We start from the raw sequence: 57,671 nt of genomic DNA, 5'->3' as shown, positions 1-57,671 counted from the left end.
AATTCACCGAAAATGCCCAATGCGAGAAAGAATGCCGCTGCGACAGCCGACCGGGAAAGAACTGCCGTGACCATGATTCGTATCCTTTTCGACAGCGGGGAGCAAAGGGCACCCTACCCTCTACGCTTATGCGGCTCTCTGGATGAGCCCGTGGGGATCGATGACAAACTTCTTCGATACGCCCGAGTCAAACGCGGCGTAACCCTGCGGAGCATCGTCGAGAGAAATCACGTTCACGTTCACAACCTCTGCAATGTTGATTCTGTCCCACAGAATTGCTTGCATAAGTTGCTGGTTGTACTTCATCACAGGTGTTTGACCGGTGAAGAAGCTGTGCGACTTCGCCCAACCCAGACCCAACCGAACCGAAAGGCTTCCTTGCTTGGCCGCAGCGTCGACACCGCCCGGATCATCGGTCACATAGAGGCCAGGAATACCCACGCGCCCCGCGACCTTTGTGATCTCCATCAGAGAATTGAGAACTGTGGCGGGGGCTTCGAGTTGCGAGCCGGAATGTCCATGTCCGCGAGCTTCGAAACCAACGCAGTCGATTGAACAATCAACCTCGGGTACAGCCACAATCGCGGCGATCTGCTCACCAAGCGACGCATCTTCGGAGAGGTCCACGGTTTCGAAACCCACCGCACGCGCGTGCGCAAGCCGCGCCTTGTTGACGTCACCAACAATCGTGACTGCAGCCCCTAGCAGTCGCGCCGACGCAGCCGCCGCCATTCCAACAGGACCAGCGCCGGCGACGTACACGACGGTACCCGGGCCAACGCCCGCCGTGACGGCGCCATGGTAGCCGGTGGGCAAAATGTCGGACAAGCAAGTGAGGTCCCTGATCTTCGCCATAGCTTGGTCACGATCAGGGAATTTCAAAAGATTGAAGTCGGCGTATGGAACCATGACGTACTCAGCTTGACCGCCGATCCAGCCGCCCATGTCCACATAGCCATAGGCACCGCCGGGACGAGCCGTGTTGACCGTCAGGCAAACACCCGTGTTCTGCGCCTTGCACATCGGGCACCGGCCGCAAGCAACGTTGAAAGGCACCGACACAAGGTCGCCCTTCTGAAGGGTAGTGACGTCCGCCCCTACCTCGACCACTTCCCCGGTAATCTCGTGCCCCAGCACCAATCCAGCGGGTGCGGTAGTGCGACCACGAACCATATGTTGGTCCGAACCACAGATGTTGGTAGACACTACACGCAGAATCACGCCGTGGTTAGCCTTGCGGCCCGACGGGTCTTTGAGTTCAGGAAAGTCGATGTGACGAACTTCAACTTTCCCCGGTTCAACATAGACAACGCCACGGTTTCCCGCCATATCCGTCTCCTGTTTGGGTTTTCAACGCACGCGCAATAGCAGGTGGGCTTGTGCGTGCTGGAACTCTGTTTGCCCCAACAGGATGTTCGCGCCGTTGCCAGGCGCCATCACCTATCTTTGGATAGTTCGCCTGAGCCGGGGAAAGCTTGTATGGAGAGAGCGGCACGCTATCGAAGGATAGGTGCTGGGCACGTCCAAATGCTGGAATCTGGGATATCTGCCGAGTTTTCGGTATGTCGAGAACGGTACTTACGCTCTCTTGGCAATGAGGATGCGCATAAGCCGATGCAGCGGCTCGTATCCCTCCATTTTCATGCGCGAGGTGCCGTTCGTGTACGACGTCAACGCCGTTGTCGACCTTGATCCAGCGGCCGGAACGCCTTTGATCTGTGGAGCAGACGCTGTATTACCGTAGTCGGTTCGTTACCTATAGCCACCCTAAACAGAGGGAATCCGCTGGGCGGATTCTCGTTCTAGAAGCCAGAAATGTCCACCGGATACATTGACACTGTCGTTGCCGCGATTCACGCTGAAGCCAAGGATATCCTGCGATATGACCTCGTGGATGCCCAAGGGCACGGTCTACCGCCTTTCGAACCAGGCGCTCACCTGGAAGTCTATCTTCCTAACGGTCTGATCAGACACTACTCACTCTGCAATGACTTCCAGGACGTAAGTCACTACTCGATCGGCGTCGGACTTTCACCTACAAGCCGTGGAGGCTCCAAATATCTCCACGGCGCGTTAAAGGTTGGCGACCGTCTTCGGGTTAGTACGCCTCGCAACAATTTCCCGATCGATCAGAGCGGCGAGCACTTTACCTTTATCGCAGGCGGGATTGGCATCACCCCGATCCTTGCCATGATCCGTTGGTGTGTGGCTCATGGCAAGCCGTGGCAACTTCATTACCTCGCACGCAGTCGACTCCGTGCGGCATTCCTCGACGAGCTTCAGGACTTCTCCCAGCAGAACGTTCACACACATTTCCTCGACGAGAACGCAGGCAAAGCACTTGATGTCGACGTCGCCGTCGCCGCTCTGCCCAGCGATAGTCACATCTATTGTTGCGGCCCTGCCTCGTTAATGGAAAGCGTACAAGCTGCAGGCGAGGTATCGCATGGGCATGAACGCATGCACTTCGAGTGGTTTGGAGGCAAAGCTCCGAACAGTGGTGATCTCCAGAGCTTCAAGCTTGTGCTGCGTAGCAGCGGTGAGGAACTGGAAGTGCCGGCGGACCGCAGCATACTTGAGGTGCTGGAGGAAAAAGGTCACTGCGTGCCCTTCTCGTGCCGTGAAGGGCTATGCGGAAGCTGTGAGACGCGCGTACTTTCTGGGACGCCAGATCATCGAGATTTTATTCTCTCGGATATTACCCGCGCCGAGGGTAAGAGCATGCTGATTTGCGTTTCACGCGCCAAGACCGCAGTGCTCGAACTTGACATCTAACCGCACGATACGGAATGGCGATGTGACCTTCGTCTCAGCACACTTCCAAAAGGAGATCGACGCTCCCGGCGTCGGACGCGAAGAGATGTCGTTACGTCAGATGGTGAGCGCAATGCCCTGATTCATGAATTCTCATACGCAATTGTCGCAGTACGCGGCCTCGACACAGCGTCGCATTGACTTTATATAAGTCACGCAAAGAAGGTAGGTTCCTCATGAACTGCGAATCGCATCTAATGCGATTTCTGTATCAAGGACATGGGATTTTGAAGGAGACATTGATGGGAACCGCTGACAAGTCTTTGCGTTTGCTGGTCGAGAAATGGCTTGGTCCCACTTCGTCAACGCCAGTCCGGGTCACCGGATTCGGTCGCATACCATTGGGTCAGAGACGCTATGTATGCGTTGAGACATTGCGACCGGCTGGCGCGCTGGCTATCTATTTCTTCCGGCACGACGACGGTACGTGGTGTGTGTTTCCGCCTGCGCTAAACCATCCGGCGATGGGCATGATACGGCACGCCGCGTGAAGTCAGTATCTGCTGAGAAAACGGGAAATAACCACTTTCGTTGTGCGTTGAGTTTATAACTCATCACAGCAGCGACACGCAAAAAATGCACCGCAATCTTCTGACTGCGGTGCATTGCTAACGGCAAGTTGTTAAGCTACCACGGAAGCCGAATTCAACTGCGGTTGCGCTTCTTCCTTGATCAACTTGTCCAATACCCAACGCATTTGCGAAAGCGCATTGTCGAACGCAATCGCGACCTGCTTTGCATTGGGCGCCATCTTGAGATTGTGTGCCTGAGATTCAATCATCAGGCGATCCTCCTCAAAGGCCATTCGCGCAATTGCAATCATACCGTCCGCGAGTTCGTCACTGCAGCCCGCCTGTGCATGGACGTTTGGTGCCCACGAGAAGAAATAACGTGACTGCTCATCCCCACATGGCGTAATCGCCTGGCAAGTGACGTCACTGGTAATCGGTTGTATTCCGGTAGGCGCTCCACCATTGAATTTGTCAAGCGTCCCTTGAGGATAGCTTGATGAGTACATCACCATGACGCCTGGCACCAAATAGTCATAGTGGCTCCATAGGTCAAGAAGTTCACAATCCGTAACCCCCCTGATGTGGTTGGGGATGGGCTGATTCGGAAGCCACCGTTCGACCCGCACGCCACGCTCAAGTCGTGTCACCTTCGGACGAATATGCGCCCAATCGGACCCAACGCCGAAGCTATTGGGGTGAAGGAAAGTGAGGTGGGAGAAATCGAGCAGGTTATCGTTCACGAGCTGATAGTTCGCGGCGTATTCGATGCTGCCAGACCGGAAAATCCAGTTCGGGTCGTCGTGTGCCACTGCTGGCGGGATCAAATTCTCGTCAGCGAGCGCCGGATCACCCATCCAAACCCAGACCCAGCTATACCTCTCGGTCACAGGGAAACTCCGAACACAAGCTTGAGGCGGAATAGCATCCTGGCCAGGAATCTCAACGCATTTCCCGCTGCTGTCAAACTTGAGCCCGTGATACATACAACGTACGGCGTCGCCTTCCTTACGTCCAATCGACAGCGGCGCAGAACGGTGACAACAACGATCTTGCAGTGCTGCTACCGTTCCATCCTCCTTTCGGAAAAATACCAGAGGCTCGTTGATAATGGTTCGTGCAAGTAAGGTATCGGCTTCGATTTCGTAGTTCCAGGCTGCAACATACCAGCAGTTGCGGAGGTACATGGGGAGTCTCCATTCAGGTCTTGTGTTCATGTCGCGGAATCGCGCATTGAATGCCCAGTGTATGACGCTTACCCTATCTACTCCATGCTAGACTGAGACGAATTTCGGCTGATTCCATAACCCTCTCAGAACGCCATGGATTTGCTCGGCGAAGTGTTGCTATCACTAAAGGTTGCGTCTAACTCCGGTGGCATTTATGCGTTGGGTAAGGACTGGGGCCTGGCTGTGCCCAAGATGCCATCGGCTTACGCTTACGCATTTTGTTGCATCGACACTCCTTTCTGGATTTTGCGCGACACTCCCCCTCCGCTCGAATTGCAACCCGGTGACTCGATTCTTGTGCTCCACGGAGCGAAGTTCCGGATCGCATCGTCTGTTGACGCCGACTGCGTCGAACTTTTTGACTACTGGGAGGAACACGAACTACCGAAACTGCTTCCCGGCGCCAAACAGACGGCCCCCATCGCCGGGCTTAAATTGGGTGATGAACCAAGGCAAGGCCGCTTGCTCAGCCTTGCCTTCCTCCTCCAGGACGCGGGAGGGAATGCTCTTCTCAGTGCGTTACCTGATGTAATCTTGCTGCGGGGTAGCGCTCGTGGCTTCTTCCCGTGGATAGGCTCAATGCTCGAATTTTTAGCTAATGAGCAGACGTCGGCAACGCCCGGCTATGTCGCGACGGCAACGCATCTTGCCGAGCTAATCTTCACCAGTTTCATACGGGCCCACGCTCTTTCTTTGCCCAGCGATTCGGTTGGCTGGCTAAGAGGTATTGCCGACAAGCGGATTCGGCATGCGCTCGCACTAATTCATTCGAATGCCGGTTTTCCGTGGACTACGGAAGCGCTTGCCGGGGAAGCTGGCATGTCCCGTCATACCTTCGGGAGAAGGTTCGCTAAGCTCGTCGGACAATCACCAATCGAATATTTGATCGACTGCCGAATGCAATTAGCGGCGGAGAAAGTGATGGAAGGTAGGCTATCGATTGCACAAATAGCAGAAGTCGTTGGCTATGAGTCTGAACGCGCTTTTCGAGAAGTTTTCAAGAAACGATTCGGGCTACCGCCTCTGCGCTACGCCAAAGTTCAGGCCCAGCTACAAAGGGACGCTGCCCGTCACTAACTGCATTCACGTGTTACGCGAATATTATCGTCTGAGGCTGTCATTGTTGTCACGATTCCACCGGTGTCGGCCGATCTCATGAAGCCGTTGGCATTCTCGCTTCAGTTCGCGGGGAAATCCTGAAATGCGTCGTCACCCGGGCCGGCGACGACGCGTTTAGCTCCTAGTTGCTCGACCAGAATCGGCCAAGCACCTGAGTTGGCGATTAACAGCGCGGAAGTCACACAATGCGTCTAGCCATGCTTCCGGGCTACAGATCCAGGACGAGCAACGTCGACTTCGATCGGGAACAGCATGGCATAAACTGGTCACCCGATGCCCTCTCTTCTTCCGTCAGGTAGGAATCGCGATGATCAGGTTGACCTTCCAATACCCGCGTCAGACACGTGCCACATACGCCCTGTTCGCACGACGTGAGTATTTCCACGCCATGGGTAGCCAGAGCTTCGACGACAGTGCTTCCTGCCGGAACGTCAACTACAGCGCCGCTGCTGGCCAATCGAACCTGGAAAGGCGCGTCACCCTCTAGCTTCGTGACTGTTCCGCTAAAGAATTCATAATGCAACCGGTCCTCAGTCCACCCTTGTGCGCGGGCTGCAGAGAGTACTCCATCCATAAACCCTCTTGGACCGCAGACATATAGATGTGTGCTCTCCTGCTCTTCTGTCAATGTCGAAGTTAGATCGAATCGTTGCGAAGCGTCGCCGTTGTCGTAGTGAAACTGGACGCGATCACAAAAGTCTGATTCGGAAATACGGGCGATGAAGGCCGTACGGCTCTCGCTGCGTGTGCAGTAGTGCATGTCGAACGACTCCCCTCGTGATGACAGATACTCTGCCATGCTTAGAATTGGCGTCACTCCGATTCCGCCCGCCAGGAGTAAATGACGCGTGGCGTTTTGTTCGATTGCGAAGTGATTCCGGGGAACGCTGACCTGCAGAAAGTCTCCCACATGGACGAGATCATGTATGGCTATCGAGCCACCTCGACCGCCGGCGTCTCGCAGCACGGCGACTTCGTATCGGTCCGCACTCCCCGGATCACCGCACAGGGAATACTGACGCACGAGGCCGCCAGGCAAATGGACGTCGATATGCGAACCAGCGGTAAAAGCGGGCAGAGATGTCCCATCAGGATTTCTGAGTTCAAAGCCGCAGATATCCTGTGCCTCGACCCACTTCCCTGAGACCTGTACTGTCAACGTCTCGTTGTTCACGACGCCTCCGACGCCCGAGCAATCGGGATGATCGGCTGGCCGACAGAGGACGTGCGCTCCGCTGCAAGCAAGCGGTCAATGACCTTACGCGACAGTACACCGCCCGCATCGATGTTGAGCTTGAGAAGATTGCGGTCCGGCCACGCATCGAGATTGCGCTGCTGCCGTTCCAGCATTTCGAGGTCTTCGGCAAAGATCTTCCCTTGGCCCTCCTGAATCTTCGCGGTCAGCTCCTCGTCCTCAGGACGGAAATTCCGCGCCATACCCCAGAAGTACCAAATCGAGGTCTCAGTTTCCGGGGTGATGAAGTCGACTACGATGGACGACGCCTTGCGATCGGCGGGAGCGATATAGCCGCCGTGCCCAGCGTGCGCAACGCCGACCTCAATCATCACGTGGCTGGGAGGCGTGAATGTACAGATCTGCCAGCGGTCGACTGGCACGTCGTCGGCGAGGCCATTGCCGCGCAAAGCCATCTTCCAGAACGGGGGAGCCGTGATATTTTCCATGAATCGGCTCGTGACCACTTGATCGCCTTTGTTAACGGTCTTCGGAGGCGCGTCGTCAATTTCCTTTTGTCCAATGCTGTTCGCGTGGACGTACGTTTCGTGCGTCAAATCCATCAGGTTGTCGATCATGAGCCGATAATCGCACTTGATATGGTAAAGCCCTCCACCGTGTGCCCAAGCTGGATCCTCCGCCCACGGGAGACGGTGAATTTCGTTTGGCTCCGCCTGCGCCGCATCACCGGGCCAAACCCAGATAAAGCCGTAACGCTCTACGGCAGGATATCGCCGAATTTGCGGGAAACCACCAACGCGCTGACCGGGCATGCCCGTAGTCTTCCCCTCACAGCCCATCTCGAGGCCGTGATAACCGCAGACTAGCGTACCGTCGCGGACAAATCCAAGAGACAACGGCGCCCCTCGATGGGGACAGAAGTCTTCTAGAGCAGCGACCGTCCCGTCTCCCGACCGATAAAACACGATCGATTCACCGCAGATCTTGCGCCCAAGGGGCTTTCCGTCAATCTCATCGGGTGTGCAGGCGACATACCAGACATTCTTTAGGTACACGTTAATCGTCTCCGTGGGCTATTCGTTCGTGGGGAGGGGTGCGTCCAGAATTGACATTCCGTACACTGAATGGTCGCACTAAGTACACTCACCCCTCGTATGCGAGAGATAGTCTCCCGCCTCACGAGGGGTATCACCTATCTTTGGATAGGGTTCTTCGAACTGTGTTTCCTCGACGATACACACATGCGAATTACACAATTCGAACTATTGACTGGCTACGCCTTACTTTCCCGAAGTTCTAGTCCTCTATGTAAATCTCGGTAGCGGCGAACAGCAGGCCGCAAAACCACATGGAAAGCACAAACGCGAGCAGTTCGTCATCCCCAAACCTTGAACTCTACGAGGAACCCGGGCATCTCATTCGTCGCGCTCACCAAATCGCGGTCGCAATGTTCCACGAGGAGCTCGGTGGTTTGGTGACGCCCGTGCAGTACGCTTTCCTGCGCAAACTCTATGAATGCCCGGGACTAGATCAGGTGACTTTGGCTCAAAGAGTTGCGCTAGACACATCTACGACGGCCGACATGGCTGCGCGCCTTGAAGCAAAGGGCTGGATAGTCAGACAGATGCTGCCACGACGGCAGCGAAAGTTACTTTTGACGCCATTGGGAGAGGAGTTGATCACTCGCCTGACACCGAACGTTAAAGGGTTGCGCGATCGCCTTCTCGAGCGGATGGACGAGAAAGATGCGGGCGAATTCATCCGACTGCTGGGTGAGTTCGTTAACCTAAATAACGAACAAAGTCGCGCTCCTCTTCGAATCGACAACGAAGTTCAATAGGAAACAAACTCGGTTTGATATGCAGTCCATGGAACGATCTCTCAGAGATTCATGAATGACGTCACCGCCCCTAACATCTGTTAGTGTACGCTAACGACTGCTCTTACATTCCTCGATTTACTTTCCCTTTTTGCAAAGACGGTTTATGAAATCATGTGCCGCTGTAGCGTTTGCCCCGGGCAAGCCCCTTGAGATCGTAGAGATCGATGTTGCGCCACGTCGCGAGGGCGAAGTGATCGGGAAAATCACCCACACAGGCGTTTGCCAGACTGATGGCTTCACTCGTAGAACGAAGGAAAGTTGTCACCGGCCAAGGGCTGTTGGGACGAGGTCGAAGCCTCCGAGTCGATAGTCATCTGAAAGGCCTCCTTTGCCGCCCCCAAGGTAAGGGGCGGCAAAGGTCTACAGTTGCGGTGCGAACCACCAACCGACCTGTCAGGAGGCGCATATGAAGTATTGCGCTATCGATCTGCACTCGAACAATGCCGTGGTCGCTGTGATCGACGACCAGGATCGCGTGCTCTGGCGACATCACCCCCAACTGCAACGATTCAATGCCCATAGCCGTCACTGCTCGCGGAGCGGTTTAGCTCAAAGGAATTTTTTGCCGAGCAGAAACGGCTTCGTCCGCCATGCCCAGGCGAGCTCAGTGCGCCGTCTCCGCTCCGCAAAAATCCTCTGGATTAGAAGCACTCCGTTTAATGCGGCAAACTGCACAACTCCATGAGTAAGGTGGATGAGAGTTCGGGATCCAACGTTCAAGGCACGAGAAGGCCGCTCGTTCCCGCAAGACGTGTTTCCGATTCCGGGAATCGAAGTGTCCGGCGTGACCGACCGTTGCTTTCTGTACATTGCTGAAATGCGGAAACCGGGAACTCATCCGCTCATGCCACGCCGGCTAGCTGACGGTGATTTTCACCCCTTCTCCGCCAGCGCGATTGACGGACCCGGCCGGGCATTGACGGCCATCCATCGCTTTGCAGGTCGGGCGTATCGGGATGAGGTCCACTGACGCCAGGCAATCCCTCAAGCAATGGACGACCGTCCGTTACCGCATGCAATAGAAGTCCGGAAGGGGGGAGCCTGCTGCGCGCTCGCGGACTCGCCCGCTTGGAGAATGTGCGTCACAAAACGGCGTGCAGGCGGCATCCAGTCACGGTTCGGCCTCGTCGCTATCGCCGGACAGCCTCCGTTGCTCGAGCGCTGCGCGCGTGCGTTCAAGTTCCTGTGTAATCAGCGTTTCGTCGGGCAGTACAGCCTGGTACTCGGTGGCCAGGATCTTGCTCGGCAGATTATCGAGCGCGTCGCGTGCCTCGGCCGCCTCTTTCTCCGCACACAGGATTAGCCCGGCCGGCGGATTTTGGCCAGGCTTCATCCAGTGCTCACGCGCGTGGTTCAGATAGAGATGCATCTGGCCGGCGTCCGCGTAGCTGAAACGCCCGACCTTCAGGTCGATGATGACCCGGCATTTAGGCGCCAGTGGAAAAACACCTGCTCGCCCCTGAACCAGGTGTCGTCGACCCGCAGGCGTCGTTGGCGGCCGACGAAGGCGAAATCGTCACCCAGTTCTAGCAGGAAGTCTGTGAAGTGGTGGATCAGGGCTTCCTCGAGACGTAGTCATAGAACATGCGGGGTACACGACCCTCCGCCAGAACGCGCAAATCTTCAATACAGGTAACGGTAGGCATAGTCTCTATCGGCGGGTTCTCGGGAATAACAACGATTTTCACAACTGTGTCACGTCAGTCATAAGTCTCTCGGTCCGCGCTGGAACAAGGGGGCAGACATAAAAGACCTCGGTGGGCTCTGACAAGGCAACTGCGCCCATGCCGGTTTTCCCACGCTGTCTCGCCAGAATCCGGCAATGTGGACGGAAAAGTCACTTCTTTACTTCTCGATCAGCAGCAAGCCATTGGTTTTTTGTTGAATGCCGAGCCGAACGGCGACTACCCGGGCGCAGAGAAACGAGATGTGGTCGCGAGTGCAGGCGCCCAAGGCGAGGAAGGCTCTGGGTCGAACATTCACGTGCTCAGCAGTCGGCTCAGACGAAGTATGTCGGGCAGACCGAAGTCCCGGACGTCCAACCCTTCCTGCCCACGCGATACTGCTGCGTCGCGTGCAATCTCGAACGCAACAGACCGTTCCCGCAAGAGGGCCCCCAGACCGTCGACAAGAAGCTTTGTTTCCTGTACAGACAACAAGTCGGCAAGTCCATGTCTTTGTTTCAACACTATCTGCTCCGAAGTGAGATCGTCCCCTACAGCGTCGCTTCCAGTTGTCGCCGGAAATCTTTATTGCCAGGCGCATGTGCTTCATGCCTTACCCGGCAACTCAGACAACCGCCAATAGTCCAGCAATTCCCGAGCAGCCACAGACACATAGACACGTCCGCGTTGCCTCCAAAGCCTCGGGATCGGAACGAAGCACCGATGCCTGCTTCCTCCCACGAGCACCGTCCACAGCCAAGCCTCGATAGATGCCGAATGGTCGACGCTGCGGCACTCAGCTCTTCATCGATTTTCTTCATTCCAGAAAGAGCGGTTGCATTGGCTCGTTTAGAAGCAGACGATAGTATTCTTGACGTGGCTGCGCAGCCTGTTGTTATTTGGCCGTGTCGAGAAGACTGTTGCTTCGTCGACGACGTCGAGATCAGTAAGTCGTCCGACCTCCGGAGATGTCGAAAACCGCACCCGTGCTGAACGCGCAGTCCTCGGAAGAGAGCCAGAGAATGAGCGACGCCGCTTCGTCGGGCTCCAGCAGGCGATTCATTGGAATCTTGGACAGCATGTAATCGATGTGCTGCTGGGTCATCGAGGCGAGGATCTCGGTCTTGGCCGCTGCGGGCGTCACCGCGTTCACCAGGATGTTCTTTGTTGCAAGCTCTTTGCCGAGCGACTTCGTGAGACCGATGACCGCGGCTTTCGATGCGCTGTAATGCGAGGCGTTCGGATTGCCTTCCTTTCCAGCAACGGATGAAATATTAACGATGCGGCCATAGCCCTGCTTCAACATCTGCGGCACGACCGCGCGACACGTAAGATACGTGCCAACAAGATTTACATCGATCACCCGGCGCCACACGTCTGGCGCGAGTTCCCACGTCGCACCGTTGCCGCCCGTAATGCCCGCGCTGTTGATCAGCACGTCGAGGGAGCCGTGTTTCTCGACGGTAGACTTGACTGCTTCATCCACGGACTCTTCCCGTGTAATGTCGACGGTCGCCGTCGACACATTTCCCAGTGGCGCGAGTTCAGCCCGACTCTGTTCCAGTCGTTGGGCGTCAACGTCCCACAGCGAGACAGACGCCCCCGAGCGTAGCGCCCGCTCAGCCACCGCATAGCCAATGCCCCGCGCCCCGCCGGTGATCGCCACGGTACGCCCATTCAGATCGATCTGGTTCATTCTGCCTCCGCAATATTCGTGTTCACTGTGCGTTGCTGCTGTTCGCCGAGTCCCGCGATGCCGAGCCGCATGGTCTGTCCTGCTCCCAGATAGACGGGTTCGGGCTTCTGCCCCATGCCTACACCCGGGGGTGTCCCGGTAGAGATCACATCCCCCGGCTGCAGGCTCATGAACTGACTGATGTAGGAGACAAGCGTCGCGACATCGAAGATCATCGTGCGCGTGTTGCCCTCCTGATACCGCTTGCCGTCCACTTCGAGCCACATGTTCAGGTCCTGCGGATCGGCGATCTCGTCACGTGTGACCAGCCACGGCCCAATCGGTCCAAACGTATCGCAGCCTTTGCCTTTATCCCATTGTCCACCGCGCTCAATCTGATAAGCGCGCTCGGAGACGTCGTTCACGATGCAGTAGCCGGCAACATGATCAAGCGACTTCTCGCGACTTACATAGCGCGCTTCCTTACCGATTACCACGCCCAGCTCGACCTCCCAGTCGACCTTCTGCGCACCGGGCGGGATAAGCACATCGTCGTCCGGCCCCGTAATCGAGCTCGTCGCCTTCATGAAGAGAACAGGCTCCGTGGGAATCGCCATACCAGACTCTTTCGCGTGATCCGAATAGTTAAGGCCCACGCAGACGAGCTTACCCACGCGTCCTACGCAAGGACCAAAGCGTACCTTTCCCTCGACGACGGGCAGGCCGTCCAGCTCAAGCTCCGCGAGCTTTTGCAGTCCCTCAGGGGTCAAAGCCGCGCCTGCGACGTCCGTGACATGCGCGGACAGGTCGCGCACGCGCCCTTCTGCGTCCAGTACCCCGGGCTTTTCCTCACCGGGCACCCCAAAGCGTACAAGTTTCATCTGTCGTCTCTCCTTTAAATGTAGGTTCAATGTGTCTCACTATCGCGCGCGCCGGCGTCGGGACAATCCGGTTACCGCAAACGCCGATAGCCATTACGAATTTTCACGAGCTGTGCTTCGCGCCTGCGAAGGCAGATAGGTCATCGGCACGAGGTGGAACACGCGCTTCCCATGCCGACGACGCCCATCAGAAGTTGTACCTGTCGATGTTGCTTGCGTCGAACGTGGTGGGCGGCCCGAGAATCACCTCACCATCCTTGCCGATCGTGCGCTTTCCGAGCTTGCCGGCGTCAAACGATTCGCCTTCCTTGCCGGTGATTGTGCCCGACGCAAGATTCGCCGCTGCGTACGCCGCAAGGTACCCGAGTTGGCCCGGATCCCACAGCTGGAATGCCGTGACAGTGCCGTTCTTGACAAATGAGCGCATCTGATTCGGTGTGCCGAGACCGGTCACCGCTACTTTGCCTTTAGCCGGCGACGACGAGATATAGCGTGCAGCCGCCGCAATGCCGACCGATGTCGGTGCGACAATGCCCTTGAGGTTCGGATACGCCTGGAGCAAGCCCTGCGTTTCGACGAATGACTTCTGGTCATCGTCGTTGCCATACGCGATCTTCACGAGCTTCAGTTTCGAATATTCCGGTTTCTTCAGTTCCTCCTGCATCCACTTGATCCAGGTGTTCTGATTGGTTGCGTTTGGCGTGGCGGAAAGGATCGCGAACTCGCCCTCGCCGCCTATGAGTTTTGACAGGAGTTGCACCTGCCCGCGCCCAATCGCTTCAGCGTTCGCCTGATTCACGAAGATCTGTCTGCCTGCCGGTCCCGTATCAGAATCGAATGAGACGACCTTGATGCCTTGTGCCATTGCCTTCTTGAGGTAAGGCACGACAGCATTCGCATCGTTCGCGGCAATTACGATCGCGTTTTGCCGCTGCGTGATGAGCGTATTGATGTACGACACCTGCGACGACGCCCCCGCATCCGAGGGCCCGACGACCTTGCCTTCTCCCTTGAACTCCTTGATGGCCGACATTCCTCCATCGTCGGCAATGACCTCGTAGGGGTTGTTGATCTGCTTCGGCACGAAGGCGATTTTCAGGCCGCTCTTGATCTCGGCGGCGTACGCGGTGAGCGAAACGCCCGCCGCGACGATCGCCACGGCAACGAATGCCGCGCGGGTGGATCGAAGTGTTCTTTTCATGTCTGACGTCTCCTGTGAGGGCGGTGCCTCCGATGATTGGACGGCTCGCGAAGAGTTGATTTTCAGAGCCGCACTATGACGCCCGCGTGAGCAGACGCTTTTCCCGCATCGCACGCCAGCGCGCGACAAGGTTTGGTATCAACACCGACGAGAGCAGCAACACGCCGGTGACGATCGTTAGGGTTTCACTCGACACATCGGCGAGCGTGAGGGCGTTGCGCAGTACACCGATCACGAGCAGCGACAACAGCACACCGATCATCGAGCCGCGACCGCCGAAGATGCTCACCCCACCGAAGAGCACCGCGGCAATCACCGATAGTTCGAACCCTTCGCCGTTATCGCCGCGTGCGCTGGTAAAGCGCAGCGTGTAGACGATGCCCGCGAGAGCCGCCATCGCGCCCGACATCATGAACAGCCTGATCTTTGTCTTTGCAACGTCAATACCGGAGAACTGAGCGGCCGTCTGGTTCGCACCGATTGCATAGAGGCTGCGACCGAAGGGTGTCGCCTGCAGCAGCACTGCAAACCCGATCGCGCCAAGAATCACCAGAACGAATGGCACCGGTAGAAACGAGCCTGCGACCGTGTCGATGCCGAATGCGGTATAGGCTGCCGGAAAGTCCGCGACGGCCTGGTCGCCAAGCAGCACATAGGCGAGACCTCGAAACAGGGCGAGCGTGCCGATAGTGACCGCGAGCGAGGGCAGGTTGAAGCGCACGATCACGAGCCCGTTGAGCAGGCCCGCAAGGGTTCCGACCACAAGCACGATCACAATGACGAGCGGCATCGGGAGCCCCATGTGCCACAGTACGCCCATTAGCGCGCTGGATACGCCGAGCACGGAGGCCACCGACAGATCGATTTCCGCCGCGACGATGATTAGCGTCATCGGTAACGCAATCAGCGCGATCTCAGTGAAATCGGCCAGCATGTTCGAGAGATTGGCCGCCGACAGAAACAGCGGCGAAAGCAGGCGTCCTGCCGCGACCGATGCAATGAGCACGGCGATGAGCATCGTCTCCCATGACGCGTGGCGGCGCTTCGTGACGGACAGAGCGGAATCGGGTTTAGCCATGGTCGCGTTTCCTCATCATGCGCTTGGCGACGGAGCGCGCCAGCAAAGTATCGAGCGTGATCGCCGTGACGATCAGAGCGCCCTGGATGGCCTGCTGCCAGAACGGTGATACGCGCAGCACCACGAGGGCAATGTTGATGACACCGAGAACGAGTGCGCCAAGGGTCGCACCCGTGATCGTGCCGACGCCACCTGTGATCGCCACACTGCCGACCACCGCTGCCGCGACCACTTGCAGTTCAATGCCCTTGGCGGTGCTGGCATCGACGGTGCCGAAGCGCGCGAGCCACAGCACGCCGGCCAGCCCAGCGATTGCACCGGAAAGAAGGAACCCGATCATCACGCGCCTGTCCACATGGATGCCCGCCAGTCTCGCGGCCTCGGGATTCGAGCCGATCGCGTAATGCTCGCGGCCTCCCCGGTAGTGCCTGAGATACACCGAAAGCGCGACGAGCACGACAAGCGCGATCAGCACGAGATTGGGGACGCCGACAGTCGAGCCGGTCGCCAGCAGCGCGAAGGCATCCGGCAGACTCGTCGCGTTGATCTGGCCGCCGTGGACCCACGCATAGTCGGCGCCGCGCACGATATAGAGTGTCGAGAGCGTGGCGACCAGCGAGGGCACGCGGCCAAAGGTGACCAGTGCCCCGTTCACCGCTCCGATGACGAGCCCGATGCCGACCCCCGCCGCGAGCGCGAGCAGGATCGGCATGTGCGGATACGCGACAAACAGGCTGCCGACGCCGTAGGCGCTCACACCGACTACCGAAGCAATCGACAGATCGATGTGGCGCATCAACATGACGACGGTCATACCTGCCGTGAGCAGGCCGATGATCGATACATTGAGTAGTACGTCGCGCAGATTCTGAAGGTTAAGGAACTCTGGCTTGACGGCGGCCGTCGCGACGATGAGTGCAATCAGCACGGCAAAGAGCGTCGCCTCGCGGCTCCTCGCAATGACCGCAACGATGCTGTGCCGCGCGGTCTCCGGTTGACTGTCTGCCGGTATGGTGGAAGTGTTCCGGATCATGCTGCCTGCCCCAGTGCTTGCGATGGCGCACCAAGTGCCGCGCTCATCACCCGCTCCTCGTTGGCATCGGCGCGAGCGATATCGGCGCTGATGCGGCCTTCGTGCATCACCAGAACCCGGTCGGCCATGCCAAGCACCTCGGGCAGCTCGCTCGAAATCATCAGCACGCCCAGTCCCTCATGCACCAGCTCGGACAGCGCGCGATAAACCTCCGCCTTTGCACCCACATCGATACCGCGTGTGGGCTCATCGATGATGAGCACCTTCGGGTTGGTCGCGAGCCACTTGCCGAGCACGACCTTCTGCTGATTGCCACCCGAGAGCGTGCCGACCGGCGCGTCCAGGTCGCTCGCCTTCAGACGGAGGCGCTTGCCCCAGTCGGCGGCCAGCGTCGATTCGCTTTTGGCGGTGATGAGCCCATGCCGCACCAGACGGCCCAGTACGGTGAGCGACGCGTTGCGCGCAATCGACAGCTCCAGTGCAAGACCTTGTGCACGGCGATCTTCCGGCACGAGCGCGAGGCCGGCACGCACCGCGCGCGCCGGATAGCCGAGCGCGAGCGGCTTGCCCGCGATCTTCACCTCCCCCGCATCCACGGGGTCTATGCCGAAAATCGCACGGGCCACCTCGCTGCGCCCCGCGCCAACGAGCCCCGCCAGCCCAACGATCTCGCCGGCCCTTACCTCGAACGACACATCCTTGAAGACGCCTATGCGCGTCAGGCCCCGCACCGAAAGCACGACCTCACCCGGCTTGACCTCGGCTTTAGGATAGAAAGTGTCCAGGTCGCGACCGACCATCTTGCTCACGATTGCATCTACCGTCATATCGGGGGTGAGCGCGTCGAAGACCTTGGCGCCGTCGCGCATGATTGTGAGACGCTGCGTGAGCGCGAACACTTCATCGAGCCGATGCGTGATGAAAAGGATCGCGACGTCACGCTCGCGTAGGGCACGCACGATCGCGAAAAGTCGCTCGACCTCAGGCAGCGAAAGCGCGGCTGTCGGCTCGTCCATGATGAGGACATTCGCATTGAGCGACAGCGCCTTGGCGATCTCCACCACCTGTTGGTCCGCGATGGAAAGGCCGCGCACGAGCTGCTGCGCGCGCAAGTTCACACCGAGCGAAGCGAGGAGCGTATCCACTTCGCGACGCATCTCGTCGTAGCGGATCCGACCGGCGCGATCTACCGGCTGACGGCCCATGTAGATGTTTTCCGCGATCGAAAGATCGGCGAAGAGCGTAGGCTCCTGGTAAATGACGGCTATTGCGGCATCGCGCGCTTCGCCGGGATTGCTGAAGCGGCGCGGCTCCCCGTCAATGAGCATCTCGCCCGCATCGGGTTGATGAACGCCCGCGAGAATCTTCACGAGCGTCGACTTGCCCGCTCCGTTCTCACCGAGCAAGGCGTGAACTTCGCCCGGCCAGAGTTGAAGGCTGCCATCGGTGAGTGCCCGCACGCGGCCAAACGACTTGCTCGCGTGACGTAGCTCCAGCCTCGCTACTTGATGACTCGACATGCTTGTCTCCTGTCTTTTGGATTTTTTTGTGGCGGTTCGGCGCCATCTATATCCTGTAGATGCGCTCCGCATTGCGCCTGAAGAGCGCATCCTTTTCAGCGTCGCTCGCATCGGCGACGATTGACGCATACGCGTTCCACAACTTCGTATAACTCGAAAACAGCCGATCGACCGGAAAATTCGACGCAAACATCGCGCGAGCGGTGCCAAACGTGTCGATGGTTTCCAGCACGTAAGGTCGCAGGCTCTCAACAGTCCAACCGTGATCGAACATCGCGAGGCCGCTGATCTTGACCGACACGTTGTCGCACGAGGCAAGGATGCACATGCCGTCACGCCAGGCGCGATAACCTTCGACTGACGACCGGTCCACAAACATGCCCGCGTGGTTGACGATGAATTGCGTATCGGCATACTCCTTTGCGAGCGCTGCGGCATCGCGCATCTGCGACGGATAGAGTTGAAGGTCGAAAGATAACCCGTGCTCTCGCAGTAGCGCGAAGTTCCTGCGCCACGTCGGCTCGTGCATGTAGTGACGGCTTACATAGTCGTAGAGCGGATTGGCATGCACATTGAGGATCTGACGAATGCCGCGCGTGTTTGCGAATGCGGCATGTGCTTCCAGCACCTGAGCTGCGTTGTCGGCTGACAAATCAGCCCCGGCGACGATTCCGTTCGGCATCCCTCTGCCCTCGCTATCCGCGATGCCCTGCAACCAGCGCGTCTCCTCGACCGGGTCCGCCGGATCGTGGTTTGCATCGACGTGGACGAGCTTGAGGATCTCGATTTCGCCCGTCTCGGCGAGCAGGTCGCCGATCAGGTAGTCATGTTTGAGACTGCGCGCATCGCCGACGAACGAAGTCCGCGGATTGGCGAGCCACGGGTAATGGTGGGTCTTGAGGTCCCAGAGATGGATGTGCGGATCGACGACCTGCATGAGTCACTCCTCCGGCCGTTGCCGATTCAAAAGAACTCAGGGAAGATGAAACATGGGAGCGAGCGGTGTCACGACGGGTGAATGGTCAGCCTGCGTGTCCATCAGGTCCGCCATGTAGTCCCACCACTTGCGCATGATCGGAAGCGACGGCAATTGGTCCATCGAGTGTGCGGTATCGCGCTTCAACGTCGCGAAAAGTGCGCCGCTTGCTTCGTCGAGAAAGATCCAGTAGTCGTGGATGCCGGCTGCGCGCAGCGCATTGGCAAGTTCAGGCCAGATTTCGTGGTGACGCCGTTCATATTCCGGGCCCATGCCGGACTTGAGCGTCATGCGAAACGCGATTGTCTCCATTGCGACGACCTCTTAATGTTGTCGTGAGGGCTCTCTGCCGGAACCTCGTTGGATTGACTATAATCCGCATCTGATAACACAACAATCCGCATTTTTAATCGGCCGATCACGTTATTGCATCGCACGAAGGACGCGGAAAAATGGACTCGACCTGTGGTCAGCTCGCCCTCGTCAACCGCCTGAAATTCAGGCATCTCGCCTTGCTAGTCGCGCTCGACGACGCGCGCAATCTGCATCAGGCCGCTGCGGAGGTGCACATTGCACAACCCAGTGCAAGTCGCATGCTGTCTGACATTGAAGAGGCATTCGGTTTCGCCCTCTTCGAACGGAATGCACGCGGCATGCAGCCCACCGCACTGGGCGCCACCATCGTCGCCTACGCGCGCCGATCACTTTCCGAACTCACCCGTTTCGCGGCCGATCTGGAGATCAAGCGCCGCGGCGGCCATGGCCAGCTTACCGTCGGCGCGATCATGGGCGCTGCACCCGATGTACTCGCGATGGCCGTTGCTGAAATGAAAGTGGAGCGGCCGTTGCTCAACGTGCGCATCCTCGGAGAGACGAGCGACCAGGTCGTGCAGCTTTTACATCGCCGCGAAGTGGACGTCGCGCTTGGGCGCCTCACTAACCCGCTTTTGCATAACGATCTCGACTTCGAGCCGCTCGCCCGTGAGACCATGCGCCTCGTCGTGCGCGCCTCGCACCCGCTTTTGCGTGCCGAGACCGTGAGCCTTGACGCGTTAATGCCGTGGCCCTGGATCTTGCAGCCGATTACGAGTCCCGCCCGCAACCTCTTCGAGGAGGAGCTGGCCAATGCTGGTCTTGCGACTCCCGCGAACGTGGTCGAGTGCGCGTCGATTTTCGCGACGCTGCAGCTCCTGCAGAACAGCGATGCGGTCGCGATGCTGCCCGAGTCCGTGGTTCGCGATTATCTGCGCGCGAAGATCCTCGTCCAGTTGCCGCTCGAGATCGGCAAGAGCCTGGCGGGGTTTGGCCTTTTACGCCGAAAGGAAGAGCCGCTCGCCGAACCGGCCGAGTACTTCATTGCGCTCTTGCGCAAATACTCGGCGGCGACCGTTACTGGAGGTTCACGAACAGTCCCCCGTCAACGAGAAGCGACGCACCCGTGACATAGCGTGCGCGATCGGACGCCAGGAACACCACGCACTGCGCGACGTCGTCGGGCGCGCCTAGTCGGCCCAGCGGGATGCGCTTTTCCATATATGTTCGCTTCTCCTCGTCGGCGAGGTCTTCGGCGTTCAGATCCGTCGCAATCGTGCCGGGCATGACCGAGTTGCATCGAATGCCATAGGGTCCGAGTGCGATGGCGCACGACTGCATCAGCGAATGCACGCCCGCCTTGGTTGGCGTGTAGTGCGTCTGCATGCCGCCCCCGACGAGGGCGCTAATGGAACTCGTCGCGACGATGGAGCCGCCAGTGCCCTGCGCTTTCATCTGATTTGCAGCGGCCTGCGTTACGTAGAACGCGCCGTTCAGGTTGACGGCGACCGTCCTCTCGTAGACCGATGGCGGCATGTCAAGGAACGCATGGAAGGGACAAATTCCCGCATTGCTCGCAAGAACATCGACACGCCCTAACGCCTCGACCGTGCGGCTCACGAGTTCGACACCCGTAGCAGGTTCGGCCACGTTACCTTCCACGGCGATCGCGCGTCGACCGAGCCCTTCGATGTCAGCCAGCACTTCCTCGACGGCCGAGAGCCTTCCGTAGGACTTATCGTTGTCGCCCCAGTAATTAATAGCGACGTTAGCGCCTTCTTTCGCGCAAGCGACGGCGATTGCCTGACCGATGCCGCGCGAGCCCCCAGTCACAATTACAACTTTTCCTTCGAGAAGCATGGCGTTCACCTCGAGGCAGGGTCAGTGAGTGTATGGACGGGCCAGCGCGCAATCCGGATTCAGTCGAACTCCGAAGCCGGGGGCGTCGAGTGCAGATGCCTTCATTCGACCATTCACAGGCACCGGTTCGTCGAGCAATTGCGGATCGAACATTGGGACGATCTTGTCAGCGCCAGGCGACATATTGAGGAACTCCGCGAAGGGACTATTGTGTCGCGTGATGACAAAGTGGTAGCTGTAAACCGACGATCCGTGAGGGACAACGAGCTTGCCATGCGCATCGGCCAGTGCCGAGATTTTGATTAGCTCAGTGATGCCGCCGCACCATCCAACGTCGGGCTGAACGATGTCGCAGCAGTCCATTTCGAACAGCATGCGGAAACCCCATCGGGTTGCTTCGTGTTCGCCCGTGGTGACAAGCATCCCGCGCGGCACATTCTTGCGCAGTTCGGCGTATCCCCAGTAATCGTCTGGAGGAAGAGCCTCCTCGATCCACTTCAAGCCAAACTCGTTGTAAGCAGTGGTTGCAAAGCGGGTCGCGTATTCGACGTCCAGGCTCATCCAGCAGTCGTACATGAGCCAGAAGTCCGGGCCGCACTTGGAGCGCATATCAGCGAGGAGCTCGAGATTCTTTCTCATTCCCTCTCTGCCTTCCGCTGGACCGTGATGCAGCGGAAGCTTGCCACCGATGAATCCTTGTTCCTTTGCAAAGTCAGGTCGAGCGCCGGTCATATAGAACTGGAGTTCATCCCGCACGGGGCCGCCTAAAAGCGCATGCACCGGTTCCTTGCGCACTTTCGCGAGCAGATCCCACAGCGCGAGATCAACGCCCGAAATCGTATTGAGCACGATGCCCTTACGGCCGTAGTAAAGCGTCGAGAAGTACATCTGATCCCAGATCTTCTCGATGTCAGTCACACGCTGACCTTCAATGAATCGCGCCAGGTGTTTTTCGACGATGAACGCCCCGATTTCGCCGCCAGTCGTCACTGCAAAGCCGACGGTGCCATCGCTTGCCTCGATTTCGACGACCAGCGTTCCCAGCACGTTGATCCCAAAGGACTGACGGCTTTGGCGATACTCCGGGTATCGCGCCATGGGCGTCGAGATGTGATCGTCAATCCAGTGGCCCTCGGCTTGATCGTGATAGTCGGCGCCGGCTCCGCGGACCGTGAAGGCGCGAACCTGGCGGATGGTTGGCATTGACATGAAGTGTCCTCCTTGAGTGTCGCTCGAATTTGTCGCAGGTGTGAACTTGTCATCAGGATCCCTTTGTCGCGGTGGCGCCTGCATAGTCGACGACGCTGGAGCTTCTGACCAGGATGAAGATGGCGAGCGCCGCGAGCAGGCTTGCGGTTCCCAGCAAGACCAACCCCGCGCTATGCGACGCGAACGCCTGTTCGGCGGCGTTGCGCGCCATCGGCGCGAAAAAGCCTCCAAGGCTGCCGAGCGAATTGATCAATGCGATTCCGGCTGCCGCGGCTGCGCCCGCAAGACGACGAGTCGGAAAGGTCCAGAAGAGCGGTTGCGCAGCGATGAAGCTGCTTGCGGCGATGCACAGCGCAATCAGGGAAACCACGGGCTGGCTGGCGATGCCGGAGATCGCAATGCCGAAGCCTGCTGCGACGAGGAGCACGATTGCCATGCCTCGATGTGAGCCTGTACGTTCCGCATAGCGCGGGAAAAACCACGTGGCCGCGAGTGCACAAAACCACGGAATCGCGGTGACGATACCCACCTTCAGGCCGACTTTCGTACCGAGCAGCGCGGACACCTGCTGCGGCAGATAGAAGATTACGCCATACACCGAGGCCTGAATCAGAAAGTAGATCAGCGAGAGGCCCAACACGCGTGAGTCGACGAGCGCAGAAAGTACGCTCTTCGGACCATGCGCTGTAGCGTTCACCGCGTCCTTCTCGATACGCGTTGTCAAGAAGGTCCGCTCGTCGTGTGATAGCCACTTTGCACGGCTCGGCTCGTCGTCGAGATACCAGAAGGCGCATATGCCTACCAGCGAAGCAAGACCTCCTTCGACCAGAAAGAGCCACTGCCAACCCGCGAAGCCAAGCTTGCCGTGCAGATCAAGCAGCAGGCCCGAGAGCGGACTGCCGAAAATGAAGGCGAGCGGCGCACCAAAGTAAAACACGCCCAGCGCCCTTGCTCGCGATGACTGAGGAAACCAGCGCGTAAGGTAATAGATGATCCCTGGGAAAAAACCCGCTTCAGCGGCACCCAGAGCGAACCGCAAGACGTAAAACGCGCTTGCGGAATGCGCGAACGCCATGGCCGCGGAGATCACTCCCCAACTTACCATGATCCGGCACATCCATAGCCTGGCGCCGACGCGATGCAAAATTAGATTGCTTGGCACTTCGAGCAGCGCATAGCCTACAAAAAAAACGCCTGCACCAAACGCGAAAGCGGTATCTGATAGACCAGTGTCCTGTTGGAGCGCTTTCTGTGCGAAGCCGATGTTGGCGCGGTCCAGGAATGCGAGTACGTACATCAGTAGCAAAAATGGCAGGAGGCGACGCATCACCTTGCCCGTGATAAAGGCGTGCTTTCCACCGTCCGACTGTTCCATGCCTGTGTCTCCTTCGCCCTTCGTTTCCGAGGCGCACCCCGCAGGTTTGTGGGCTTGTGTCGAACCAATATAAAGCTGCCTTGATGCGCCGACAATCCGATTTGGCGATAGGCCGATACCAAAAGCGAATCGACGGGTGCCATGCCGGCGTCGGGGGATTGAGAAGGCCCAGCTTTGCGGCGCAACCACGAAGCACCGGTAATCAGAATTCTTGAACAACGATCTTCTCCGTTCTCGGCGCGGCCCCATCATTGCGCCTAAACGGGGACGTTCGGGACAAACCGGCAGAAAATTAGTCAGCCGAAACGAAAAATGGTAAGCATCCGTCGACCCGTCAACAAAGGTTCAGAAACGAAGCGTCGGATAGCCCGAAACAGCAGGCGTAATTGCAAAGATGAACGGCATTTTCACGATGCCATAGACAGTGGCCGCTGCCGAACACCCCGGGTTGCAAGGTTCGAGATGAACAGTGCTCGTTAATCGAATGATGGCAGGCAGATCTTCTCGGTCGTTCCGACTTCGTTCACTGTAAGTCTCAATGTGGAACGGTTATCCGGTAAAGCGTGAGCTATTGCTGCTTCGCCCTCACCCTGCTGCGCTTGCGCTGAAACTTCACCAACTGATCCAGCGCCACCGCGAGCACAATGACCGCGCCGGTAACGAATGTGCTCCATGTCGCATCGATGCCGAAAAACACGATGCCGCTACTGATCACCTGAATGATGAGCATGCCGATCACCGCTCCGATGACGGTGCCAGCGCCGCCCGATAGCGGCGTGCCGCCGACGATCACCGCCGCGATCACAATCAGCGCGAAATCCGAGCCCTCGTTTGGATCGATTGCGCCGCGAAAACCCACGTACATTGCGCCAGAGAGCCCGGCAATGGCGCCCATTAGCACGAGAGTCTGCAAACGTACCCAGCCGAGCGGAATCCCGGCGAGTCGCGCTGCGTCTGGATTGCTCCCGACTGCCTGCACACGATAGCCGAACCGCGTTCGTCTCAGCACGACGTGTAACAGAATCGCGATCGCTACGAATACAACGGCAACCACGGGCACGACGTTGAACACCTTGGCTGATACGATTGAGAAGAATGCGCTGGACGTATCGGACGGCACCACGGCCCGCCCCTTGTTAACCACCAGCGACAACCCTTGAAACATCGAATACGTGCCGAGCGTGACGATGATCGACGGGAGCCTCAATCCGACCGACAGTGTGCCGTTGACGAGTCCAAGCATTGCACCGAAGCCGATCCCGCACAGCGCCGCGACCCATGGATTCCAGCCGGATACCATCAGTGTCGCAGAAAACACCGCCGAGAAATTGAACATCCACCCGACCGACAGATCGATCTCGCGAATTGCGAGCAGAAACACCATGCCCAGCGAAAGCAGGCCTTGAAACGTGGTGTTGCCAAGAATCGTCAACAGATTGAACGGGTTAATGAAGCGTGGCCGCGCAACGCCGATCAGTACGACGAGCAAAATCAATGCTGCCACGATACCGAGTTCGTCCGGCAGCCCAAGGCGACGCCGTGATGCTCGAACGGTCACCGCGACCGCGGGTTCGCTTTGCGATTTGTCGGCGTTCATCGGTCGCCAGTCTCCATTGCTTTTTGCCTGATAGGGTGGCTCATTCTGCGCGCTGCGAACACAGCCGGTCAGTTATGTCGCGATACGGTTCATTTGCGCCACGGTTGCACTTCGACGGGTTCGTTCCAACTGGGTACCGGCGCTTGGAGTCCGTCCTTGATCCAAAGGAAGCGACCGTTTATCGTCGCCGCGGCGTCGCTCACCAGATCGGCCACGAGATCTGCAGCCTTCTCCGGATCGTCGCCGCCCGTCGTCTCGACCCACTGCGCCCACTTCACGTAGGCGTCGGCGACGCTTCCGAGCCGCTCGGAGGCCGACTTGATCTCCGCCCACATATCGGTTTTGACGTCGCCGGGGTGGATGACGTTGGCCGTCACGCCGGTACCGGCGAGTTCCGCAGCGAGATGCCGCGTCATCTGGTTGAGCGCCGCCTTGCTGGTTGCATAGGCACTGTTGACGGGCCCCGGTTCATGCAGCGCCGCCGCCGAGGTGACATTGATAATGCGTCCCCAGCCTTGGGCGATCATCCCGCCCACAAACGCCCTGCACGTCAGATAGGGGCTGACCGCGTTGACCGTGATCGTCTCGATCCAGGCACGCGGATCGCCGTCCTTGATCAAGTCGATCGGCCCAAAAATCCCCGCTGCGTTGACAAGTATCGACGGCATGCCAAGGCGCGCCCCGATGTCCTCCTTCATCTGCGCCACCGCGTCCGGCTCGGCCAGATCGACCGGAACACACAGCGCGTTTGCCGCGTCTTTGCTGGACATGTGCAGGCGCACTTCTTCAAGCGCGCTTGCATTACGCGCAACCAGCGCCACGCGCGCGCCGTGCCGTGCGAGCCGTAACGCCACGCGCCGTCCCAGGCCTCGGCTCGCGCCGGTCACCACTGCGATTTTCCCGTTGAGATCAAGCATGCTCTAACCTCACTCGCCCTCCGGGCGTTGTCAGTGGGACGGACGCTCCGTTCGCGTCGAATGCGCGCTCGCGTCCTCGGCGAGTGTGCCAGTATTGATGAGATGCAGCAGCGCCTTGTCGTCGATCTCTGCTCGCGATAGCTCGCCCGCGAGACGACCGCGATACAGTACAAAAATACGATCGCACAGGCCTATTAGCTCAGTAAGTTCGGTCGAATTGAACAGCACGATCTTGCCCGCAGCGGACATTCGTCGGATCAGCTCATAGATCTCGCGCTTGGCGCCCACGTCGACACCGCGTGTCGGATCTTCAAGAATGATTACGTCGGGGTTCGTTTCGAGCCACTTGCCGATGACGATTTTTTGCTGGTTGCCTCCAGACAGCTCGCCCGCCAGCGCTTCATCGGAACCGGTCTTGATGCGTAGCTGATCAACCTGGCGTTGCGCGCGAAAGCGTGCTGCGCCGATGCCGAACCATGCGGAGCCGCTGGAAAGCGCGCCGACTGCCACGTGGCTCATGTTGAACAGAATGCTCTTGTCGAGCATCAGTCCGTGGTGACGCCGGTCTGCAGGCACGAGACAGATACCGCGGCGCGCCGCTTGCGTGGGCGAACGCGGCAGCGCACGTTGATCGGGAAACAAGACGTCGCCCGATTGCGCGCGTCGCGTGCCGAACAGCATCCCGAATAGCGTCGCGACGCCGGCGCCTTCGAGGCCCGCAAAGCCGACGATTTCACCGGACTGCGCGCTAAACGAAATGTCCTTCAGCTCGAATCCACGCAGGCCGCGCACGTCGAGCCGACGCGGAACGAGGCCGGGCTGCGGCGGCGAAGGCGGCGGAAACAGTGCCTGCTGCTGCGTGCCGATCATCCCTTCGATCACTTCCGGAATCGTCAGATCGGCGCGCGGTTTCGTCGCTACGTCGGCGCCGTTGCGGGTGATCGTGATAGTGTCGGAGATATCGAATACCTCTTCGAGCCGGTGCGACACATACAGCATGGTCATACCCTGCTCGCGAAGCCGCTTGAGGATCGTGAAGAGCCGCGCCGTTTCGCGTTCGTTGAGAGCCGAGTTCGGCTCGTCGAGAATTAATAGACGCGGCTTTTCCAGCAGTACACGGCTCAGTTCCACGAGTTGCTGTTCGCCGATCGAAAGATCGGCGACTGGTCCATGCACATCCACCTGCAAGCCGAGCTGCTCGAGCAGTTCACGGCTCAGCGCTTCCATCGTGCGTGGTGAAACGAGACCGAAGCGCCGCGGCTCTCGATTCGCAAACAGATTGGCCAGCACCGAGCGTTCCGGAAACAGGCTGAGTTCCTGATTGACGATGCCGATGCCCAATGCACGCGCCTCGTTTGGTGAACCGATCGTAGCTGGCTGCCCTTCGAAGGCGATCTCGCCGCTATCCTGGCGCACCGCGCCTGCGAGCACTTTCATCAGCGTGGACTTGCCCGCGCCGTTTTCGCCTACTACAGCGTGCACTGTGCCGGGCATGACTTCGAGGCTCATATCCCTGAGCGCAACTACGCCACCGTATCGCTTGCCGAGATGGCGCACGCTTACGAGAGGCATGCTGGTCTCATGGAGCGCACGCTCACGCACGCCGGATACCGATGCAGCGTCGCTTCGCATGGACTCACTTCCCTTCCATTGTGATCGGCTGAATGCGGCTTACCACGCCAGCACCGTCCACGCTTTTGGCCCATGCCTTGTAATAATCGGCGGTAGCCGACGGCGATGCCGACATCGCCTGCAGCTGCGCAAACGTCAACTTCGGCAACCCATTGCCCATATCGACGCTTTGCGCGGTGACGACTTGCGTGCCCGCGTTGAGGAAGCCCGGCTGCAGTCGAGTCTTGTTGCGAATCGCGTTGACGAGCAACGCGACCGGTAAATAGCCTTGCACGTAAGCGCTTTGGCCGAGCGTGACGTACGCATGTCCGTCCTTGATCGCCTTGAGGTTCTGCTCCGTGAGGTCATAACCGGCGGCAATGAACTTGTCTCCGGTTGCAGCATTTAGTTTGCCGAGGCTCGCGACATCGGGCGCGCATAGGCCGATCATCGCGACCGCATCCGGGTTGGCCGCGTGCAGCTGTTCCCAATGATTGTAGTTTTCGACCGCGCTGACCTTAACATCGTAGGGCCCGAGGACCTGAATGCCGGGCGCAGATTTTAGGGATTCCTCTACGCCTTTAGCGCGATTTTCGAGCGATGCGAGGCCTGGGAAGCAATTTCCAATTACGACTTTGCCCTTGGCGGACTTCCCGCCCAACTTGTCGAGCACCATGCGTCCGAGGATGCGTCCGCTCTCCGTCGACCGCTCGCCGACATAAGGCGCTTTCACCGATTCGCCGATCAGGTTGTACTGCACCATCGGAATACCCGCGGCAATGATGTCATTCAGCCCGCGCGTCATCGATTCGCCGGGCACCGAAGTGGCCACGCCCGCGGCGCCTGCGTTGACGATGTTCTGAACCAGCTTCAGCTGTGCGTCCGGCGCACTGCCCGATTGCTGCGCAACTTTCAGATTGACGCCGAGATCTTTAGCGGCTGATTGTGCGCCGTCGATGATCTGCTGGATAAACGCATCACCCTGCGAATGAGTGACAAAGCCGATCGTGACCGGGCTTTGCGCAAATGCAGCACTGCCCGACGTGATACACAATGCGAACGCCGTCGTCAGGTGCTTGAGAAGCGTGCAATACTTGAGTTCCACTTTGTTGTCTCCGTCGTCTTCGTTGTTGTACCTGCTATATGGGACGGATTATAGGCGCTCGTATCGATGCGTTCTGATCCGAATGCGGCATCGGCCGATAGCGAATGGGCATCGCGACGGATGTCACCGGTGCGGCCTCGATGAGCGGAGAAAACTGCGTTGAGGGCGCCGCTTCGCGCGATCGGTGTGCGCAGCTTGAACCTCCCGACATATCGACCGGTTGATCCGCAGATCGATAGCCGGCGTGACGAAGATTCTTAATGTCGGAAGTTTGGCCGTCGGATTTCTGCAGAGGAACGGACGGTTTAATGACCGACCGTCGGCCAATGCAAACGGCAGCTAGTGGCCACCCGGTCCGACGGCGAACTACCGTACTCTTAGTGGATTGTTCGATGCCTGCTATCGTCGGCAGGCATCCGAAGCTGCGGGTACCGGGGCAACCTGGGAAAGCAGTACTCTGTCGTATCCCGGACTGAACCCGAACACCGGCAAGTCTTCCGGGGCCGGTCAGCCGCCATCTGAAAACTGCCGTGAAAGCCGAGCGGGATCGAGACCGGTACGCTCGCGCGCGCCAGCACATCAAGCGTCCGGCATCCCACACTGTCAGCTCGCTATGCCGGCCTGCGGTTCCACTGCCGACGGTTAGCAGGACCCGTCGTCCTCCTCGGTACCGGACGGTCGGCTAATGAAAACCGGTTCGCCGGGCGCAACGCCCGCGATCGCGTTCGAGATCGTCGCACCGCTTACGGCGTCGACACGTATCACGCGTTTTGCGGTCCGTGTCCCACACGTAGCGGTGCATTGTCCCGTTCACCCGGCCATAGTTGACAGAAGGAAACTCGAAGCGTGCATCATTCGATACCGGGGCGAGCTCGAACGCTGCGCGTCCCTTGGGGATGCGCATACGCTGCAAGGTCGGCGTCAGGTCTGGCATGCCGGTCGCGCGCAACGTGCCGCAGCATCCCCTCCCGGATCAGCGACGCATCCTCGTACGTCAGAAGGTCGAGAATAACGCTGCCGTCAGCCTCGTCAAACGCGTTGAGCGGCAGGTAATCGTTCGATGTGATCCGCAGCACGTTAAGGCAGAATTCGTGAGCGTGCATGGGTTTTGGAACGCGGCATGGGAGAGCATGTTGCGCCTCGACGCAGGTTTTGTCGACGCATACTTGCAATTTTCCGCCGTGCCGCACCGGAAGAAGCACCTCGACGAAAAAGTTCGCTCTTTCCTCGCATTAGCGGCTGACCTTTGTGCTACGCAGCTATATTCGCCAGGCGTAGCAAATCATCTGGAGCCTGCGCTTAAATTTGGCGCGACTCGATAGCAGCTGACAGAGGTACTTGAGCTTGTCAGTACTATAGGCATCCATACGAGCAACGTCGGCGTGCTTGTTCCTCGAAACCGTGACGGAACACGGTTGCCGGGTGGCGACGGTCGATGAGGTCGAAAGCCGCGCTGGCAATGCCAACGCGACATTGATTCTCTGTGGACACACGCATTTGCAACGATCGATGAGACTCGGTGATGGGCGTCTGATCGTAAATCTCGGCAGTGTCAGGCTGCAACGGCAGCTTTCTGCATTAGCAAACTCACACTCCTCGGCCCCATGCAGCCGATCAGATTGTCATGGCATTGACGACAGCTCTCAGAGCTAAACCAGCCCTTCAGATGCTGACCAGAACTTCGATGGATTTCGGTTTGCAAAGGCAATTACTGCTTCGAGTAGACCTTATCGAGGTCCCTGAAGCCCTTCACTTCGATCGGGTTGCCGCTCGGATCGAGGAAGAACATCGTCGCCTGCTCGCCGGGCTGTCCTTCGAAGCGAAGTGTCGGCGCGATCACGAAGTCCAGCCCGCCCGCCGTCAGGCGGTCGGCGAGCGCGCGCCAGTCGGGCATGTCGAGCACGAGGCCGAGATGCGGCATCGGCACCATGTGGTCGCCCACGCGGCCCGTGTTGCTGACCGGAAACGGCTCGCCCAGATGCAGCGAGATCTGATGGCCGAAGAAATCAAAATCGACCCACGTGTCGGTGCTTCGGCCTTCCTCACAACCGAGCAGGTCGCCGTAAAACGCACGCGCGCCGCTCAGGTCGCGCACGTGATAAGCCATGTGAAAAGCGCTACGCATCATGCATTCCGCCTAAGTCAGATGAACAGGCCGGATCGTCCTGCTTTGGACGATCCGGCCACTAGCCAGTTTGATGCGATCAAAACTTCGTACGCAGACCCACGCGCACGAACGTCTGATTGTTCGACGTCGACGCCGACTGCAGGTTGATTGCGGCGACCGCCGGTTCGCCCTTCGAGTCCGTGCCGTTGGCGTGCTGATACGTCGCCAGAGCGTACACCACGGTGCGCCTGGAGAGCGCATACGTCGCGCTCGCCGCCACCTGGTTATACGTAGCGCCCGGGTTCGAGTTCACGCGCGAGCCTGCCATGTAGTCGTAAGCAAGACCCAATTCGATATCCGGACGCAGATGATAGTGCATCCCGAGTTCCGCGTTGTTGAACACGGCTTCGCCGCTGTAGTGATTCGGGTTCGGGCCCGAGCTCAGGTCGCCCAGACCGCGGAACTGGATGTTCGAGTACGTGCCGCTCACGCTCATCTTGCCGAACTTGTACATCGCGCCCGCCGCGATATTCTGATACGTGCTCGCCGACAGATAGCCGCCGAAGATCGGCGTGCTGAAGTTGGCGGCGGCCGCCGTCACCGTGCTCGTCGATGCATTGCCGAAGAAGCTGATGTTCGGGTTTCTCGCGTTCAGGTAAGCAACGCCGGCCGAAAGCGGACCGTACGCGTAGTGAATGCCCGCCGAGTAAATCTGGTTGCGGCCCGTCGAGCCCGCCACGCCACCCAGGCTATACAATGCGCCGAACTTAAGGCCGCCGAACGAAGGCGACTGGTACTTGACCGCATTGTTCACGCGGAAGTTGTTGTTCAGGTTGTCAATATCGCCCGGGTGCGCCGCAACGTTGCCGCCTCCCTGATCGCCCACCGCGAACGGGCCGATGTAATCCACGACGAGGTCGTACTGACGGCCCAGCGTGACCTTGCCCCACGTGTTCGACGCGAGACCCACCCACGCCTGACGGCCGAACTCCAGACCGCCCTGCACGGCCTTACCGCTCGTTACATCGAAGCCGTTTTCTACATCGAAGACCGCTTTCAGGCCGCCGCCGAGATCTTCCGAACCACGCAGGCCCCACCGGCTGCCGTTGTTCACGCCGCTGCTCATGAAATAGTTCGAATGGCCGCCTGCGTTCGAGTTGTAATTCAGACCCACGTCGATGATCCCGTACAGCGTGACGCTGCTTTGTGCGTTTGCGGCACCGGATACGAGTGCCAGCGCGGCCATGCCAATCAGTTTGAATTTCATCGGTCTTCTCGTCGAAAGAAAAATCATCCAACTACCATTACGTGTAGTTGTACTTATTGCAAAGAAAACAAAAGGCGAAGCGACGCCCCGCAGCGGCACGAAAGGCGCTGCACCAGGCAGGTGTTTCGGGTAGGACGGCCGGCTGCACTACCGCATGAAGCGCAGCCGGCGATGCATCAACGCATCAGCAGGCTGCCGTAGCCTTCGATGTGATCCTTGATGCCCAGGCGGCGCAGGCTCGCCCAGAACGTGCATTGATTGCTCGAGATTACGGGCTTGCCCACTTGCTGCTCAAGCGCGTCGAGCATGTCGATGGTCGCGAGATTCGTGCAGCTCAGGAAGATCAGATCGCTTTCCGGGCGATCGATGTAGCGCACGAGGCGGAACAGCGATTCCGGCGGCACGCGCCCGATACCGCGACGCTCTTCCTGCGTCTCGCCGAGTTCGAGGCCATACCATGCGGCCACCTTCACGCCGCCGCGTTCGATGGTCTCGACTTCAGTTTCGTTGACGAAGTTCACATAGGGCGTACCGAGCGACACGGTCTTCGCGCCGAACGCTTGCATCGCTTCGAAGACGGCGGTCATCGTGGAGACGGCGGGCACATTCGCATTCTTCACGATTGCGCCTTCCAGTTCTTCCCGCGGCACCACGCACGAACCCGACGTGCAGCCCCACGCGATCATGTCCACTTCCGCCGTGCCAAGTTCGGCGGCGGCGCGGCCGGTTTCCTCGCCCATCTTGATGTACGACTCTTCCGTCGCCTTGCCCAGGAGCATGATGCGGGCCGAATGCACCGACACGCCCTTGGGCACCAGACGGTTGAATTCAGGCTCGATCACCGTGTTGGTGGACGGCACGATCAGACCGATCTTGCCGCGATAGCCGTAAGGGCTGTACATCTGCACGGCTTTCATGGTTTTGCCGGCAATCGCTTGCGGCGCAACGCCGAGTCCCGGCGGCAAGGGACGGTCACTTGAGCTCATCGCTGCGGCCTCCAATCGACTTCAGTTGCGGAACGGCTGCGCTCGCCGTGTTGAACACCATCGCGGCGTCGTTCTGATACGGAATCCAGCGCGCGCCCTTCTCCACCCACTTCTTCGCCATGTCTGGATTCTGCGCGGACAGGCCGAACGGCACGTCGTGCTTGTGGCACACCTCGAAAACGCGTTCATAAGCTTCGAACAGCTTCGGATGCTGCAATTCGCCGGGAATGCCAAGGTCTTGCGAGAGATCGTCCGGGCCAATCATCACCGCATCGACACCGCTCACCTGGAGGATTTCATCGAGGTTGTCGATGGCGCGCTGCGTTTCGATCATGATGACGAGCGCCGTGTTGCTGTTCACGTGCTCGATGATTTCGGCAGGTCTCGCTGTCACGTAATCCGTGTGCGGGCCGCGCAGGTTCATCGGGCGCATGCCGAGCGGGTAGTACTTCGTCGCGTGGACGATGGCGCGCATCTGCTCCGCCGTATCGATGGAGGGCAGCAGCAGGCCTTGCGCACCCGCATCCAGCGGACGCGTGAGGTCGTGCGGCTTCATCGTGCCAGGCGGGCGCACGATCGGCGTGAGACCGGCTTCGCGTGCGAGCATCGCGAGCGTGCCGACCGTCTCGAACGAGAAGTCGGTGTGTTCCATTTCGATGATCACGAAATCGAAGCCTGCGGCCGCGAAAATCTTCACGACACGGGGATGCGGGCACAGCGTGATCCAGGTGCCGAAGGCCGGTTTGCCGGCTTTCCACAGCGCCTTGAGCGGGTTGGGTTTGAGCATGGTCTTTCTCGGTGGTACGGATGGAGACAACAAAAATCACACGCGTGCGGTCCACACGTCGGGATTGATCAGCCACTTCGGCTTGCGCTCGGCGAGCACGTCGACGATCTGGTTCGCCACTTCGATGGCGGTGCGGCGCATCGCTTCGCCGGTCGCGCCGCCGATATGCGGCGACAGCACGATCCGCTCGCACGCGATGAACGGATGCCATGCCGGCAGCGGCTCCTGGTCAAACACGTCGAACGCCGCGCCCATCAGGTGACCGCTGTCCAGCGACGCAATCAGCGCATCGGCATCGACAAGACCGCCACGTGCGGTGTTCACCAGCATCGCGCCGGCCTTCATCGCGGCGAGACGTTTCGCATCGATCACGCCGCGCGTTTCCGCCGTCAGGCGCTGATGCAGCGAGACGACATCTGCGCCCGCGATCGCTTCGTCGATACTGTTTGCGACGCTGAACCCCGTCGCTTCGATCTCCGCACGCGGCACGCTCGGGCTGAACACGCGCACCTGCATCTGGAACGCCGCGCTCGCGATCTCCGCGACACGCTTGCCGATCTTGCCGAAGCCGATCACCGCGAGCGTGCGGCCCGCGAGTTCGTGGAACGCGCTCTCGTAGCGATAGCCGAAGCGGTCTTCACGCACGGCGCGGTCCGCCTCGCGGATGCGCTTGCTGATCGCCATCATCTGCGCAATCGCGTGCTCCGCCACCGACTGCACGTTCGCATACGGCGTGTACACCATCGGCAGATTCAAACGCTTTGCGCATGCCACATCGACGCGGTCGTAGCCCGTGCCGTGCACGCCGAGCACCTTGAGCTTCGGCGCGGCTTCCATCGCGGTGCCGTCGAGGCCCGCGTTACGCGTGACGACGGCATCCATCGCGCCGATTTCGCGCGCCACGGTCACCATGTCGGCCGCGCTCGCCTGAGACACTTCGATGCCGGCCTGCTGCAACACGTCAATGCCCGCGGCGTGAATCGGCTGGATGAGAAGACACTTCAAGATCGACACTCCTGATACCAATACGAAATCGGCTTACGTTTCAACCGCGTTGCAGCCACTGGATGATGCTTTCGCGAATGTTGTAGATATGCTTCTGCGTCGCCGATTCGGCCTTCTGCGGGTCTTCGGCGATCAGCGCATCGATCAGCGCGAGGTGTTCCGCGCAGACCGGCTTGAAGCGCGACGGAATGCGCTGCATCGAAAACATCCGCGTGCGCAGCTTCAGATCCGCGATGATGTTCTGCATCAGCGGTCCACCGCCCGCCTGCGCGATCAGCGAGTGCAACTCTTCGTCGATCAGCTTGTGCTCCGCCATGTCGGGCTGCTCCGCATCGCGCACGGCGATCAGACGCTGGCGCAGGCTCAGCAACGCATCGGCGGACAACTGGCCGCAGGCGGCGCGTGCGGCATCGGCTTCGAGCAGCGAGCGCACGCGCAGCACTTCGAGAATCTCCTGCACTGTCACGCCCTGCACGATCAGCGTGCCGTCTTCGCGGCGGCCCACGTAACGCTCGCCTTCCAGCTGCCGCAAGGCTTCGCGCAACGGCGTGCGCGAAACACCGAGTTCCACCGACAGCGGGCGCTCCTGAATCGCCTGATTCGGTTTCATCTGACCGGTGAGAATGCGGTCGAGAATCTGCTCGCGGATCTGATCCACGAGCCGCTTCGACGGCATGTTTACGATTTCAGCGTTGGTCACGCTACTGTTCTCCTTCCAGAATCATTATGTTTTCCGGGGCCACGCGCAGATGCAGCGTCGCATCCGCCCGCATGGTGTGCAAGCCGCCGAGCATGGCGGTGACCGGAATATTGCCGACTTTTCCATCTACCTGCGTGACACCGCCGAGATAGACCGCGCGATCGGTGCGCGTGCTCAATACATTACAGGCATTGCCATCGGATGCGATTTCCATCGCTTCCGGGCGAAAGCCCATCAGCGCGCCACGCGACACCGTCAAATCCGGACGGCACACGAACTCCAGACCGTCCTGCGTCTTGACGAGGCCCGGCCGCGAGCGCGCGTGATCCACCGCGAACAGATTCGTGCGGCCGAAGAACTCCGCGACGAAGCGGCTACGCGGATGCGTGTAAAGCTCCGTCGGCGAGCCGCTTTGCAGCAGCTTGCCCTTGTTCATGATCAGCACGCGGTCGGAAATCACCATCGCTTCCGACTGATCGTGCGTCACGTAGATCGCGGTGATGCCTGCCTTCTTCAGCAGTTCGCGGATTTCGAAACGCATGCGGTCGCGCAGCAGCACGTCGAGGTTCGACAGCGGCTCGTCGAACAGGATACAGGCCGGTTCGAGCGCGAGCGCACGCGCCAGCGACACGCGCTGTTGCTGGCCGCCCGACATCGACGACGTAGCGCGATTCTCCGCGCCCGGCAGGCCGACCATTTCCAGCGCGGACGCGATGCGCCGCTTCATCGTGGCCTTGTCGACCTTCTTGAGCTTCAGGCCCAGCGCGATGTTTTCGCCGACCGTCATGTGCGGCCACAGCGCATACGACTGAAACACCATGCCGATGCCGCGGCGTTCCGGCGCCAAAGTCATGCCTTTCTGGCCGTTCGCGAGCTCGCGGCCATCCAGCGTGATCGTGCCACGATCGATGGCTTCGAGACCCGCGATGGCGCGCAGCAGCGTGGTCTTGCCGCAGCCCGAGGGCCCGAGCAGCGTGACGATTTCACCGCGCTGCAATTCGAACGAGATATCGGACAGGGCGACGAAATCGCCGAAGTTCCGGCCGACCGATTCAACCTTCAGGTAACTCATGATTTAGCCTGCACTTCTCGAAAGATCGATTTTGACACCCGTCCGATCAGCACGATGACGACCGCCATCAATGCGACCTGGATCATCGCCATGGCGGCGAGCGCGTTGTAATCGCCCTCGGCCCAGCGGTTATAGATCAGCACCGACATCACTTCGCCTCCCGGCGCATACAACAGAATGGAGATGGCGAGCTCACGCACGAACACGATGAAGAGCAGCGTCCAGCCGGCGGCGATGCCCGGCTTGAGCAGCGGCATCGTGACGTAACGCAGCGTGGTGAGCCAGCCGCCGCCGACCATCGAGACGGCTTCTTCGAGCGACTTGTCGATCTGCTGATGCACCGCCGTGATCGAGCGCACCGCGAACGGCAGATAGCCAGTCAGATAGCCGACGAACAGCAGCCACGTGGTGCCGTACACGTGCACGGGCGCATAAATCCACGTCCACATGATCGCGAGACCGAGCACGATGGCAGGGACGGCCACGGGCAGCACGAGCGCCATGCTTACCGCGCCGCGATACCAGGCCCGGGTGCGCAACTGAATCCAGCTGATGATCACGCCGAGCGCCACCGCGGCACAGGCCGAACCCACCGACACGACGATCGTGTTGACGAATGCGCGGCGGGCGATCTGGTTATCGCGAATCAGGCTGATGTAGTGATGCAGCGTGAGATTCGTGAAGCTGATATGCCCCGAGTAGTACGGCACGAGCGACACATACGCGAGCATCAGAAGCGGCAGCACCGATGCGAGGATCAGGAACAGATACGCGAAAGCCGTCGCGGGCACGCGTGCAGCGCCAAGCTTGAGCGTCTTGGGACGCGTGCTCTTGCCGCCGACCGTCACGTAACTGCGTCCGCGCATCACGCGATGCTGCGCATACAGCGCGGCGCACGCGATCAGCAGCAGAATGACCGACATCGCCGAAGCCAGATTGAAGCGCGAAGGCGTGGTGTTCGTGAGGTCGTAGATGTACGTCGTCATCACGTTGATGCGCGCGGGTGTGCCCAGCAGCGACGGCACGCCGAACTGCCCCGCCGCAGCGACGAAGGTCAGCAGCATGCCCGACATGATGGCGGGCGACACGAGCGGCAGGCTCACCTTGAACACCGTGCGCCATGGCGAGAGACCGCTCATGAACGCGGCTTCTTCGAGCGTCGGATCGAGGTTGTACAACGCGCTCTGCACGAACATGTACACGTACGGCGCGTAGTAAATGCCCATCACCCAGATGATGCCGCCTACCGTATAGATATCGAACGGCGCGATGCCGAACAGACCGAGGAACTGGTTCAGAACGCCGATCTTCGGCGACAGCAATAGATCCCACGCCAGCGCGCCGATGAACGGCGATACGAAGAACGGCGCGACCACGCCGAGATGCACGAGCCAGCGGCCCGGCATGTCGGTGCGCGCGACGAGCCACGCGAGCGCCACGCCGACGATCGTCGCGATCACCGTCGATGCGACCGCGATGCGCAAGGTGTTCAGCAAGGCTGTCAGATAACGCGATTGCGTGAGCACACGTTCGAAATTGCCGAAGCCTAGATCGGTCGTGAATGCTTCGTGGCTGTTGCCGCTCAGACTGCCGAGAATCAGCGTGACGAGCGGTGCGGCCACCAGCAGTGTCAGCAGCACGGCCGTCACCTGAAACAGCAGCACTTCGGGGCGAAAACGCGCAAACATCCCTTGCCTCACAGACCGAAGATGTCGGCGAATTCTTCCTGAAGCTTTTCACGGCTGTTCGTGAAGTCTTCCGGATCGATGCTCAGGGTCTTGAAGCTCGAGAACGCCGGACGGTTCGGCAGATCGTCGACGTCGTCGCGCACCGAGTAGCAGCCGCCGATCTGTTGCAGAAGATCCTGACCGCGCTTCGAGAGGAACCAGTCGAACACCTTGCGCGCGCCGTCCGGATTCGGCGCCTGCTTGAGCACGGCGAGCGGCGTCATCGTGACGGGCACGACTTCGGGCGGGAACACCGAGCGGATCGGCGCCTTGCGGTCGCGCACGTTGGTGTAGACGATGTAGTCGAGCTGTTCGGTCAGCGGCAGTTCGCCGGAGACGAGCTTGTCGATCAGCGCGCCGTGGCCGCGGAACACCTGCGGCTTGTTCTTCGCGTACTTCTTCCACCACTCGACGCCCTTCGTCTTGCGCAACGTGTAGTACCAGTTGTAGGCGTCGCCATCCACACGCGGATCGGCCATGCCCTGTTTGCCGGCCCACTTCGGGCTGCCGAAATCGTCCCAGGACTTCGGCGCGTCGGCGGCGGAAATCTGCTTCGTGTTGTATGCGAACAGCGTGATCAGGCTGCGCGAGTTGATCCACATGAAGTCCGGATCCTTGTAGGCCGCCGGATAGTGCTTGTAGGTCTCCGACTCGTAACGCGCAAGCGCGCCCTGGCGCTTCAGCGTGACGAACGCGCTCAGGTCCGAGACCTGGAACAGATCGGCCGCGACACGGCCGGCGCGCAATTCGGCTTGCAGACGCTCGACCGTCTGGAACGTCGCCGCCGAATAGATCTTCAGCGTGATGCCCGTCTTTTCCGCGTTGAATGCTTCAGCGAGCTTCGTCATGTATGCGCTCGGCATCGACGAATAGATCGTCACCACGGACGAGTCGGCCGCGAACGCATTCGCCGAACGGCCCAGCACCGGCGCGAGCAGCGCACCTCCAATTCCCCGCAACGCCTCGCGTCGCGACACTTTCCCACTGCTCATCTGTTTCTTCCCGTAAGTTGAATACATCTGGTATGCCGAATTGTCACCGAACAAAAATATTTGCAAAGCTTTTTCGAAAATATCGACGGAGTAGGGACATGGAAGATGTGGGCGAAGAGTGGCGATGCGTGCGGCTTGGCGCATTGCTGCGCGATGGCTCATGCGCGTGCCCGGGTTCATAGACAATGCTCTCAAGATGCGTCACTTCACCGATAAACCATTGAAATAACAAAATTATTAGGATCAAAACCGTAGCCCGCCCACCCGTAGAAGGCCACACCCCAATGGTTTCAAGAAGCAAAAAAAACAAAGTTGATCGACAGTCATGTGACTTCCACGCGACACTTTCGGACACATTGTCGCACCACATCCGCATTCAGAAAGTTTGAATTCCATTGGTATACCAGCTATTTTTTTCCGGTTATATTCCAGCCGTTAAGCAATCGACAATTCGCGCCATCCGGCCTTTTTCATGAGCATGCATTCCAACAACAAACCAGCAGCCGATGCGCCTTCGGAGCAGCTGTCGAAGGGCGACGACGGGCAGGACTGGTCGCAGGACCTGGCGCTCGCGTCCACGCTGTTCGACGGTCTTGCGCGAGACGGCGCGGACACGCCCGGCATCACACGCGATTCATACGGCGACGGCGAAGAGCGGGCGCATGCGCGTATCGCCGCATTGGCGCGCCAATGGGACCTCGAAGTCCGCACGGATGCCGCGCTGAATCTCTACGTCACCTTTCCCGGCCGCGATCGCACCTCTCCTGTGGCGATGACAGGTTCGCACCTGGACTCGGTGCCGTGCGGCGGCAACTTCGACGGCGCGGCGGGCGTGGTGGCAGGCATGACCGTGTTTGGCCGATGGCTGCGCAACGGCTACGTGCCGCCGCACGATTGCACCGTGATGGCCGTGCGCGCCGAAGAGAGCGCATGGTTTCCGCTGTCGTACATCGGCAGCAAGGCGGCGTTCGGCATGCTGTCCGGCAGCGATCTCGACGTGCGCCGCAGCGACGACGGCCGCACGCTGGCAGCGCGCATGCACGCGCTCGGCGGCGATCCCGAAAGCGTCCGCAAGGGCGAGGCGTATCTCGCGCCGCACGCCATCGGGCGCTTCGTGGAGTTGCATATCGAACAGGGGCCGATGCTCGTCGAACGGGGACTGCCGGTCGGCATCGTCACGGACATTCGCGGCGCGTTCCGCTTCCGTCATGCGCAGGCGATCGGCGAATACGCGCATTCGGGCGCAGCCGTGCGCGCGATGCGCAAGGACGCGATGTTCGCGGTGGCGCATCTCATCACCATGCTCGATCGCGACTGGGACGATGCAGAGGCCGAGGGCCGCGATCTGGTCATCACGTTTGGCCGCGTGGAGACCGACCCCAAGCGCGCGGACTTCAGCAAGGTGCCGGGGCACGTGTCGTTCAGCATCGACGTACGATCCATCGAGCCGGACACCCTGCTGCGCATGGAAGCGCGCGTGCGCGAGCGATGCGCGGAGATCACGGCGCGGCTCGGCGTCGAGTTCGATCTCGGCCTGCAAACTCACAGCAAGCCCGCCGCGATGGAAGCCGCGTTGAGAGCATCCCTGCTTGAAGGCGCGGCGAAGTACGGCATTCCCGCGATGGAGATGGCGAGCGGCGCGGGACACGATTCGGCGATCTTCGCTGGACAGGGCGTGCCAACCGTGATGATCTTCGTGCGCAACGAGAACGGCAGCCACAACCCCGACGAAGCCATGACGATGGATGATTTCGCGAGCGCGTTGCAGTTGCTCGAGTACGGGATGATTTGTTGTTTCTGACGATCTGTTGTGCCTGATATGCAAAGCCATCCGTGCAGTTCCGGGTTCATTCTCAACCCTTCTGCACGGGGTCCGCTCTGTATTCAGTGAATTGAAATTCCACCGGTTGCAATCTGAGCGAGTCGCCGGTCCCGCAGGTCTTGTCCGACCGGCTCATCATCCGAAACGCGGACCTGTATCGGCCCTTGGCCACTCATCGGCACAGGGTCGATGCTCGCGACAGACGCGACTTCGGCCCGCGTTACAACGCTAACCTTTGCAGTGCTCATGCGCGGCGGTGCAGTTCGGCGATAAAGTCAGTGACATTGGCGATATAGGTCTGCATGGTTGCGCCGGGGATTTGCATGGGCGGGACAGGTTCGCACGCGAGCGCACCGCCAACCCCCAAAGTCTTCCCAACCTGCCCGCCGCCGGGCTCGCTGTCCACAGCGATTTCCATCGGTTCACTTTCAAAGAGTATTCGGATTCTGAAGTTGATTTCTGCTTGTGCGGCACGCCAATCGCTGTGCGGAGCGCTCGGCAATTGAGGGCGCCAAACGGCCACGAACGTTAAGGGTTATTCGATGCCTGCCATCGGCCACAGGAATGTGACGGTGCCTCCGCGCGTGCCCGCAAGCGTCAAATAAGCCTCGATGGAGGAAACCGCGGAGTGCCCCGAAGCGCTTGAAGGCTTCGCGGCTATGGCGATTGATAGGCCAGGATGCTCAGCGGAGCCGGGTGCGGCGCGTTCTGGGGGATGCCGGATGGGCGCTAACGCGATGACGAAGCGGTGCCGAGGAGCGGTCGCAATGATGACGCGGGCTTGGGAGGCGCGTCGGGAAGCGACACGCGCAAACGTCCGCTCCTGGGCCGCGCTGCCGCAGAGCCGACGTTCGACAGGCGGATCGAAGAGCCGCGATGCTCATGTCTGCCCCCGCGGCATCGGTGGTGCCCGGATCGGGGCGCTGCGCGCGAGGATGTCGATGACGATCATCGGTGCGCCGCAGTGCCTGCAGATGAAGACGGGCCGGGTTGCGATGACGATGTCGTCCGGTAACGGCCGGATTTCGGGTGCAATGTGCAGCAGATCGCGCACCTTCGCGAGCCTGGCGCGGCGTACCGGGTTGGCGAGCAGTCCGTAATGACCGATGCGATGGAAGCCGACGGGCAGCACATGGAGCAGGAAGCGGCGCATGAATTCGCCGGTTTCGAAGTTTCGAATGCGGGGCAATCCTTGCGGAAATAGTTCGTCGATCACCCGCTCGAAAATCCGGAGTGGGAAGCTGATACATCTTTGACGCTGAGATGGGCTTGTCGAAACGAGCCCCCTTCTCCTCGCGAAGAGCCATTCGTCGCATCAAATTCGGGAGCCGTTCATCCTTTGATCAATATTCGTCGATGAATCGTCTAAGAGGAGATTGGAGGAATGCGCAGATGCGAGATTTCGACACGCTCGGTATGCATCTCTCAAATAAAAAGGGCGAATGAAGACGGGTTAGCCATGATGCATGCCTGCGGCTTCGGGTACCATCGAACCGGGAGCAGCGTGGCGCTTTACTGGGAAACTCTGTACAGAGCACGATCTCAGATATCACCAATATGCTCGCGAGTTCAATGCAGTTTCAACCGAGGTCTTGAAGATCGGTTCGCGCGTCTTGCTATCATCCAGCTTACCCACCGGCCCCAGCCAAGAACGCTTCTCAATATTTTGGCTCCGCGGAAACGCTGCCGCTTCTCCGCTGATTTTTAATTCGCCAACACTAGATCAGGCTAGCTGGCTTTTGAACTTCTCAATACTTTCCTTGATTGACTCATTTACGCCTTGCTGGAATGCATCGCTCATGAGCGTACCGTTGACGAAGTCTTCGGCAATTCCCTTTTCTTGTGTGACATTCGATACAGTGCGCTGATGAGTAAATGTGTCGAAACCTGCTTTTCCGTGATACGCGCCTGATCCGGAATTTCCGATCCCGCCAAACGGCGCGTCTGGAAGAACGGCATGCACGATCCCGTCATTTCGGGTTACACCGCCGCTTGTTGTTTCGACCAGAAATCGCTTGAAATCTTCGCGGTCTTCACCGTACCAATAAGCGGCCAGCGGAGACGGCCGTGTACTGATGTAGTCAATGACCTCTTGCATTTTTTCGTATCCATGTATAACTAGCACCGGCCCGAAAATCTCCTCTTCCTCGATCCGCGCCGTCTCAGGTACGTCCTGCAGGATCGTCGGGGGAATTCGGCGCGAAGCGCGATCCGGAAGTAGCGAGGCTTCGGCCTTGCTCGTAACCGAGATCTTTTTTGCGCCTTTCTCCACGGCATCGTTAATCAAGCCCGTTACGCGGTCATAGTTCCGATCGTTCACGATAGAAACCGCGTTAGGGTTCTTGAGATAATCAGGGAAAAACTGTGCAAATTCGGCCTGGAGCCGTTGAACGAAATCCACCTTCACATGGTTCGGCACGAATACATAGTCTGGGCACAGACAAATCTGGCCACCGTTGAGTACCCTCCGCACGCATCGTCACGAGTAGCAAAGTATGGTAAATTAGTTCGCCACGCAACTATTTAGGAGATGCTGTGAAGATGCCACGAGCATTGCTCGAAAGCGCTTTCTCAAGCGGAATCGCGCCGTTCTATCAGCTATGGCGAGGCGCGGCGAACCAGGCCGTGCCGAGGGCCTTTGGTCTGTCACACGCACTCGCGTGGCCGCTTGTATTGATCAACAATTCCGCGACTGCTTTGCGCCAAAGCGAGCTGGCGACGTTACTGGGAATTGAAAACTCCTCGATGGTGAGACTTGTCGATCAACTGTGCGCAGCGGGCTTCGTGCAGCGTATTCAGGATCCCGAGGATCGCCGCGTCAATATGCTTGGCCTGACCGAAGTTGGGCGAGAATGGGCTGTATCGCTGGAATCCGCGGTTGCCGAGTTCCGCGCGCAAGCGCTGTCGGGTATCACAACTCAAGAACTGGAGATCTGTCTGCAAGTGTTCACCCGGATCCAGAACAGGTTAGCGTCGAATGAAGGGGGGCGGCCGACGCTTGGGGGAAACAGACCGTCGGGCACCCGTAGAGGGGACGCACATGCGCCTGCCAAGTCGTGACGCCTGGGTGTTCTCCTGCAAAACGTACTTGGCGGCGATGCTGGCCCTGTACATTGCACTGAGCGCCGATCTGGCACGCCCTGGGTGGGCAGTCACCACCGTATTCATCGCCTCGCAGCCCCTTTCCGGTGCTACGGTTTCGAAATCGGTCTACAGGTTCTTCGGCACTCTGATCGGTGCAGTTGCGACGGTGGTTCTTGTACCTAATCTGGTCGAGACACCTGAATTGCTGAGCGTAGCGCTAGCGGCCTGGGTGAGCATCTGCCTGTACTTCTCGTTGCAGGACCGGTCGCCAAGAAGCTATGTCTTCATGCTAGCGGGGTATAGCGCCGCACTTATCGGATTTCCCGGCGTTGAATCGCCGCAGGACATATTCACCACAGCTGTTTCCAGAGTCGAAGAAATCACGCTGGGAATTACATGCAGTAGCCTGGTTCATAATCTGATTTTTCCGAACAGCGTGGCAAATGCGATTCTTCATCGCGTCGACAAGTGGCTGGAGGATTCTCGCCTCTGGTGCGCAAGCGTACTACGGCGCGACGACACCGCTGAGACGCAAATTACCGGCGCGCATCGGCGCAAGATAGCAAATTATCCGGTCGAGCTCGAGACTTTGACTTCCCATCTCTCTTATGACAGTGGAGGAAACGGAGTCGAAAAACAAACCTTGCTTGCTCTGCATCGACGACTCGAACTTCTACTGCCAATACTTTCTTCGATCGAGGATCGGCTTACGTTACTCCGACGGCAAGGAAGCCACATGCCGTCCCATGTCGAGAGAGCATTGGACGTGCTTGCAGCGTCGTTGAAATTTCATCCGAAGAGGGTGCATCCCAAAGATCTCCCTCGCGAAATTCTGTCGGCGAATTCGCTGGAGGAAACGCCGCTCAATTGGGAACGACTGGCATGGGCAGGCGTAGTCGCCCGTGTACAAGACCTTCTGCACAACTTACATGCGTGTAATCGCATACGCGAAAATCTGGTACCGGACAAGCAACGGGTCGGTCGCGCGCCGTCGCGACGTCACCTGGAAGTTCCACGCCACGTCGATCAGGGGATGGCCTTGTTGTCGTCCGGAACCGCGTTTATCGCAATCCTGGCCGGATGTGCTTTCTGGATTCTTTCCGGATGGCCCGATGGAGCATCAGTCCCGATGATCGGCGCTGTTTGCTGCTCTTTTTTTGCCACGCTAGACAGCCCCCTGCCCTCAATGATGAAGTTCGGCAAATATGCCGTGCTGGCGGTAATCATCAGTATCGTGTACTCGACAACGTTGCTGCCCGCAGCAAATTGTTTCGAAGTCGTTGCCCTGTTACTTGCCCCCGCCTTCCTGTGGCTTGGCGTCATCATGGCTTCTCCGGCAACCAGCTTTGTCGGGATGGTCATTTCGACAAATATGTCGACGTTGCTTGGCCTGAATAACCGCTATAGCAGCGATTTCGCTGCCTCCGTCAATGGCGGCCTGGCTCTGGTTGTCGGCATCGCGCTCACCGCGATTATCATGAGCGTTATACGCGCCCGAACTCCGCAGTGGAGCGTATCGCGCATTGTCCGCTCGGCCCGGGGAGATTTGATCGATACGATTCGCTCGAGTAGAACGACTGCGCACCCCCGCCTTGAGCGGGACGCTTTCATACGACGCATGCTTGATCGGGTGCATCTTGTTATGCCGCGACTGGCAATAGACGATCTGCAAAGCACCGACGGCGTCACCAGCTTGCTGCCAGAGTTGCGCCTGGGGGTCAACATCATCGACCTGGAACGCTTGCGCTCCGATCTGCCCGCCACGTTCGGGTCACAAACTGCGGCCCTGACAGACGAACTGCTCAACTATCTCAATTCTCTGGCAGTGCAACCTGAACTCGCCCCGCCGAATGCCCTCAGAGAGCAGATAGATGCAGCAATATTCGCCACGTCGTCGCTCTCCTTGGGTAAAAGATATAGAGTCCTGTTGGCTCTGTCAGGGATACGCCTGATACTGTTTCCGCACAGTTCGGCTTTGAGTGGCAGCGCAACTTGAGGACAATTTTTGATGGTCTAATGTCCCGGACAAATTGATAGGAGGACGAATCAGAATCGACGAGGAAACAGAGCAACATGACAAAAAGGCGCCGGCGATTTGACGAGCTGCTGGTCGACAGCACGCCACAGCACGTAAGGCTCACCACGCAGCGTGACGAACACCTCGTCGAGATGCCACGTAGTGCCGGTCCTGCGGCGGGTAGCTTTGACCCGATGCGCGAAGGCTACGCCAAACTCGTCGGTCCAACGCCGTATTGACTCGTGGCTGACCGTCACGCCGCGCTCGAACAACTGAGTCACACGCATGCGACCCACGCGCTGGGCCACGGCGCGGAGCTCACAACCGTGCGCGACAATCTCCGGCACGCCTCGGTGTCGACCACGTCGATCTATCTGCACAGCGACGAGGTGAAACGGGCCCGACAGATCTCTGAGGCATTCGGTAAACGCAGTGAAGTCCAGCCGCCCGGGCAGTCACAATGTCCAGACCTGCCGTGCAGCGTTCAGAGGCTTCCGCTGTGCGAAAATCGGGCTCATCTCCCGAATCCGCTCACCTCCAGATGGATAACGTCACCACAGAACCGCAGATACTTGCCGATCGCCGGGGCGTTGCGTTCAGCCTCATGGTTAAGGGCGCCCCCGTCGAATGTGTCATCGCGATCATCGCCCTCGAAACGCATTTCGGGCTCGAGCGTGGTGCAAGCGACGTCCGGATACTCAGAACCTTCCGTGACGGTTACGCCCGCATCTGCGCGGTAGCCGAGCGAAAGGCGCTGGCCCGCCCCGACGCACGCGTCGATCTGATGCCCCATGACTTCATACGGTGAGCAGGCTGAGCGCCGCTGCACCACGCCCGACGCTCTCTGTCCAATGTAGCGCCCCTTCCCTGCCAGCCTCTCTGCGGCGAAGCCGCGCAGTGGTGTCTGACGGCGCTGACTGTTAGTTGCAACCAATGAAAGCGGACGAGCGCGGCTTGGCAGACCCAAACATAGGACCGCCTTAGATAACGCCGCCGGAAGTGACGCAGCTTCGCAATGCGTCAAACCGACCCACTCCGGTCAGATAACTTTCTCCAAACCGGTCAGTCAGCCAAATTCAGGTTTTGCGAACTGGAGTGCCAATAAGCGGCCGTTGGCGACCTCACCCAATCGAAACGGGAACGGCCGCCTGGGCGACCGGGTAGCTCGACCAGCGAATGACGCTTGATGGGGTGAACCGGAAGCTCGTCGGGCAACGCTCTCCCCGAGGGGCCAGTGCCGAACCGAACTTCCGTAGATGACCCGGAGCGGTCTTCAGGCTGCGAGACTTAGACGGCCGCGAGCAGCGACATAACTGCCGGCGATCTGTGCAGAATTCTAGTCAGAGACCGTTCGGGCGGAACCGCACATAAGACAGACCAGCACGACTCTACGATGTCGGGTGTCGTTGTAAGGCAGCGAGGCCTTGCCGCGAGCTAACCTATTTGCCAATCTCAGCAATATAAAGCGATGTCTCGCAAGGAGAAGGCTATGCCCGCTCAAATTAAAAAGATTATTTCGGGAGGGCAGACCGGCGCCGATCGCGCGGCTCTCGATGTCGGACGCAAGTTGGGGTATCTCACGGGCGGTTACGTGCCCAAAGGCCGGCTTGCCGAGGATGGCAGGATACCTAGTGACTACGTAGGCCTGTCCGAAACTGATGTAGCGGACCCCGCCGCACGAACGGAAGCGAACATCCTCTTTTGCTGACGGTACGCTCATCGTCTCGCACGGAAGAGTGGTAAAGGGGACAGAGCTAACCTTAAACCTTTCAGTGCGAGCTCAGAAGCCTCACCTTCACATTGATCTTATGCGCACGGAGATTGATGAAGCCGCCTCCATTGCTCGGGCATGGATCAACCGCAATTTTGTGCGCACACTAAACGTCGCTGGACCCCGTCAGTCCGAGGATGCAGCAATCTATGCAGACACATACACCCTGCTGACGCGCATTTTGCTTGAGCCCCAAGCGCCTTTCAACCCGGGCGCGACAGATTCAGATGTGAGCGAAGAATTGGCGCTTGGGGTGTACGAACAGGCAATGGAAAATTGGCGCCATTGGGATAACATTCGCTGGCTAGTTCCAAACTGGTATTACACATTTGCAGCTGCTGTTGCGACATTCGCTCCGAAAACGGTCGGTTCCCTCCAAGCCGCCGCCGGGATGATCTTGATCGTGGGCATCCTTTCCATCATTTTGCTTCGTAGACTGGATCACTATCATTGTAGAACCATTGCGCAGACGAACGCGTCACTAAATGTACTCCTTAAGCCCGGCGTAAAACGTTCGGCCATAAAAATAGAGCTTCCATTTTCGCTATCTGGATGGAAGATATTTTTTACCGCCACATATTGGTATCAAATAACGATCTTCGTTCTGATAATCTCAAGTTTTGCGGTAGCACTAAACTGGGACGATGCAGCAGCTAAATTGGAAACGTTTTTGGCGAAAGACGCCACTGCGGGCGGCTAGAAGTAGACGCTGACGAGTGTCGGAAACTGGGCCGACCTCAGTCCGCTGAGCGAACGCGCTCCCCCTCGGGGGCAGCGGTCTATGCGAAAGGCTAACCCGATCTTGCCCACGATCAGTGGAGACCTTGAATGGGGCATGCTAGCTCGTAGAGAGGTGTGCCATGGAATGCAAGGACTATCGTCGATATGGCCCGGGAATTCAAGCCGGAGGCCGTAACGCTGGCAGCGTTGGGCGAGAGACCGACGGCGCAGCGCGCGCGAGTTGGGAATTCGGGTCCATCAACTGCCTAACTGGCGGCTCGAATTCGGAGCGGAGGAACTGACCGGTGTGCCGAAACGTATTCCTGTCCAGGAAGACGATCTTGCAAAACTGCGGCGCGACAACGCGCGCCTTTGGGAGGAAAACGAGCTCTTAAAAAAGCGGGCATCTACTTTGCGCGGGCATCAGCGTGAAGTACCAGTTCAGCTCGATCACACCGGTTGCACCTGGCCTGACTGCGGCAGACGGCAAGCGACCCGTTGCTGCCGATCAGGTGTCCGGAAAGTTAAGGGCCGGTGTTAGATTAATCCGGCCATCCGGACTCGCTCCGGCCTCGCACGAAGCGAGGTGCACGTTTGACCACAAAAAGCACCGTCATTCGGATACGCCCAAGCGGCCGTTCCTTGAGCGAATTTCGTGATCTGATGCACTCCTTGTTACCACACTAGCGTCAATCAGGCGTTGCGCGCATATGGATCAACTGTCAAAGCTGCGATCGCAGACCAGTCGTGATCGCCCATCCCCGCGTTGACAGTTTCGGCCATCCGGACATGTACCGCAGCGAGCATCGGCAACGCGCGGCCAGCCTGTTCTGCTGCTTCGAGGGCAAGACGGAGATCTTTCAAGCCGAGTGACGCCTTAAAGCCAGGTTGATACTCGTTCCGGATGATATTGCCGGAGTAGGTCTGGTAAGGACGACTGCCGAACAGCGTTCCGAGGATCAGTTCGAAAAAGCGCTCTCGCGAAAGTCCGTTTGTCTCGGTTAGAACTACGGCTTCTGCCATCGCCTCGATCGCCATGGTGATCATCATGTTGCAGGCAATTTTGGCGGCACAGGCCGTGGATGGCTCTTCGCCCATGTTCCAGACGCGTTTGCTGATGACTTCCAGCACTGGCTTTACTTTTTCCAGAGCGGCCGACGCGCCGGCGGCGAGCACGTTGAGCTCGCCCTTGGCGGCAACGTCCGGCCGCCCTAGCACCGGCGCAGCAACGTAGCCGACACCTGCCGCATCGTGAATCTGCACCAGCTCCCGTGCGAATGCCACGGAGATAGTCGATGCCACGACATGCACCAGGCCCGGCCGTGCCTGACACAGCAGATTCGCATCCAGCATGACGCTGCGGATCGCCGCGTCGTCGGACAGCATCGACAAGGCCATATCGGCCTGCAACGCTTGGGCAGGCGACTCGACCATGCGCACACCTTCGACATTCCCGCCAGAGCGATTCCACGCGGTGACGGTATGACCGGCAACGGCCAGATTGCGGGCGATTCCCCGGCCCATTGCGCCTAGACCAATCATTCCGATTTCCATCTGATTCTCCAGGTAAATAAGCTGCCAGAACGAGCTGGCAAGTGAGCCGCCAAACGAGCGAGGCTCTGTCCAAAACCGAAGCTGCCGGATTTCAACCAAAGTCAGTTGCGATGGCGATCCGACGCCATGCGTCGATGTCTTCGCGAAATGCCGTCAGCTTGCGATCGGCAATGCCGTAGGCGACCGGTCCCAAGGGCAGGTGCAACGGCGGCGCTTCGCAGTCGACGGCCCGCAGCATCACCTGAACAGCCTTGGCCGGGTCGCCCACCTGCTTGCCATCGTTACTGCCGCGATAGGCGCGTCGCTGGCCCGCGGTCTGGTCGTAGTCGCTGATGCGACGTCTAGCCACCGCGATCGATTGTCCCAGGAAAGCAGTCCGGAACGGCCCAGGTTCGACGATGATCACGCGCAGCCCCAACGGCCGTACTTTTTGATCGAGCGCCTGGGACAAGCCCGCGACTGCGAACTTGGTGGCGCCGTAATAGCCAGAGCCCGCCGCTCCGGCAATCCCGGCCGTGGAGGACAGATTGACGATGCGTCCGCCGCGCCGCTGGCGCAGTACGGGCAATGCAGCCGGGTGAGTTGGATCAGCCCGAAAACATTCACCTCGAACATCGGCCGGTACTCGTCGGGCACGCCTTTCTCGATCGCTCCGAACAGGCCGTAGCCCGCGTTGTTGACGAGCACGTCCAGCCCGCCGAATGCTTCCACAGCCAACGCCACGGCCGCCTTGGCCGGCTCGGGCTGCGTGACGTCCAGCGCCGACACGCATACCGTTTGCGGATACTGCTCCGCCAGAGCTAGCAGCGTCTCGACGTTGCGGGCCGTCGCCACCAGTTGGTCCCCTCGCGCCGCTACCGCCTGCGCGAGATGTTGACCCGGTCCGCTGGAGCAGCCGGTAGTCAACCAGATCTTTTTTCACGATTGTCCTTGCGCCTGCTTCGCTGCTTCCGTGTGTTCGATCAGCCAGTTCAAAACCGGCTCCAGCGCTTTATCGGAGTTCTTCTCGTAGATGAGCCCGTGACCGTTGCCGAACACACCATGGTCGGGAAGATGCAGCACTTCGGCCTGGCTGCCCGCCGCCTTGAGTTGCTCGATCGCGGGACGGCTGGCAGCGGCGAACGCGGAGGCCTCGGCCGTGACGGCGACGATCGGCAAACCGGCGAGCGCAGGCAGCCGATGTGTACCCAGCGCGGCCGCGCGCAGTTCGTCGGGCGACGCGACCGGCGGCTCCCAGTTCAGCGGCGCCGCCGCGAGGCCCCATGTCAGCGACCCGATATTGGGAATCTTCGCAAAAGGAGGGCCCATCGGCTCGATCGCGACGATCGCTTTCACGAGTCCCGGCCTGCGATCGGCCACCAACCAGCCGACCGGCCCCGACGCCGAGTGCGACAGCAGGATCGCCGGGCCGATTCGGTCCAACAGCTTTGCGATCCGGTCGGCCTCCATGTCCTCCGAAAACGCGAGGTCCGCGGGAAGGGGACCATAGCCCGCGATGAACTCGTCCATCGCGGCTTCGTCCTCACGGGCAAAGGGCCATTGAGTGTGCTGACCTTCGTATTCGGACGGGAAGTAGATGTGGCGGCCGTGTTCGTATGAGAACGCCGGGCCCATGGGCCCCATCGTCTCTACATGAAAGGGTGAGCGTCCTTGTCCCGGACGGTCGACGACGAGAACCGCATAGCCTGCTTCCACGAGGCGCTGCGCCCAGCCCGGCCGGCCATCCGGCGTGTCGAACCACTCGGTTCCCTGATAGCCGCCTCCATGCAGAAGCACGATCGGCCACGGGCGAGTCACCTGCTCCGGCGCTTCCCACTCGACAAAGAGCGGACCGCATTGGTAGGTCTCGCCGTTTTGTTCAATCCGATCACCGGGAATCCACATGTGTCCGCGACGCACAGTGCGGGGGGCAGCATTTTTCCAGAAGGCCAAGGTCATTCTCCCGTCTTTAACGTGAGCAACGTAAGGGGGTGCGCGGCGCGCGAGTCGTGCATCGCCCCGGTCAGAGCCGGGGCGACGCGCAGGCGTGTCGGGGAAATGTCGGTGAAGGTCGGAACGTCGGCCATGACGTCGGCCGCTTCCGGAGATCCGAAGCAGGCTTCAATCGCAGCCTCGTCGCGGAAACGGCATTCGCAGATCACGAGGGTGCCCACGCGGGTGTTCACATCCGTCAGCGCCGGAAAGAAAGCCGCGACATGCTCCAGACCGTAGCGTCGCCATGCCTGCATCACGAGCGGCAGGTGATGTTCGACGTAATAGCTCCGGTCGAAGCGGTCGTTGGGCGCGCCTTTATAGGTGACGTACAGGGTTGGTGATGCTGTGCGAGACATGACGATCTCCGTTCTGCCTGTTGTTTCGATCAACCTCGCGAAACTGCTCGCGAGGACCTTGCGATATGCGACGGATCGAAGTCTCGCAAATTCATTTGTGTTCGACAATTCACTATAATGCACGCTGTCCGTTCATTTTTGTGGGTGCATGGTATGGAGTGGAGCGACGTCAGGGTCTTCCTCGCGGTAGCGCGCACAGGGACGCTCGGCGCCGCCGCGCGCGCGCTGCAACTGAGTCATCCGACCATCGGGCGGCGGCTCCGCGCGCTCGAAGAGGCGACGGGGCAGGTGCTGTTTCAGCGAACCGCGGACGGTTTCATTCTGACTGAGGAAGGCACCGCCATCCTGCCGCTTGCCGAGCAGATGGAAGAGAGTGCGTTGACGATGGAGCGCAGGCTGACCGGCGAGCAGCAGAAGCTGGAAGGAACTCTCAAGGTGTCGTCGGCCGACTGGTTTGGCGCCTATGTGCTGCCACCCGTGATCGCCGCATTTTCGAGCGAGTATCCGCTCGTTGAAATCGAGGTCCTGACGGGCACACGGCTGTTCAATCTCGCACAGCGTGAAGCGGACGTAGCATTTCGCATCGTTCCGTTCAACGGGCCCGATATCGTGCAACGACGGCTGACCCGGATGCGCTACGGGGTCTACGTGGCTACAACAAGCGCCGACCCAGTGGAAAGTGACGGCACAGGGCACCGCTTGATCGCGATGGATACGTCGACCGGCGACTTCCGGATATCGACTGGCTAAAAAATCGCTTCCCTAACTCGGGTGTCGTATTGCAGTCGAATAACCGCAATGTCCAGGCGCAGATGTGCGGGCGAGGTTTGGGCATTGCCGTTTTACCGCGACCCGTCGGAGATCAGCTCGGTACCATTCGGAGGCTCGATCTGAGCGACGAGCCGCCGGGTCGGGAGATCTGGATGGGCTACCATCGCGATCTCAGGCGGCTGCATCGGTTACGAGCTTTTGTGGAACTGGCGGTTAAACATCTGGCGGATTAGTCGATGGGCGCGACTAATATCGAACTGTAGCGGCTCGGTGTCGCAACCGACGTGACCGCATGGGTGTGCTTTGCCTTCGCAGCTGGTTCTGGCGTTGCATGTTACGAGGCAGGCCTGTACGGAGTCTTTGCCCGACAACCAAAGGCATCGCTTCCTGCCCTGTTCGCAGCGAACAACCAGATGCTGAATATGGGCACAGCGGTCGGCCCGATAGCCGGCGGACTGGCTAGTCTGATCGATGCCCGTTTCGCCTTCGGCGGAAGTGCACTTTTATTTGGCGTGCTGGCTGCGACTGTGTTCCGATCAAACGTCGGGTCAGTCGAAACAGCAGATCGCCGTGCAGTTCTGGCCAGCCTGCACACGGCTGCGACTAACCGCGATCTATGGCGCTTGATCATAGTTTCTTTTCCGTGGTTCTTTCTGTTCCCGCAACTTTATGTCGCATTTCCCTTGTATGCCGGGCGTCTCGCTGGTCCGCACGCAGCATCAGCTGTCTACGTTGTGAACGGCGTGATCGGACTTGCATTCATGCTGTCCGCGAAGCGCTGGCTTGTCCGGATAAATCCTGCGACCTCAACCATGTTTGCCTATCTGGCTGCTGCGATCGCCTTCACCAGCGTAGCTGCGTTCGATGGCCTTGCTTGGTTTCTATTGTTCGTCGCCGGATATACCGTCATCGAGACAGTTATGCTTCCGGCACTGGAAACGATGACCGGCTCGCTGGCTACAGAGGGAAGTCAGGCGACGTTCTTCGGGGTGTTAAGCGCAACAGGAGCACTGGGTGGCGCAACGGGATATTACGTCGGCAGTTGGCTGATTTTGAACGCGACCTCGCTCGAAACGCGGGCGACGTTCGGAAGTGTTGGGGCGATAGGCTTCGTAGGGGCTGCACTTATTCTTCCGAAGACTTCCCGTCGGATTTCGCCGCTATAAGGTAGAGGCGCTGCACTATATCCGGCGCCGATGGCTTGAGCGAGACTGCTTTGTCGTATCAACGATGCACAGCGTATCCAGTCACGAACAGCAAGACAACTACGATCCGCTCATGCCGATCCAACCGCCATATGCGGCTGAGCCAGCAGTCCTTTCGGGCCGGTTATGCTAATTGCATGGAGTGGAAACCCGCCTCGATCCTGTTGTCGACTTGTGGGACACGATGCGGCCAGAAACGGAAATTCGACGACAGTGGCGAAACGACCGTTGTCGGGTTGATCGCGGACCTGGTTCTCGCGTCATCAACCGTTGCACGCCGCCATGCCGTTCACGCGCGCGGGGGTAAATCCTGAAGCGCGTCCAGGAATGCCCTGACCTTGACGCTCAGCAGCCGACGCGAATGATAAAGCGCCCATATCTCCACTGGAGCGCCCATTTCCTTACCCCAGCAGACAAGTCGTCCAGCCATCACATCTTCTTCGACCAGCAGTCTCGGCAACATCGCCGATCCGGCGCCGGCCAGAACCGCCTCGCGCACCATCAGCAGCGACGATAGCCGGAGAACCGGCATCGGTTCAAACGTCATTGTGTCTCTGGATTCCGTCCATACGTTCCAGACCGCGCCGGCCGGCGCAGCCGCGGACAAGACCGCCGGGACCGGGAGTGGCCCCGCATCCTGCTTGTGCGTTTCGGGAATCGATACAGTCGGCGTCGCCACCAGCCATCGTTCATCGTCAAGAATGCGCCTTCCCGCCAGCAGCTCGTCTCGCGGCGGATCGACGCGAATCACCAGGTCGTAGCCGTCTTCCACCGGATCGACAACACGGTCTTCCGCGACAATTTCAACTTCGACCTGCGGGTAGGCCCGCGCGAACCGTGCAGCGATCCTGCACAGAAGAACGTGCGCGAAAACGACGGGAGCACTGATGCGCAGCCGCCCGCGTGCGACCGGTGCGCGCGAGGCTACCGCCTCTCCTGCTTCCTCAAGCTCTGCCAGAAGCCCTCGAGTGCGCTCATGGAGCGCGATACCATCTTCCGTCAGGCGCATTCGTCTCGAACCGCGCTCGATCAACCTCACGCCCAGTTGGTCTTCTAACTCGGTAACTCGCCGCGATAGCGTGGCCTTGGGCCGGTCCAGCGCGCGGCCGGCTGGGCCGAAGCCGCCATGAATGGCGACCGCATTGAAATCCGAAAGCGCCACCAGGTCCATGATCGTTCCATTGCTGATACGGGGTGTACAGATTTTATCTCTATCGAATCAAATTCGGAACGAATAACCTGTCTTTACCGGGCCGCTTCGGGCCTTTTACTGGAGAGACAGTCATGACAATTCTTGTTACTGGAAGCACGGGCGTAGTGGGTAAGCAGGTTCTCGACCATCTGCAAGGCCGTGGAGTTCAGGTGCACGCACTGACGCGTTCGCCCGAGAAGGCGCAATTTTCCGACACCATCACGGCAATCAAGGGCGACCTGTCGGATACGGATTCGTTACGGCAGGCGATGAAGGGGATCAGCACGTTGTTCCTGCTCGCGCCAAACGCCGCCGACGAACTGACTCAGGCACTGCAGGCGTTGAGCATCGCGCGGGAATCGCATGTGAAGGGTGTGGTGTATTTGTCCGTATTCAAGGGCGCAGAGTATGTCGACGTGCCACACTTCGCGGGCAAGCATACAGTCGAGCGCATGATCGAGCGGTGCCACATGCCGGCGACCGTGCTTCGCCCCGCGTATTTCATCCAGAACGACGTGCGGCAGAAGGACACCCTCGTGAACCACGGCATCTACGGGATGCCGATTGGTGAGAAAGGCATCTCCATGGTGGATGTTCGCGACATCGGAGAGGCTGCAGCCAGAGAGTTGCTGCGGCGTGAGCTTGCCTCGGATCCGCTGCCGCGAGAAACGTACGAACTGGTCGGCCCGGACGCGCTGACGGCGGAATCAATTGCGCAGATCTGGACGGATGCACTTGGACGTCCGGTTCGCTACGGCGGTGAAGATCTCGATATTCTCGAGCAGCGTCTGAAGTCAGTCGCACCGACGTGGCTGGCGTATGACATGCGCCTGATGATGCAGCGATATCAGCAGGACGGCGCCGTTGCCTCGACCGAACAGATCGGGCGCCTGTCGACCCTGCTGGAACGCCCTCCCAGGTCTTATCGCGATTTTGCGGTTGCCATGGCCGTTGCGTGGACGAGGGATTGACGCGCGCGCCGCACTGCGGTCTGTCGATTTGCGTTTAAATTCTGGACGTCCGGTTTGGCGCTAAAGCCGGACGTCAGCGCTGCGATTTCGAACGACTCTTACGGGTCGAGAGTGCGCGTTGACGACCGGCCGCTTTCGGGAAGCGAAATACTAATGACCGCTTTGCGGCGATGAGTTCGACGCGCGGATGGACTCAGCCCGCCCCTATGCTGCCGTTGGATGCCGCTTCGGGTGCCCGAAGTCCCGCATTTTCCTGTAGCGGCCGAGGGCCGGAGATTCCAAACCGCGTGCTGAGGCCATGGTGCAGTTGAACTACATGCGCAATGGTGGATGTTGCCCGACTGCTCTGACCGATGCATACCGCACCTTGCGCTGAAGCCGGCCGGCAAGCGAGCAGATATTCCGAGGACAGCTAGTCGAGGCGAAGCTGGCCACTGACCGCAAGTTCGCCTCCGGCGGATAACATGGGCAAAGATTAACTTCGAGCTTCTGTGCCTTGAAGCTCTGCATGTTTATGTGAATGGGTCGCCGCGTACTTCAGTTCAAAGTGCGCACCCTTGCCGCTACGCGTCGGGGGAAAGTGTTCGCCCTCGACACAGGTCACCTCGAACGTGTCTTTCCCATCGTCATGCACGACCGATAGATGCCCGATACTTTCACGATTTCGCCCGGCTTCCAGGAATTGTCGCCTGCCATTTGTCACTCCTTTTTGTGATGGTCGGGAGCAACCGTGCAGCAAGTTACGTTCCGGACTGCACCAGGTTGCGGCGTTGCATCGCGCCACCCGGCCCGTAATCGGCGGGATTATCGCTCCGCAAGGAACGTGACG

The 57,671-nt window shown here is 59.4% G+C and carries 48 protein-coding genes and 8 pseudogenes (1 of these 56 cut by a window edge); 15 read left to right on the top strand and 41 right to left on the bottom strand.

The window, feature by feature from the left end; genetic code table 11:
* On the bottom strand, positions 1 to 74 hold the 5' end (the start) of the coding sequence (locus CIC12_RS20215) for a hypothetical protein (RefSeq protein ID WP_168666296.1). Its footprint begins 214 nt before the window's first position; the window shows 74 of its 288 coding nt (coding positions 1–74); it begins with the start codon at positions 72 to 74; its stop codon lies off the left edge, out of view.
* A 52-nt stretch (positions 75 to 126) separates the two neighbouring features.
* Positions 127 to 1,329, bottom strand: a complete 1,203-nt coding sequence (gene fdhA / locus CIC12_RS20210; protein ID WP_168666294.1) for a formaldehyde dehydrogenase, glutathione-independent — start codon at positions 1,327 to 1,329, stop codon at positions 127 to 129.
* A 486-nt stretch (positions 1,330 to 1,815) separates the two neighbouring features.
* Between fdhA and CIC12_RS20205 the strand changes: the two genes are divergently transcribed.
* Positions 1,816 to 2,775: a PDR/VanB family oxidoreductase gene (locus CIC12_RS20205; RefSeq protein WP_168666293.1), complete on the top strand. Its 960-nt coding sequence runs from the start codon at positions 1,816 to 1,818 to the stop codon at positions 2,773 to 2,775.
* Positions 2,776 to 3,436: 661 nt separating this feature from the next.
* On the opposite strand, the gene CIC12_RS20200 is transcribed toward CIC12_RS20205, so the two are convergent.
* Positions 3,437 to 4,510, bottom strand: coding sequence for an aromatic ring-hydroxylating dioxygenase subunit alpha (locus tag CIC12_RS20200; RefSeq protein ID WP_168666291.1), 1,074 nt, complete (start codon positions 4,508 to 4,510; stop codon positions 3,437 to 3,439).
* 135 nt (positions 4,511 to 4,645) lie between these two features.
* Between CIC12_RS20200 and CIC12_RS20195 the strand changes: the two genes are divergently transcribed.
* Positions 4,646 to 5,629, top strand: coding sequence for an AraC family transcriptional regulator (locus tag CIC12_RS20195; RefSeq protein ID WP_168666289.1), 984 nt, complete (start codon positions 4,646 to 4,648; stop codon positions 5,627 to 5,629).
* A 250-nt stretch (positions 5,630 to 5,879) separates the two neighbouring features.
* Here the strand turns inward: CIC12_RS20195 and CIC12_RS20190 are convergent, their stop codons facing one another.
* Together CIC12_RS20190 and CIC12_RS20185 are read right to left on the bottom strand one after the other, a co-directional pair.
* Positions 5,880 to 6,845, bottom strand: a complete 966-nt coding sequence (locus CIC12_RS20190) for a 2Fe-2S iron-sulfur cluster-binding protein (RefSeq protein WP_168666287.1) — start codon at positions 6,843 to 6,845, stop codon at positions 5,880 to 5,882.
* Positions 6,842 to 7,921, bottom strand: coding sequence for a Rieske 2Fe-2S domain-containing protein (locus tag CIC12_RS20185; protein ID WP_168666285.1), 1,080 nt, complete (start codon positions 7,919 to 7,921; stop codon positions 6,842 to 6,844). The genes CIC12_RS20190 and CIC12_RS20185 overlap by 4 nt, the downstream gene beginning before the upstream one ends.
* A 293-nt stretch (positions 7,922 to 8,214) precedes the next feature.
* On the opposite strand from CIC12_RS20185, the gene CIC12_RS20180 reads away from it, so the two are divergent.
* On the top strand, positions 8,215 to 8,706 hold the full coding sequence (locus tag CIC12_RS20180) for a MarR family winged helix-turn-helix transcriptional regulator (RefSeq protein ID WP_168666283.1): 492 nt from the start codon (positions 8,215 to 8,217) through the stop codon (positions 8,704 to 8,706).
* Positions 8,707 to 8,851: 145 nt separating this feature from the next.
* A pseudogene (locus tag CIC12_RS20175) lies at positions 8,852 to 8,989 on the top strand (S-(hydroxymethyl)glutathione dehydrogenase); the annotation flags it as partial.
* Positions 8,990 to 9,859: 870 nt separating this feature from the next.
* Here CIC12_RS20175 and CIC12_RS20170 read toward each other — a convergent pair.
* The 9 genes and pseudogenes from CIC12_RS20170 to CIC12_RS20130 all read right to left on the bottom strand — a co-directional run.
* Positions 9,860 to 10,317, bottom strand: a pseudogene (locus tag CIC12_RS20170) (PDDEXK nuclease domain-containing protein); the annotation flags it as partial.
* Between the two features lie 1,038 nt (positions 10,318 to 11,355).
* Complete coding sequence (locus CIC12_RS20165) at positions 11,356 to 12,108, bottom strand: SDR family NAD(P)-dependent oxidoreductase (protein WP_168666281.1); 753 nt, start codon at positions 12,106 to 12,108, stop codon at positions 11,356 to 11,358.
* Positions 12,105 to 12,968, bottom strand: coding sequence for a fumarylacetoacetate hydrolase family protein (locus CIC12_RS20160; RefSeq protein WP_168666279.1), 864 nt, complete (start codon positions 12,966 to 12,968; stop codon positions 12,105 to 12,107). Before CIC12_RS20160 ends, CIC12_RS20165 begins: the two co-directional genes overlap by 4 nt.
* Positions 12,969 to 13,155: 187 nt before the next feature.
* The gene (rhaS, locus tag CIC12_RS20155; RefSeq protein WP_168666277.1) at positions 13,156 to 14,169 is read right to left on the bottom strand and encodes a rhamnose ABC transporter substrate-binding protein; all 1,014 of its coding nucleotides are present in this window, start codon (positions 14,167 to 14,169) and stop codon (positions 13,156 to 13,158) included.
* 73 nt (positions 14,170 to 14,242) lie between these two features.
* A complete protein-coding gene (locus CIC12_RS20150) occupies positions 14,243 to 15,247 on the bottom strand; it encodes an ABC transporter permease (protein WP_168666275.1) in 1,005 nt (334 codons plus the stop codon).
* On the bottom strand, positions 15,240 to 16,280 hold the full coding sequence (locus tag CIC12_RS20145) for an ABC transporter permease (protein WP_168666273.1): 1,041 nt from the start codon (positions 16,278 to 16,280) through the stop codon (positions 15,240 to 15,242). The genes CIC12_RS20150 and CIC12_RS20145 overlap by 8 nt, the downstream gene beginning before the upstream one ends.
* Positions 16,277 to 17,800 (bottom strand): sugar ABC transporter ATP-binding protein, encoded by a 1,524-nt coding sequence (locus tag CIC12_RS20140; RefSeq protein ID WP_168666363.1) that lies wholly within the window; start codon positions 17,798 to 17,800, stop codon positions 16,277 to 16,279. The genes CIC12_RS20145 and CIC12_RS20140 overlap by 4 nt, the downstream gene beginning before the upstream one ends.
* A 46-nt stretch (positions 17,801 to 17,846) precedes the next feature.
* Positions 17,847 to 18,737 (bottom strand): amidohydrolase family protein, encoded by an 891-nt coding sequence (locus tag CIC12_RS20135; RefSeq protein ID WP_168666271.1) that lies wholly within the window; start codon positions 18,735 to 18,737, stop codon positions 17,847 to 17,849.
* Between the two features lie 36 nt (positions 18,738 to 18,773).
* Entirely contained in the window at positions 18,774 to 19,088 is a 315-nt protein-coding gene (locus tag CIC12_RS20130; protein ID WP_168666269.1) for an L-rhamnose mutarotase, read from the bottom strand.
* Between the two features lie 140 nt (positions 19,089 to 19,228).
* Between CIC12_RS20130 and CIC12_RS20125 the strand changes: the two genes are divergently transcribed.
* Positions 19,229 to 20,218, top strand: coding sequence for a LysR family transcriptional regulator (locus CIC12_RS20125; protein ID WP_168666267.1), 990 nt, complete (start codon positions 19,229 to 19,231; stop codon positions 20,216 to 20,218).
* Here CIC12_RS20125 and CIC12_RS20120 read toward each other — a convergent pair.
* The 8 genes from CIC12_RS20120 to CIC12_RS20085 all read right to left on the bottom strand — a co-directional run bounded on the left by CIC12_RS20120 (position 20,166) and on the right by CIC12_RS20085 (position 29,865).
* The gene (locus CIC12_RS20120) at positions 20,166 to 20,948 is read right to left on the bottom strand and encodes an SDR family NAD(P)-dependent oxidoreductase (RefSeq protein ID WP_168666265.1); all 783 of its coding nucleotides are present in this window, start codon (positions 20,946 to 20,948) and stop codon (positions 20,166 to 20,168) included. The genes CIC12_RS20125 and CIC12_RS20120 overlap by 53 nt on opposite strands.
* Before the next feature lie 21 nt (positions 20,949 to 20,969).
* On the bottom strand, positions 20,970 to 22,157 hold the full coding sequence (gene rhmD / locus CIC12_RS20115; protein ID WP_168666263.1) for an L-rhamnonate dehydratase: 1,188 nt from the start codon (positions 22,155 to 22,157) through the stop codon (positions 20,970 to 20,972).
* 52 nt (positions 22,158 to 22,209) lie between these two features.
* Positions 22,210 to 23,532, bottom strand: coding sequence for an MFS transporter (locus tag CIC12_RS20110; protein ID WP_168666261.1), 1,323 nt, complete (start codon positions 23,530 to 23,532; stop codon positions 22,210 to 22,212).
* Positions 23,533 to 24,100: 568 nt separating this feature from the next.
* Positions 24,101 to 25,129, bottom strand: coding sequence for an ABC transporter permease (locus CIC12_RS20105; protein WP_168666260.1), 1,029 nt, complete (start codon positions 25,127 to 25,129; stop codon positions 24,101 to 24,103).
* An 89-nt stretch (positions 25,130 to 25,218) separates the two neighbouring features.
* Positions 25,219 to 26,046, bottom strand: a complete 828-nt coding sequence (locus tag CIC12_RS20100) for an SDR family NAD(P)-dependent oxidoreductase (protein WP_168666258.1) — start codon at positions 26,044 to 26,046, stop codon at positions 25,219 to 25,221.
* A gap of 30 nt (positions 26,047 to 26,076) precedes the next feature.
* Complete coding sequence (locus CIC12_RS20095; RefSeq protein ID WP_168666256.1) at positions 26,077 to 27,618, bottom strand: sugar ABC transporter ATP-binding protein; 1,542 nt, start codon at positions 27,616 to 27,618, stop codon at positions 26,077 to 26,079.
* 64 nt (positions 27,619 to 27,682) lie between these two features.
* Entirely contained in the window at positions 27,683 to 28,762 is a 1,080-nt protein-coding gene (locus tag CIC12_RS20090; protein ID WP_168666254.1) for a substrate-binding domain-containing protein, read from the bottom strand.
* Between the two features lie 851 nt (positions 28,763 to 29,613).
* Positions 29,614 to 29,865, bottom strand: a complete 252-nt coding sequence (locus tag CIC12_RS20085; protein ID WP_168666126.1) for a hypothetical protein — start codon at positions 29,863 to 29,865, stop codon at positions 29,614 to 29,616.
* Here CIC12_RS20085 and CIC12_RS33250 point away from each other — a divergent pair.
* Positions 29,815 to 30,325 (top strand): annotated as a pseudogene (locus CIC12_RS33250) (hypothetical protein); the annotation flags it as partial. The gene CIC12_RS20085 and the pseudogene CIC12_RS33250 sit on opposite strands and share 51 nt — an antisense overlap.
* Positions 30,326 to 30,470: 145 nt before the next feature.
* Here CIC12_RS33250 and CIC12_RS20070 read toward each other — a convergent pair.
* The 9 genes from CIC12_RS20070 to CIC12_RS20030 all read right to left on the bottom strand — a co-directional run bounded on the left by CIC12_RS20070 (position 30,471) and on the right by CIC12_RS20030 (position 39,405).
* Positions 30,471 to 30,887, bottom strand: a complete 417-nt coding sequence (locus tag CIC12_RS20070) for a VOC family protein (RefSeq protein WP_168666361.1) — start codon at positions 30,885 to 30,887, stop codon at positions 30,471 to 30,473.
* Between the two features lie 79 nt (positions 30,888 to 30,966).
* Positions 30,967 to 32,136 (bottom strand): porin, encoded by a 1,170-nt coding sequence (locus CIC12_RS20065; RefSeq protein WP_168666252.1) that lies wholly within the window; start codon positions 32,134 to 32,136, stop codon positions 30,967 to 30,969.
* Positions 32,137 to 32,312: 176 nt separating this feature from the next.
* Positions 32,313 to 33,122: a maleate cis-trans isomerase family protein gene (locus CIC12_RS20060; protein ID WP_238812730.1), complete on the bottom strand. Its 810-nt coding sequence runs from the start codon at positions 33,120 to 33,122 to the stop codon at positions 32,313 to 32,315.
* Positions 33,109 to 33,909 (bottom strand): HpcH/HpaI aldolase family protein, encoded by an 801-nt coding sequence (locus CIC12_RS20055; protein WP_168666250.1) that lies wholly within the window; start codon positions 33,907 to 33,909, stop codon positions 33,109 to 33,111. Before CIC12_RS20055 ends, CIC12_RS20060 begins: the two co-directional genes overlap by 14 nt.
* Before the next feature lie 36 nt (positions 33,910 to 33,945).
* Positions 33,946 to 34,914, bottom strand: coding sequence for a hydroxyacid dehydrogenase (locus CIC12_RS20050; protein ID WP_168666248.1), 969 nt, complete (start codon positions 34,912 to 34,914; stop codon positions 33,946 to 33,948).
* 40 nt (positions 34,915 to 34,954) lie between these two features.
* A complete protein-coding gene (locus tag CIC12_RS20045) occupies positions 34,955 to 35,614 on the bottom strand; it encodes an FCD domain-containing protein (protein ID WP_168666246.1) in 660 nt (219 codons plus the stop codon).
* A 1-nt stretch (position 35,615) separates the two neighbouring features.
* A complete protein-coding gene (locus tag CIC12_RS20040) occupies positions 35,616 to 36,686 on the bottom strand; it encodes an ABC transporter ATP-binding protein (RefSeq protein WP_168666244.1) in 1,071 nt (356 codons plus the stop codon).
* Complete coding sequence (locus CIC12_RS20035; protein WP_168666242.1) at positions 36,683 to 38,374, bottom strand: ABC transporter permease; 1,692 nt, start codon at positions 38,372 to 38,374, stop codon at positions 36,683 to 36,685. The genes CIC12_RS20040 and CIC12_RS20035 overlap by 4 nt, the downstream gene beginning before the upstream one ends.
* An 8-nt stretch (positions 38,375 to 38,382) precedes the next feature.
* Positions 38,383 to 39,405 (bottom strand): ABC transporter substrate-binding protein, encoded by a 1,023-nt coding sequence (locus CIC12_RS20030; protein ID WP_168666240.1) that lies wholly within the window; start codon positions 39,403 to 39,405, stop codon positions 38,383 to 38,385.
* 472 nt (positions 39,406 to 39,877) lie between these two features.
* On the opposite strand from CIC12_RS20030, the gene CIC12_RS20025 reads away from it, so the two are divergent.
* Positions 39,878 to 41,206 (top strand): Zn-dependent hydrolase, encoded by a 1,329-nt coding sequence (locus CIC12_RS20025; RefSeq protein WP_238812728.1) that lies wholly within the window; start codon positions 39,878 to 39,880, stop codon positions 41,204 to 41,206.
* Positions 41,207 to 41,471: 265 nt separating this feature from the next.
* Here the strand turns inward: CIC12_RS20025 and CIC12_RS20020 are convergent, their stop codons facing one another.
* From CIC12_RS20020 to CIC12_RS20010, 3 genes and pseudogenes are all read right to left on the bottom strand, one after another.
* Positions 41,472 to 41,729 (bottom strand): hypothetical protein, encoded by a 258-nt coding sequence (locus CIC12_RS20020; RefSeq protein ID WP_168666238.1) that lies wholly within the window; start codon positions 41,727 to 41,729, stop codon positions 41,472 to 41,474.
* 378 nt (positions 41,730 to 42,107) lie between these two features.
* Positions 42,108 to 42,386, bottom strand: a pseudogene (locus CIC12_RS20015) (transposase); the annotation flags it as partial.
* Between the two features lie 564 nt (positions 42,387 to 42,950).
* Positions 42,951 to 43,700 carry an aldehyde dehydrogenase family protein gene (locus tag CIC12_RS20010; protein WP_168666236.1) on the bottom strand — a complete coding sequence of 250 codons (750 nt, stop codon included), beginning with the start codon at positions 43,698 to 43,700 and terminating at the stop codon, positions 42,951 to 42,953.
* A gap of 68 nt (positions 43,701 to 43,768) precedes the next feature.
* Here CIC12_RS20010 and CIC12_RS20005 point away from each other — a divergent pair, with 68 nt between their 5' ends.
* Both CIC12_RS20005 and CIC12_RS20000 read left to right on the top strand, forming a co-directional pair.
* Entirely contained in the window at positions 43,769 to 44,287 is a 519-nt protein-coding gene (locus tag CIC12_RS20005; protein WP_238812737.1) for a MarR family winged helix-turn-helix transcriptional regulator, read from the top strand.
* On the top strand, positions 44,268 to 46,307 hold the full coding sequence (locus tag CIC12_RS20000) for an FUSC family protein (RefSeq protein ID WP_168666232.1): 2,040 nt from the start codon (positions 44,268 to 44,270) through the stop codon (positions 46,305 to 46,307). The genes CIC12_RS20005 and CIC12_RS20000 overlap by 20 nt, the downstream gene beginning before the upstream one ends.
* 110 nt (positions 46,308 to 46,417) lie before the next feature.
* Here CIC12_RS20000 and CIC12_RS19995 read toward each other — a convergent pair.
* A pseudogene (locus tag CIC12_RS19995) lies at positions 46,418 to 46,600 on the bottom strand (IS6 family transposase); the annotation flags it as partial.
* Positions 46,601 to 46,869: 269 nt separating this feature from the next.
* On the opposite strand from CIC12_RS19995, the gene CIC12_RS19990 reads away from it, so the two are divergent.
* The 3 genes from CIC12_RS19990 to CIC12_RS19980 all read left to right on the top strand — a co-directional run bounded on the left by CIC12_RS19990 (position 46,870) and on the right by CIC12_RS19980 (position 48,799).
* A complete protein-coding gene (locus CIC12_RS19990; protein WP_168666231.1) occupies positions 46,870 to 47,136 on the top strand; it encodes a DUF1488 family protein in 267 nt (88 codons plus the stop codon).
* A gap of 681 nt (positions 47,137 to 47,817) precedes the next feature.
* Positions 47,818 to 48,036 carry a YpsA SLOG family protein gene (locus CIC12_RS33655; protein ID WP_168666229.1) on the top strand — a complete coding sequence of 73 codons (219 nt, stop codon included), beginning with the start codon at positions 47,818 to 47,820 and terminating at the stop codon, positions 48,034 to 48,036.
* A 28-nt stretch (positions 48,037 to 48,064) separates the two neighbouring features.
* Entirely contained in the window at positions 48,065 to 48,799 is a 735-nt protein-coding gene (locus CIC12_RS19980) for a YpsA SLOG family protein (RefSeq protein WP_168666227.1), read from the top strand.
* A 713-nt stretch (positions 48,800 to 49,512) separates the two neighbouring features.
* Here CIC12_RS19980 and CIC12_RS19975 read toward each other — a convergent pair.
* The 4 genes and pseudogenes from CIC12_RS19975 to CIC12_RS19960 all read right to left on the bottom strand — a co-directional run bounded on the left by CIC12_RS19975 (position 49,513) and on the right by CIC12_RS19960 (position 52,736).
* Complete coding sequence (locus CIC12_RS19975; protein WP_168666225.1) at positions 49,513 to 50,373, bottom strand: NAD(P)-dependent oxidoreductase; 861 nt, start codon at positions 50,371 to 50,373, stop codon at positions 49,513 to 49,515.
* A 91-nt stretch (positions 50,374 to 50,464) separates the two neighbouring features.
* Positions 50,465 to 51,279 (bottom strand): annotated as a pseudogene (locus tag CIC12_RS33240) (oxidoreductase).
* A gap of 12 nt (positions 51,280 to 51,291) precedes the next feature.
* A complete protein-coding gene (locus CIC12_RS19965) occupies positions 51,292 to 52,257 on the bottom strand; it encodes an alpha/beta fold hydrolase (protein WP_238812727.1) in 966 nt (321 codons plus the stop codon).
* A gap of 50 nt (positions 52,258 to 52,307) precedes the next feature.
* Positions 52,308 to 52,736, bottom strand: a complete 429-nt coding sequence (locus CIC12_RS19960) for an EthD family reductase (protein WP_238812725.1) — start codon at positions 52,734 to 52,736, stop codon at positions 52,308 to 52,310.
* Between the two features lie 120 nt (positions 52,737 to 52,856).
* Between CIC12_RS19960 and CIC12_RS19955 the strand changes: the two are divergent.
* Positions 52,857 to 53,707 (top strand): annotated as a pseudogene (locus tag CIC12_RS19955) (LysR family transcriptional regulator).
* A gap of 51 nt (positions 53,708 to 53,758) precedes the next feature.
* On the top strand, positions 53,759 to 54,640 hold the full coding sequence (locus tag CIC12_RS19950; protein ID WP_168666219.1) for an MFS transporter: 882 nt from the start codon (positions 53,759 to 53,761) through the stop codon (positions 54,638 to 54,640).
* A 328-nt stretch (positions 54,641 to 54,968) separates the two neighbouring features.
* Here CIC12_RS19950 and CIC12_RS19945 read toward each other — a convergent pair whose 3' ends face one another.
* Entirely contained in the window at positions 54,969 to 55,850 is an 882-nt protein-coding gene (locus tag CIC12_RS19945; protein WP_168666216.1) for a LysR family transcriptional regulator, read from the bottom strand.
* Between the two features lie 113 nt (positions 55,851 to 55,963).
* Here CIC12_RS19945 and CIC12_RS19940 point away from each other — a divergent pair, with 113 nt between their 5' ends.
* Complete coding sequence (locus CIC12_RS19940) at positions 55,964 to 56,842, top strand: NmrA/HSCARG family protein (protein WP_168666355.1); 879 nt, start codon at positions 55,964 to 55,966, stop codon at positions 56,840 to 56,842.
* 475 nt (positions 56,843 to 57,317) lie between these two features.
* On the opposite strand, the pseudogene CIC12_RS33235 reads toward CIC12_RS19940, so the two are convergent.
* Positions 57,318 to 57,538: pseudogene (locus CIC12_RS33235) on the bottom strand (hypothetical protein).
* Positions 57,539 to 57,671: the final 133 nt, after the last annotated feature.

It is taken from the genome of Paraburkholderia sp. SG-MS1, from assembly GCF_012275575.1.
Taxonomy (GTDB): domain Bacteria; phylum Pseudomonadota; class Gammaproteobacteria; order Burkholderiales; family Burkholderiaceae; genus Paraburkholderia.
This window is presented reverse-complemented; position numbering and strand designations above follow the sequence as displayed.

Bases quoted from the DNA above. Each gene is read 5' to 3' on its own strand.
- fdhA (WP_168666294.1), bottom strand. From the start codon at position 1,329: ATGGCGGGAAACCGTGGCGTTGTCTATGTTGAACCGGGGAAAGTTGAA.
- CIC12_RS20035 (WP_168666242.1), bottom strand. From the start codon at position 38,374: ATGTTTGCGCGTTTTCGCCCCGAAGTGCTGCTGTTTCAGGTGACGGCC.
- CIC12_RS19975 (WP_168666225.1), bottom strand. From the start codon at position 50,373: ATGGAAATCGGAATGATTGGTCTAGGCGCAATGGGCCGGGGAATCGCC.
- rhmD (WP_168666263.1), bottom strand. From the start codon at position 22,157: ATGTCAATGCCAACCATCCGCCAGGTTCGCGCCTTCACGGTCCGCGGA.
- CIC12_RS20030 (WP_168666240.1), bottom strand. From the start codon at position 39,405: ATGAGCAGTGGGAAAGTGTCGCGACGCGAGGCGTTGCGGGGAATTGGA.
- CIC12_RS20065 (WP_168666252.1), bottom strand. From the start codon at position 32,136: ATGAAATTCAAACTGATTGGCATGGCCGCGCTGGCACTCGTATCCGGT.
- CIC12_RS33655 (WP_168666229.1), top strand. From the start codon at position 47,818: ATGCCCGCTCAAATTAAAAAGATTATTTCGGGAGGGCAGACCGGCGCC.
- CIC12_RS20120 (WP_168666265.1), bottom strand. From the start codon at position 20,948: ATGCTTCTCGAAGGAAAAGTTGTAATTGTGACTGGGGGCTCGCGCGGC.
- CIC12_RS20100 (WP_168666258.1), bottom strand. From the start codon at position 26,046: ATGCTTGATCTCAACGGGAAAATCGCAGTGGTGACCGGCGCGAGCCGA.
- CIC12_RS20085 (WP_168666126.1), bottom strand. From the start codon at position 29,865: ATGCACGCTCACGAATTCTGCCTTAACGTGCTGCGGATCACATCGAAC.
- CIC12_RS19990 (WP_168666231.1), top strand. From the start codon at position 46,870: ATGGATAACGTCACCACAGAACCGCAGATACTTGCCGATCGCCGGGGC.
- CIC12_RS19965 (WP_238812727.1), bottom strand. From the start codon at position 52,257: ATGTGGATTCCCGGTGATCGGATTGAACAAAACGGCGAGACCTACCAA.
- CIC12_RS20025 (WP_238812728.1), top strand. From the start codon at position 39,878: ATGAGCATGCATTCCAACAACAAACCAGCAGCCGATGCGCCTTCGGAG.
- CIC12_RS20005 (WP_238812737.1), top strand. From the start codon at position 43,769: ATGCCACGAGCATTGCTCGAAAGCGCTTTCTCAAGCGGAATCGCGCCG.
- CIC12_RS20195 (WP_168666289.1), top strand. From the start codon at position 4,646: ATGGATTTGCTCGGCGAAGTGTTGCTATCACTAAAGGTTGCGTCTAAC.
- CIC12_RS20110 (WP_168666261.1), bottom strand. From the start codon at position 23,532: ATGGAACAGTCGGACGGTGGAAAGCACGCCTTTATCACGGGCAAGGTG.
- CIC12_RS20070 (WP_168666361.1), bottom strand. From the start codon at position 30,887: ATGCGTAGCGCTTTTCACATGGCTTATCACGTGCGCGACCTGAGCGGC.
- CIC12_RS19940 (WP_168666355.1), top strand. From the start codon at position 55,964: ATGACAATTCTTGTTACTGGAAGCACGGGCGTAGTGGGTAAGCAGGTT.
- CIC12_RS20180 (WP_168666283.1), top strand. From the start codon at position 8,215: ATGGAAAGCACAAACGCGAGCAGTTCGTCATCCCCAAACCTTGAACTC.
- rhaS (WP_168666277.1), bottom strand. From the start codon at position 14,169: ATGAAAAGAACACTTCGATCCACCCGCGCGGCATTCGTTGCCGTGGCG.
- CIC12_RS20040 (WP_168666244.1), bottom strand. From the start codon at position 36,686: ATGAGTTACCTGAAGGTTGAATCGGTCGGCCGGAACTTCGGCGATTTC.
- CIC12_RS20060 (WP_238812730.1), bottom strand. From the start codon at position 33,122: ATGAGCTCAAGTGACCGTCCCTTGCCGCCGGGACTCGGCGTTGCGCCG.
- CIC12_RS20125 (WP_168666267.1), top strand. From the start codon at position 19,229: ATGGACTCGACCTGTGGTCAGCTCGCCCTCGTCAACCGCCTGAAATTC.
- CIC12_RS20055 (WP_168666250.1), bottom strand. From the start codon at position 33,909: ATGCTCAAACCCAACCCGCTCAAGGCGCTGTGGAAAGCCGGCAAACCG.
- CIC12_RS20165 (WP_168666281.1), bottom strand. From the start codon at position 12,108: ATGAACCAGATCGATCTGAATGGGCGTACCGTGGCGATCACCGGCGGG.
- CIC12_RS20205 (WP_168666293.1), top strand. From the start codon at position 1,816: ATGTCCACCGGATACATTGACACTGTCGTTGCCGCGATTCACGCTGAA.
- CIC12_RS20160 (WP_168666279.1), bottom strand. From the start codon at position 12,968: ATGAAACTTGTACGCTTTGGGGTGCCCGGTGAGGAAAAGCCCGGGGTA.
- CIC12_RS20095 (WP_168666256.1), bottom strand. From the start codon at position 27,618: ATGCCTCTCGTAAGCGTGCGCCATCTCGGCAAGCGATACGGTGGCGTA.
- CIC12_RS20105 (WP_168666260.1), bottom strand. From the start codon at position 25,129: ATGAACGCCGACAAATCGCAAAGCGAACCCGCGGTCGCGGTGACCGTT.
- CIC12_RS20150 (WP_168666275.1), bottom strand. From the start codon at position 15,247: ATGGCTAAACCCGATTCCGCTCTGTCCGTCACGAAGCGCCGCCACGCG.
- CIC12_RS20130 (WP_168666269.1), bottom strand. From the start codon at position 19,088: ATGGAGACAATCGCGTTTCGCATGACGCTCAAGTCCGGCATGGGCCCG.
- CIC12_RS20145 (WP_168666273.1), bottom strand. From the start codon at position 16,280: ATGATCCGGAACACTTCCACCATACCGGCAGACAGTCAACCGGAGACC.
- CIC12_RS20140 (WP_168666363.1), bottom strand. From the start codon at position 17,800: ATGTCGAGTCATCAAGTAGCGAGGCTGGAGCTACGTCACGCGAGCAAG.
- CIC12_RS19945 (WP_168666216.1), bottom strand. From the start codon at position 55,850: ATGGACCTGGTGGCGCTTTCGGATTTCAATGCGGTCGCCATTCATGGC.
- CIC12_RS20200 (WP_168666291.1), bottom strand. From the start codon at position 4,510: ATGTACCTCCGCAACTGCTGGTATGTTGCAGCCTGGAACTACGAAATC.
- CIC12_RS20135 (WP_168666271.1), bottom strand. From the start codon at position 18,737: ATGCAGGTCGTCGATCCGCACATCCATCTCTGGGACCTCAAGACCCAC.
- CIC12_RS20000 (WP_168666232.1), top strand. From the start codon at position 44,268: ATGCGCCTGCCAAGTCGTGACGCCTGGGTGTTCTCCTGCAAAACGTAC.